The sequence below is a fragment of the Streptomyces sp. NBC_01497 genome, from assembly GCF_036250695.1.
GTDB lineage: Bacteria > Actinomycetota > Actinomycetes > Streptomycetales > Streptomycetaceae > Streptomyces.
Genome location: NZ_CP109427.1, coordinates 6,100,588 through 6,158,258 on the forward strand (window position 1 = coordinate 6,100,588; position 57,671 = coordinate 6,158,258).

General features: G+C 72.1%; 52 protein-coding genes and 1 riboswitch (1 of these 53 running past the window's edge). Of the genes, 32 read left to right on the forward strand and 20 right to left on the reverse strand.

Annotated features, from left to right (window positions below):
• Positions 1-171: 171 nt before the first annotated feature.
• Both OG310_RS25715 and OG310_RS25720 read right to left on the reverse strand, forming a co-directional pair.
• On the reverse strand, positions 172-1,728 hold the full coding sequence (locus OG310_RS25715; protein ID WP_329458225.1) for a leucyl aminopeptidase: 1,557 nt from the start codon (positions 1,726-1,728) through the stop codon (positions 172-174).
• A 181-nt stretch (positions 1,729-1,909) separates the two neighbouring features.
• Positions 1,910-2,728 (reverse strand): adenosylcobinamide-GDP ribazoletransferase, encoded by an 819-nt coding sequence (locus OG310_RS25720; protein WP_329458226.1) that lies wholly within the window; start codon positions 2,726-2,728, stop codon positions 1,910-1,912.
• An 85-nt stretch (positions 2,729-2,813) separates the two neighbouring features.
• Here OG310_RS25720 and OG310_RS25725 point away from each other — a divergent pair, with 85 nt between their 5' ends.
• Entirely contained in the window at positions 2,814-3,575 is a 762-nt protein-coding gene (locus tag OG310_RS25725) for a hypothetical protein (protein ID WP_329458227.1), read from the forward strand.
• A gap of 129 nt (positions 3,576-3,704) precedes the next feature.
• Here the strand turns inward: OG310_RS25725 and OG310_RS25730 are convergent, their stop codons facing one another.
• The 3 genes from OG310_RS25730 to OG310_RS25740 form a co-directional block, all read right to left on the reverse strand.
• The gene (locus OG310_RS25730) at positions 3,705-4,421 is read right to left on the reverse strand and encodes a leucine-rich repeat domain-containing protein (protein WP_329458228.1); all 717 of its coding nucleotides are present in this window, start codon (positions 4,419-4,421) and stop codon (positions 3,705-3,707) included.
• Between the two features lie 263 nt (positions 4,422-4,684).
• Positions 4,685-5,770, reverse strand: coding sequence for a nicotinate-nucleotide--dimethylbenzimidazole phosphoribosyltransferase (cobT, locus tag OG310_RS25735; RefSeq protein ID WP_329458229.1), 1,086 nt, complete (start codon positions 5,768-5,770; stop codon positions 4,685-4,687).
• An 81-nt stretch (positions 5,771-5,851) separates the two neighbouring features.
• A complete protein-coding gene (locus tag OG310_RS25740; RefSeq protein ID WP_329460384.1) occupies positions 5,852-7,060 on the reverse strand; it encodes a bifunctional adenosylcobinamide kinase/adenosylcobinamide-phosphate guanylyltransferase in 1,209 nt (402 codons plus the stop codon).
• 138 nt (positions 7,061-7,198) lie between these two features.
• Between OG310_RS25740 and OG310_RS25745 the strand changes: the two genes are divergently transcribed.
• Entirely contained in the window at positions 7,199-7,483 is a 285-nt protein-coding gene (locus tag OG310_RS25745; RefSeq protein WP_329458230.1) for a hypothetical protein, read from the forward strand.
• Positions 7,484-7,687: 204 nt separating this feature from the next.
• Here OG310_RS25745 and OG310_RS25750 read toward each other — a convergent pair whose 3' ends face one another.
• The 3 genes from OG310_RS25750 to OG310_RS25760 form a co-directional block, all read right to left on the reverse strand.
• Entirely contained in the window at positions 7,688-8,806 is a 1,119-nt protein-coding gene (locus tag OG310_RS25750; protein ID WP_329458231.1) for a S1C family serine protease, read from the reverse strand.
• 170 nt (positions 8,807-8,976) lie between these two features.
• Positions 8,977-9,699, reverse strand: a complete 723-nt coding sequence (locus tag OG310_RS25755) for a methyltransferase domain-containing protein (protein WP_329458232.1) — start codon at positions 9,697-9,699, stop codon at positions 8,977-8,979.
• 251 nt (positions 9,700-9,950) lie between these two features.
• Positions 9,951-10,547 (reverse strand): DUF3043 domain-containing protein, encoded by a 597-nt coding sequence (locus tag OG310_RS25760; RefSeq protein ID WP_329458233.1) that lies wholly within the window; start codon positions 10,545-10,547, stop codon positions 9,951-9,953.
• A gap of 324 nt (positions 10,548-10,871) precedes the next feature.
• Here OG310_RS25760 and OG310_RS25765 point away from each other — a divergent pair, with 324 nt between their 5' ends.
• From OG310_RS25765 to OG310_RS25785, 5 genes are all read left to right on the forward strand, one after another.
• The gene (locus tag OG310_RS25765) at positions 10,872-11,651 is read left to right on the forward strand and encodes a PspA/IM30 family protein (RefSeq protein WP_329458234.1); all 780 of its coding nucleotides are present in this window, start codon (positions 10,872-10,874) and stop codon (positions 11,649-11,651) included.
• Positions 11,652-11,659: 8 nt separating this feature from the next.
• Positions 11,660-11,944: a PspA-associated protein PspAA gene (gene pspAA / locus OG310_RS25770; RefSeq protein WP_329458235.1), complete on the forward strand. Its 285-nt coding sequence runs from the start codon at positions 11,660-11,662 to the stop codon at positions 11,942-11,944.
• A gap of 248 nt (positions 11,945-12,192) precedes the next feature.
• A complete protein-coding gene (locus tag OG310_RS25775; RefSeq protein ID WP_443078896.1) occupies positions 12,193-13,401 on the forward strand; it encodes a sensor histidine kinase in 1,209 nt (402 codons plus the stop codon).
• Entirely contained in the window at positions 13,398-14,084 is a 687-nt protein-coding gene (locus tag OG310_RS25780) for a response regulator transcription factor (RefSeq protein ID WP_329458236.1), read from the forward strand. Before OG310_RS25775 ends, OG310_RS25780 begins: the two co-directional genes overlap by 4 nt.
• A gap of 234 nt (positions 14,085-14,318) precedes the next feature.
• Positions 14,319-17,468 (forward strand): efflux RND transporter permease subunit, encoded by a 3,150-nt coding sequence (locus OG310_RS25785; RefSeq protein ID WP_329458237.1) that lies wholly within the window; start codon positions 14,319-14,321, stop codon positions 17,466-17,468.
• A gap of 214 nt (positions 17,469-17,682) precedes the next feature.
• Here OG310_RS25785 and nadA read toward each other — a convergent pair whose 3' ends face one another.
• Complete coding sequence (gene nadA, locus OG310_RS25790) at positions 17,683-18,870, reverse strand: quinolinate synthase NadA (RefSeq protein WP_329458238.1); 1,188 nt, start codon at positions 18,868-18,870, stop codon at positions 17,683-17,685.
• 337 nt (positions 18,871-19,207) lie between these two features.
• Here nadA and OG310_RS25795 point away from each other — a divergent pair, with 337 nt between their 5' ends.
• On the forward strand, positions 19,208-19,564 hold the full coding sequence (locus tag OG310_RS25795) for a HesB/IscA family protein (protein WP_329458239.1): 357 nt from the start codon (positions 19,208-19,210) through the stop codon (positions 19,562-19,564).
• Between the two features lie 130 nt (positions 19,565-19,694).
• Here OG310_RS25795 and OG310_RS25800 read toward each other — a convergent pair whose 3' ends face one another.
• Positions 19,695-21,290, reverse strand: coding sequence for a hypothetical protein (locus OG310_RS25800; protein ID WP_329458240.1), 1,596 nt, complete (start codon positions 21,288-21,290; stop codon positions 19,695-19,697).
• Positions 21,291-21,558: 268 nt separating this feature from the next.
• Positions 21,559-21,780: a hypothetical protein gene (locus OG310_RS25805; RefSeq protein ID WP_329460537.1), complete on the reverse strand. Its 222-nt coding sequence runs from the start codon at positions 21,778-21,780 to the stop codon at positions 21,559-21,561.
• 149 nt (positions 21,781-21,929) lie between these two features.
• Between OG310_RS25805 and OG310_RS25810 the strand changes: the two genes are divergently transcribed.
• Positions 21,930-22,907, forward strand: a complete 978-nt coding sequence (locus tag OG310_RS25810) for a carbohydrate kinase family protein (RefSeq protein ID WP_329458241.1) — start codon at positions 21,930-21,932, stop codon at positions 22,905-22,907.
• A 51-nt stretch (positions 22,908-22,958) separates the two neighbouring features.
• On the opposite strand, the gene OG310_RS25815 is transcribed toward OG310_RS25810, so the two are convergent.
• Positions 22,959-24,389: a cysteine desulfurase/sulfurtransferase TusA family protein gene (locus tag OG310_RS25815; RefSeq protein ID WP_329458242.1), complete on the reverse strand. Its 1,431-nt coding sequence runs from the start codon at positions 24,387-24,389 to the stop codon at positions 22,959-22,961.
• A 242-nt stretch (positions 24,390-24,631) separates the two neighbouring features.
• On the opposite strand from OG310_RS25815, the gene ctaC reads away from it, so the two are divergent.
• The 4 genes from ctaC to OG310_RS25835 all read left to right on the forward strand — a co-directional run bounded on the left by ctaC (position 24,632) and on the right by OG310_RS25835 (position 29,131).
• Positions 24,632-25,597 carry an aa3-type cytochrome oxidase subunit II gene (gene ctaC, locus OG310_RS25820; protein ID WP_329458243.1) on the forward strand — a complete coding sequence of 322 codons (966 nt, stop codon included), beginning with the start codon at positions 24,632-24,634 and terminating at the stop codon, positions 25,595-25,597.
• Complete coding sequence (gene ctaD / locus OG310_RS25825; RefSeq protein WP_329458244.1) at positions 25,594-27,336, forward strand: aa3-type cytochrome oxidase subunit I; 1,743 nt, start codon at positions 25,594-25,596, stop codon at positions 27,334-27,336. The genes ctaC and ctaD overlap by 4 nt, the downstream gene beginning before the upstream one ends.
• Positions 27,333-27,731, forward strand: coding sequence for a cytochrome c oxidase subunit 4 (locus OG310_RS25830; protein ID WP_329458245.1), 399 nt, complete (start codon positions 27,333-27,335; stop codon positions 27,729-27,731). Before ctaD ends, OG310_RS25830 begins: the two co-directional genes overlap by 4 nt.
• Positions 27,732-27,838: 107 nt before the next feature.
• Positions 27,839-29,131, forward strand: a complete 1,293-nt coding sequence (locus OG310_RS25835) for a L,D-transpeptidase (RefSeq protein ID WP_329458246.1) — start codon at positions 27,839-27,841, stop codon at positions 29,129-29,131.
• 123 nt (positions 29,132-29,254) lie between these two features.
• Here OG310_RS25835 and OG310_RS25840 read toward each other — a convergent pair whose 3' ends face one another.
• On the reverse strand, positions 29,255-29,656 hold the full coding sequence (locus OG310_RS25840; RefSeq protein WP_329458247.1) for a hypothetical protein: 402 nt from the start codon (positions 29,654-29,656) through the stop codon (positions 29,255-29,257).
• 200 nt (positions 29,657-29,856) lie between these two features.
• On the opposite strand from OG310_RS25840, the gene ctaE reads away from it, so the two are divergent.
• The 5 genes from ctaE (at position 29,857) to trpD (ending at position 35,349) form a co-directional block, all read left to right on the forward strand.
• Positions 29,857-30,477: an aa3-type cytochrome oxidase subunit III gene (gene ctaE, locus OG310_RS25845; protein ID WP_329458248.1), complete on the forward strand. Its 621-nt coding sequence runs from the start codon at positions 29,857-29,859 to the stop codon at positions 30,475-30,477.
• 75 nt (positions 30,478-30,552) lie between these two features.
• On the forward strand, positions 30,553-31,362 hold the full coding sequence (gene qcrC / locus OG310_RS25850) for a cytochrome bc1 complex diheme cytochrome c subunit (RefSeq protein WP_329458249.1): 810 nt from the start codon (positions 30,553-30,555) through the stop codon (positions 31,360-31,362).
• A complete protein-coding gene (gene qcrA, locus OG310_RS25855; protein ID WP_329458250.1) occupies positions 31,359-32,414 on the forward strand; it encodes a cytochrome bc1 complex Rieske iron-sulfur subunit in 1,056 nt (351 codons plus the stop codon). Before qcrC ends, qcrA begins: the two co-directional genes overlap by 4 nt.
• The gene (qcrB, locus tag OG310_RS25860; protein ID WP_329458251.1) at positions 32,411-34,036 is read left to right on the forward strand and encodes a cytochrome bc1 complex cytochrome b subunit; all 1,626 of its coding nucleotides are present in this window, start codon (positions 32,411-32,413) and stop codon (positions 34,034-34,036) included. Before qcrA ends, qcrB begins: the two co-directional genes overlap by 4 nt.
• A 239-nt stretch (positions 34,037-34,275) precedes the next feature.
• Entirely contained in the window at positions 34,276-35,349 is a 1,074-nt protein-coding gene (gene trpD / locus OG310_RS25865) for an anthranilate phosphoribosyltransferase (RefSeq protein ID WP_329458252.1), read from the forward strand.
• 468 nt (positions 35,350-35,817) lie between these two features.
• Here the strand turns inward: trpD and OG310_RS25870 are convergent, their stop codons facing one another.
• Positions 35,818-36,222, reverse strand: a complete 405-nt coding sequence (locus tag OG310_RS25870) for a spore-associated protein A (RefSeq protein ID WP_443078897.1) — start codon at positions 36,220-36,222, stop codon at positions 35,818-35,820.
• A gap of 581 nt (positions 36,223-36,803) precedes the next feature.
• Positions 36,804-36,920, forward strand: a riboswitch (SAM riboswitch).
• 118 nt (positions 36,921-37,038) lie between these two features.
• Here OG310_RS25870 and OG310_RS25875 point away from each other — a divergent pair.
• Complete coding sequence (locus tag OG310_RS25875) at positions 37,039-38,343, forward strand: aminotransferase class V-fold PLP-dependent enzyme (RefSeq protein WP_329458254.1); 1,305 nt, start codon at positions 37,039-37,041, stop codon at positions 38,341-38,343.
• Positions 38,344-38,373: 30 nt separating this feature from the next.
• On the opposite strand, the gene OG310_RS25880 is transcribed toward OG310_RS25875, so the two are convergent.
• Together OG310_RS25880 and OG310_RS25885 are read right to left on the reverse strand one after the other, a co-directional pair.
• The gene (locus OG310_RS25880; protein WP_329458255.1) at positions 38,374-38,655 is read right to left on the reverse strand and encodes an Lrp/AsnC family transcriptional regulator; all 282 of its coding nucleotides are present in this window, start codon (positions 38,653-38,655) and stop codon (positions 38,374-38,376) included.
• Positions 38,652-39,377 carry a rhomboid family intramembrane serine protease gene (locus OG310_RS25885; RefSeq protein ID WP_329458256.1) on the reverse strand — a complete coding sequence of 242 codons (726 nt, stop codon included), beginning with the start codon at positions 39,375-39,377 and terminating at the stop codon, positions 38,652-38,654. The genes OG310_RS25880 and OG310_RS25885 overlap by 4 nt, the downstream gene beginning before the upstream one ends.
• 181 nt (positions 39,378-39,558) lie before the next feature.
• Between OG310_RS25885 and OG310_RS25890 the strand changes: the two genes are divergently transcribed.
• From OG310_RS25890 to OG310_RS25905, 4 genes are all read left to right on the forward strand, one after another.
• Positions 39,559-40,941, forward strand: coding sequence for an NYN domain-containing protein (locus OG310_RS25890; protein ID WP_329458257.1), 1,383 nt, complete (start codon positions 39,559-39,561; stop codon positions 40,939-40,941).
• Between the two features lie 341 nt (positions 40,942-41,282).
• The gene (locus tag OG310_RS25895; RefSeq protein WP_329458258.1) at positions 41,283-42,308 is read left to right on the forward strand and encodes an NlpC/P60 family protein; all 1,026 of its coding nucleotides are present in this window, start codon (positions 41,283-41,285) and stop codon (positions 42,306-42,308) included.
• A 236-nt stretch (positions 42,309-42,544) separates the two neighbouring features.
• Positions 42,545-43,588: a C40 family peptidase gene (locus OG310_RS25900; protein ID WP_329458259.1), complete on the forward strand. Its 1,044-nt coding sequence runs from the start codon at positions 42,545-42,547 to the stop codon at positions 43,586-43,588.
• 77 nt (positions 43,589-43,665) lie between these two features.
• A complete protein-coding gene (locus tag OG310_RS25905; protein ID WP_329458260.1) occupies positions 43,666-44,943 on the forward strand; it encodes a hypothetical protein in 1,278 nt (425 codons plus the stop codon).
• Here the strand turns inward: OG310_RS25905 and OG310_RS25910 are convergent.
• Positions 44,900-46,231, reverse strand: a complete 1,332-nt coding sequence (locus tag OG310_RS25910) for a glycosyltransferase family 87 protein (RefSeq protein ID WP_329460386.1) — start codon at positions 46,229-46,231, stop codon at positions 44,900-44,902. The two genes, OG310_RS25905 and OG310_RS25910, sit on opposite strands and share 44 nt — an antisense overlap.
• Before the next feature lie 140 nt (positions 46,232-46,371).
• Between OG310_RS25910 and OG310_RS25915 the strand changes: the two genes are divergently transcribed.
• A complete protein-coding gene (locus tag OG310_RS25915; protein ID WP_329458261.1) occupies positions 46,372-47,508 on the forward strand; it encodes a glycosyltransferase family 4 protein in 1,137 nt (378 codons plus the stop codon).
• 103 nt (positions 47,509-47,611) lie between these two features.
• Here the strand turns inward: OG310_RS25915 and OG310_RS25920 are convergent, their stop codons facing one another.
• The gene (locus tag OG310_RS25920) at positions 47,612-49,408 is read right to left on the reverse strand and encodes an AMP-dependent synthetase/ligase (protein ID WP_329458262.1); all 1,797 of its coding nucleotides are present in this window, start codon (positions 49,406-49,408) and stop codon (positions 47,612-47,614) included.
• Positions 49,409-49,674: 266 nt separating this feature from the next.
• On the opposite strand from OG310_RS25920, the gene OG310_RS25925 reads away from it, so the two are divergent.
• The 6 genes from OG310_RS25925 to OG310_RS25950 all read left to right on the forward strand — a co-directional run bounded on the left by OG310_RS25925 (position 49,675) and on the right by OG310_RS25950 (position 54,821).
• Entirely contained in the window at positions 49,675-50,430 is a 756-nt protein-coding gene (locus tag OG310_RS25925; protein WP_329460387.1) for a metallophosphoesterase family protein, read from the forward strand.
• A 103-nt stretch (positions 50,431-50,533) separates the two neighbouring features.
• Positions 50,534-50,986 (forward strand): SRPBCC family protein, encoded by a 453-nt coding sequence (locus OG310_RS25930; RefSeq protein ID WP_329458263.1) that lies wholly within the window; start codon positions 50,534-50,536, stop codon positions 50,984-50,986.
• A gap of 5 nt (positions 50,987-50,991) precedes the next feature.
• Positions 50,992-52,305, forward strand: a complete 1,314-nt coding sequence (locus OG310_RS25935) for an ArsA family ATPase (protein WP_329458264.1) — start codon at positions 50,992-50,994, stop codon at positions 52,303-52,305.
• Positions 52,306-52,393: 88 nt separating this feature from the next.
• Entirely contained in the window at positions 52,394-52,969 is a 576-nt protein-coding gene (locus OG310_RS25940) for a DUF5304 domain-containing protein (protein ID WP_329458265.1), read from the forward strand.
• 65 nt (positions 52,970-53,034) lie between these two features.
• A complete protein-coding gene (locus tag OG310_RS25945) occupies positions 53,035-53,976 on the forward strand; it encodes an ROK family glucokinase (RefSeq protein WP_329458266.1) in 942 nt (313 codons plus the stop codon).
• 92 nt (positions 53,977-54,068) lie between these two features.
• Positions 54,069-54,821 carry an endonuclease/exonuclease/phosphatase family protein gene (locus tag OG310_RS25950; protein ID WP_329458267.1) on the forward strand — a complete coding sequence of 251 codons (753 nt, stop codon included), beginning with the start codon at positions 54,069-54,071 and terminating at the stop codon, positions 54,819-54,821.
• 317 nt (positions 54,822-55,138) lie between these two features.
• Here OG310_RS25950 and OG310_RS25955 read toward each other — a convergent pair whose 3' ends face one another.
• Both OG310_RS25955 and OG310_RS25960 read right to left on the reverse strand, forming a co-directional pair.
• Positions 55,139-55,717, reverse strand: a complete 579-nt coding sequence (locus OG310_RS25955; protein ID WP_329458268.1) for a hypothetical protein — start codon at positions 55,715-55,717, stop codon at positions 55,139-55,141.
• On the reverse strand, positions 55,710-56,486 hold the full coding sequence (locus tag OG310_RS25960; RefSeq protein ID WP_329458269.1) for an alpha/beta hydrolase: 777 nt from the start codon (positions 56,484-56,486) through the stop codon (positions 55,710-55,712). Before OG310_RS25960 ends, OG310_RS25955 begins: the two co-directional genes overlap by 8 nt.
• A 174-nt stretch (positions 56,487-56,660) precedes the next feature.
• Here OG310_RS25960 and OG310_RS25965 point away from each other — a divergent pair, with 174 nt between their 5' ends.
• Together OG310_RS25965 and macS are read left to right on the forward strand one after the other, a co-directional pair.
• On the forward strand, positions 56,661-57,407 hold the full coding sequence (locus OG310_RS25965; protein WP_329460388.1) for a lysophospholipid acyltransferase family protein: 747 nt from the start codon (positions 56,661-56,663) through the stop codon (positions 57,405-57,407).
• Positions 57,408-57,452: 45 nt separating this feature from the next.
• Positions 57,453-57,671, forward strand: partial view of a MacS family sensor histidine kinase gene (macS, locus tag OG310_RS25970; protein ID WP_329458270.1) — the start only. 1,158 nt of this gene lie beyond the right edge of the window; only the first 219 of its 1,377 coding nucleotides appear in the window; its start codon is at positions 57,453-57,455; its stop codon lies off the right edge, out of view.

Here is a 57,671-nt window from a genome sequence, read left to right on the forward strand (position 1 = left end):
CGCGCTACCCCGCCGGTGCGATCCCGCACACGGCGGCTGCGGGTTCGCACCGCACCGCCCGGGACGCCGGCCGGGCCCGTACCGGATCGTCCTCCGCGCGCGGGGCACGTGATCCGGTACGGGCCCGGTGGCCGGACCTCACGGTCCGGGCGGACTCGCGCGACGCGAGGGTCAGCCGAGGTCGCCGGCCGCCGTGTGCTCGGCCAGCGCGACGAGGGTGCGGATCGCGGAGCCGGTGCCGCCCTTCGGGGTGTAGCCGAACGGCGCGCCCTCGTTGAACGCGGGCCCGGCGATGTCCAGGTGCGCCCACGTGGTGTTCTCCGGCACGAACTCGCGCAGGAAGATGCCGGCGACCAGGCCGCCGCCCATCCGCTCGCCCATGTTGGCGAGGTCGGCGATCGGCGAGTCCAGGCCCTTGCGCAGGTCGGCCGGGAGCGGCATCGGCCAGGCGGCCTCTCCCACCTCGCCCGCGAGCTCGTGCAGCGCGGTGCGGAAGGCGTCGTCGTTCGCCATGATGCCGAATGTGCGGAGACCGAGAGCCAGCATCATCGCGCCGGTCAGCGTGGCCACATCGACGATCGCGTCCGGGTTCTCCTCGGCGGCGCGGGTGATCGCGTCCGCGAGCACCAGGCGGCCCTCGGCGTCGGTGTTGAGCACCTCGACGGTCTTGCCGCTGTACATCCGCAGCACGTCGCCGGGGCGCGTGGCCGAGCCGGACGGCATGTTCTCCGCCAGCGCGAGCCAGCCGGTCACGTTGACCTTCAGGCCGAGCCTGGCCGCGGTCACCACGGAGGCGAGGACGGCGGCGGCGCCGCTCATGTCGAGCTTCATCGTCTCGTTGTGGCCGGCCGGCTTCAGCGAGATGCCGCCCGAGTCGTACGTGATGCCCTTGCCGACGAAGGCGAGGCTCTGCTTCGCGCCGCGGGCCGTGTAGGCCAGGCGGACCAGGCGCGGAGGGTTGGCGGAACCCTGGCCGACGCCGATCAGGCCGCCGTAGCCGCCCTTGGCGAGGGCCTTCTCGTCCAGGACCTCCACCTTGATGCCGTGCTCCTTGCCGGCGGCGGTGGCGATGGCGGCGAAAGCCTCGGGCGTCAGGTCGTTCGACGGAGTGTTGATCAGGTCGCGGGCGCGGTTGATCTCCTCCGTCAGCGTGATCGCGCGGTCGGCGGCCGCCTTGTGGGCCTTGTCGCGCGGCTTCGCGCCCAGCAGCACGACCTCGCCGACCGGCGGCTTCGAAGCCGAGTCCTTCGCGGCGGACTTCTCGCCGGACTTCGCGGTCTTCTTCTTCTCGCCGCCGCGGTACACCGTGAAGGCGTACGAACCGAGCAGGAGGCCCTCGCCGATCGCCGCGACGTCCTCGGCCGTCTCGACGGGCAGGGCGATGCCGGCCTTCTTGGCGCCGGTCAGGGAGCGCGCGGCCACGCCGGCGGCGCGGCGCAGCGACTCCGCGCCGAACGCCTCGTCCTTCTCCGGCAGCGGGCCGAGCCCGACGGCGAGCACGACGGGGGACTTGAAGCCCGCCGGGGCGGGCACCTTGGTCACCTCACCCTCGGCGCCGGTGGCTCCGAGGGTCTCCAGCACGGTGGCGAGTTTGCCGTCGAAGCCCTTGTCCACGGCCTCGGCACCCGCGGCCACGACGGGTCCTGCGGCGCCCTTCGCGACACCGACGACGATGACGTCGGCGCGCAGCGTGGCGGCGCCCGACGTGGTGAGAGTGAGAGCAGTCACGGTGGTGAAATCTCGCTTCCGGTTAAGTTTCTTGACGGTCGGTGGATGGGCCGACCTGCCCGGCGCATCGTAAAACCGGCCCTGCCTGCGCCGGAAAGAGCCTACGCGCGCCGCTGACGTGAGGCGTCTCGCACCCTGGACAGGGGGAGCGGGGGCGCCGCGGGGTGCCGCAGAGGGCCCGTTACGAGGGGCCGGCGGCCAGCACCACCAGCGCGACGGTGGCCGCCGTCTCGCACAGCGCGCCGAGCACGTCGCCGGTGATGCCGCCGAACCGGCGCACACAGTGCCGAAGGAGCAACTCGGCGGCGACCGCGGCGAACAGGACGGCCAGGCCGTCCCGTACCGCGTCCCACGCCGAGAAGGCGGATCCCGCCGCCGCCGCGGCGAGGACCACGGCCGACAGCGCGAGCACCGCCGCGCGGGCAGGCACTGTCCCGGCGACGGCTGCGCCGAGGCCGCCCGGCCGGGCGGCCGGCACGCCCGCACGGCAGCCGAGAGCGAACACCGCGCGCGCGGAGACGGCGGCGAGGGCCAGGGCGACGGCGGCGCGGGCCGGGCCGTGGTCGTAGATCCGGGCCACGGCGGCGGTCTGGGCGAGCAGGACGAGGACGAGCGTGACGACCCCGAACGGTCCGATGTCCGACTGCTTCATGACCCGCAGCGCGTCCTCGGCGGGCCGGCCGCTGCCCAGGCCGTCCGCCGTGTCGGCGAGGCCGTCGAGGTGCAGTCCCCGGGTCAGGGCGGCGGGGACGGCGACCGCCCCGGCGGCGGCGAGCAGCGCACCGGTGCCCAGCAGCCACAGCACGGTGGCCACGGCGGCTGAGGCGGCGCCCACGACGAGCCCCGCGAGTGGCGCGGCGAGCATCCCGAGACGGGCGGCCGGCCGGTCCCAGCGCGTCACGCGGACCGGCAGCACCGTGAGGGTGCCGACGGCGAAGCGAAGACCGTCGCCGAGTGCGGCGCGGTCGGGGGAGTCGGACGCGGTAGGGGAGTCGGCCACCGCCGCACCCTAGCCGGGGCACCCGTCGGACGGACGGGATAAGTTACGCATACGGTTCGTATCGTCCGGTGAAACGAGGGGTGGCATGGGTCACTGGTTCCATCAGAACGTGGTGGAGCCGGGCAAGCTGCCCGCGCTGCTCGCGCTCTTCTCGTTCGTCGTGTGCTTCCTGCTGACGCGGACCGTGACCCGGCTGATCAGGGCGGGCAAGGGCCCCTTCCGCAACGTGGCGCCGGGCGGCATGCACATCCACCACGTCGTACCGGGTGTGGTGCTCACGGTGGTGGGCGGTTTCGGGGCCGTCGGCACCGGCACCCATGGCGCGGCGGCCTCGGTCTTCGCGGTGATCTTCGGCGTCGGCGCGGGCCTCGTCCTCGACGAGTTCGCGCTGATCCTGCACCTGGACGACGTGTACTGGACCGAGCAGGGCCGGCAGAGCGTCGAGGTGGTGGTGATGGCGGCGGCCCTCGCGGGCCTCGCCCTCGGGGGGTTCGCGCCGCTCGGCGTGGACTCGCTCACCGCGGACCAGCAGCAGGACCGGGCCACGGCCATCGTGACGATCGTCGTCAACTGCCTCTTCGCGGTGGTCACGTTCGCCAAAGGCAAGCCGAGGCTCGGACTCATCGGCGTGCTCGTGCCGTTCGTCGCGCTGATCGGGGCCGTACGCCTGGCCCGCCCCGGCTCGCCCTGGGCGAAGCGCCTCTACCGCGGCCGCCCCAGGGCGAGGGCCCGCGCCACGCTGCGCGCGTACCACCACGACGCCCGCTGGACGGGTCCGAGGAAGACGTTCCAGAACTGGCTGGGCGGCACGCCGGACGCCCCGGCCCCGCCGGGGCTGCCGCGCTGACCGGGCTCCGGCCTGATGCCGTGGCCGATCCCCGCCGCCTGCTCCATCCACCTGATGTACCGACAGCACCGGCGGCCGACGCCGCGCGCCTGCTCCGCTCCCCGCCGAGCGGCGCCGCGGCGCCGCCGCTCACCGCAGGACGAAGCACCCGCGCCGCTCCAGCGCCGCGACGGTCCCCTCCGCGTCGCGCAGGTCGTTCCACCGCAGGTCGAGGCGGTCCAGGGCGGGCATCTCCGCGACCCACCCGGGCAGCGAGGTGAGCCGGTTGGACCGGAGGTCGAGCGACCGCAGCGACGGCAGGGCGGCCAGCGCCCGGGGCACGTCCGCCAGCCGGTTCTCCCGCAGGTCGAGCAGGCGCAGCCCGCGCAGGTCCGCGAGGCTGCCGGGCAGCGCCGCCAGGGCGTTGCCGCGCAGCCACAGCTCCCGCAGTTCCACGAGGCGCCCGAGCCCCGGTGGCAGGCCGGTCAGCCGGCAGTGCTGGGCCCGCAGTTCGAGGAGAGCGGCCATGTCGCCGACGCTGTCGGGGAGTTCGGTGAGCGGGTTCTCCCCGGCGTTGAGGTACCGCAGCCGGGAGAGCCGGCCGATCGCGGGCGGCAGCCGGGACAGCTCGTTGTCGTGCACGTACAGGCACCGCGTCAGGTCGGCGAGCGCGCCGATCTCCCCGGGCAGCGTCCGCAGCCTGTTGTGTCCGAGGTCCAGGGTGTGCAGGCGGCGCAGCCGGGCGACCCGCGGATCGAGGCGGGTCAGCCCGTTGCCGGCGAGGACCAGCATCTCCAGCTCGTCGCGCTCCCAGACGGCGTCGGACACCTCGCCGAGTCCCTGCCGCCACAGATTCAGCACGCTCACGCGGCCACGGTACGGGCCCGGGCGCGGTACGGGTACGGCCCCGGGCGGCGGCCCGGTCGCCGGCGCGGGAACCGGGGCCCGGCCCGCGCCCGCGTGTCCGGCCGGAGAGCGCGAGGGCGCGAGCTCCCCGAGAGCTTCCCGTCGGCCCGGCCCGGCCGTTCGGAGCGTGCGGCCGGCCGTCCTCCGGGACCGTGCGTTCGGACGTTGCGTCGGACCGTCCGTCCGGCGCGGGTGCCGGCCCGCACTCCGGCCCCGGCGGAGCGTCAGGTCGCGTCGAGGAGGTCCTGGCGCGTGTCCGTGTCCCCGGCGGATTCCGGGAGTTCGGCTGCCAGGGCCGCGGCGGCCTGCACCAGCGGCAGGGCCAGCAGTGCGCCCGTCCCCTCGCCGACCGTGACGCCCTGGTCGAGCAGCGGTGTCATGGCCATCCGGTCGAGGGCCTTGGCCTGGGCGGGTTCGCCCGTCAGGTGCCCCGCGAGCCACCAGTCGGGGGCGCGGAACGCGGCGCGCTGACCCACGAGCGCGCAGGCCGCGGAGACCACACCGTCCAGGATCACCGGCATCCGCCGTACCGCGCTCTGCAGCAGGAAGCCGGTCGCCGCGGCCAGGTCCGCGCCGCCCACCGCGGCGAGGAGCTGGAGCTGGTCGCCGAGCACGGGCCGGGCCCGGCGCAGCGCGTCGCGCACCGCCGCGCACTTGCGCATCCAGGCCAGGTCGTCGATCTTCACGCCGCCGCGCCCCGTCACCACGGACGCGTCCGTGCCGCACAGCGCAGCGATCAGCGTCGCGGCGGCGGTCGTGCCGCCGACGCTCAAGTCGCCGAGCACCACCAGGTCCGTGCCGGAGTCGGCCTCCTCGTCCGCGATCCGCATCCCGAGCCGTACGGCCTGCTCGGCCTCCTCGGCGCTCAGCGCGTCCTCGACGTCGATCCGGCCGCTGCCGCGCCGCACCCGGTGGCGGACGACCTCCTCCGGCAGCAGCGCCGGGTCGCAGTCCAGGCCCGCGTCCACGATCCGCACGCCGACGCCCGCACGGCGCGCCAGCACGGCTCCCGGACTCGCGCCGTCCAGGGCCGCGCGCACGAGGGTGTGCGCGGTGGAGGCGGGCCGCCCCGAGACGCCGAGCCCGGCCACCCCGTGGTCGCCCGCGAACAGCACCACGCGGGGCTGCGCGACGGCCTTGACGGGCACGGACCGCTGCGCGGCCGAGAGCCAGTCGCCCAGCTCGTCCAGGCGCCCGAGCGACCCGGGCGGCACGGACTGCCGCTCCCTGCGTTCCTCGGCGTCCCGTCGCATACCGCTGTCGGGGCGCTCGATCAGATCGGAGAAGTCGTCGAGATTCAGGGCGCTCATGTGCCCGAACAGTACCCGGCCCAGGTCGGCCGGGGGCCCCGCAGGTCCCCGTGGATCCCGTGGGGGCGGCGCGGCGCGGGATCAGCCGCGCAGCGGGAGCGCCTGGCCCGCCACCACCAGCAGCAGGTGCTCGCACTCCGCCGCGAACGTCGCGTTGAGGCGGCCCAGTTCGTCCCGGTAGCGCCGAACCGACGCCACCGCGGGTACGACGGACGAGCCCACCTCGTTCGTCACCGCCACCACCGTCCGCCGGGTGGCGCGCACCGCCTCGACGAGTTCCGCGGTGCGCGCGTGCAGCGCCTTCTCGCCGCCGCCCGCCCAGGCCGCGTCGTCCCACGCGCCGATCCGGTCCATCGCGTCCGTCAGCCACAGCGACAGGCAGTCGATCAGCAGCGGCGGCCCGTCCCGCGCGAGCAGCGGGACGAGATCGCAGGTCTCCTCCGTACGCCAGGACGCCGGACGCCTGTCGCGGTGCGCCCGCACCCGCTCGCCCCACTCCTGGTCGTCGCCGCGCGACCCGCCGGTCGCCACGTACACGACACCGGGGAAGGCGGCGAGGCGCCGCTCCGCCTCCAGCGACTTGCCCGAGCGGGCCCCGCCGGTCACCAGGGTGCGCCGGGGCACCCGCGGCGCCGGGCGGTACGCGCCGACGGTGAGCGTCGTGCCGTCGGGCACCGCCCGCGCGCCCGCCGCCGCGAGCCTGCGCGCGAGCTCAGCCCCCTGGGGCACGTCGTGGTCGAGGTGGACGGCGATCACGTCCGTCGACGGGCCGATCGCGCCCGCGTCCCGCAGCCGCGCCACCGCGTCGGGCCGCCCGGTCACGTCCGCGACGAGAAGGTCGTACGGGACGGGGTGCTCGCGCTCCGCCTCAAGACCCGCGGGCGCGCCGCCCGGTGGCAGGTACAGCAGGCGCTCGCCGTCCGGCGAGGCGACCTCGTACCCCGTGCCGGGAGCGTCCATCGGCACGGCCCGTACCCGGTGCCCGCTCAGCAGGGTCAGCACCCGGCCGTCCGCCACCCGCCCCGCGTTCGGCAGCCCCGGGGGCAGTTCCATCGCGGGGCCGTCGTGCGGGTGGCTGAGCAGGACCTGCCGCACCTGGCCGAGGGTGTGGCCCGCCCGGGCCGCGGCGAGTGCGGCGCCCGGGGTCAGGTCGAGCAGCAGCACCCCGTCCACCAGCAGCGCCGTCGCGGCCCGGGCGTCGTCGCCGAGGGCGGCCGCGCAGACGGCGCAGGGACATTCGGGGCGCGGCAGCCCTTCGGGGGCTCCGGTGCCGAGCAGTGTCAGTTCCACATCCACGATCCTCCATCGACACCGCGTACGGTGCGCGCCCGGCTACGCTGCGGGCAGCAACTGTGATCAGCGGCAGTTATCAGCAACAGTGACCAGTGATCAGGGTAGAAAGCAGCCCGGGAGCACCTGGAGGCGCACATGGCGTGGACGTGGCGGTTCGAGAAGGCCGACGGGACGGAGGTCACGCCCGCCGTGCGGGCCGAGGAGTTTCCCACCCAGGGCGACGCCGAGTCGTGGATCGGCGAGGAGTGGAAGGAACTGCTGGAGGGCGGCGCCGACCAGGCCTCGCTCTTCGAGGACGACACGAAGGTGTACGGCCCGATGAGCCTGCACGCCGAGCAGGCCACGCCCGAGGGGGAGCCGGCCGAGCCGGCGGACGCCGCCGAGGACGCGGAGGGCGCGCAGGACGCGGAGCGGGACTGACCGCGCCGCGACGCGTCGGGTGAGGGGCGCCGCACGGATCGGGTCCGTGCGGCGCCCCTCACGTACATCCCCGGACAGGGTCCCCCGCGTCGATACCCCGGGTCTCTTTCGGACGGCGTGCGCCGGCCGGGGCGGCGGCGCGGCCCGCCGCCCGTGCTCCGCTCTCCCCGGCGCGGCCCGGGTGCGGTTGCTCTGCCGGCCCCGTCACGTCTCGCTGAGCTTGACCTTCGCCGTCTTCGACGCTCCGCCGCGCAGGTAGGTCACCGTGACCTGCTGGCCCGGCTTGTCGCCCGCGATCGCCTCGGACAGGGAGGCGATGTCGGTGATCCGTTCGCTGCCGAGCTTGACGATGATGTCCCCGGCCTTGAGGCCCGCGGCCCTCGCCCCGCCGCTCTTGGTCGTGCTCACGACCGCGACGCCGGTCGGCTCCAGGTCGGCGCCGAGCACCGTACGGCCCGTGATGCCGAGCGCGGCCCGCCCCGAGTGGGTGACCTTGCCGGTCTTGATGATCTGGTCGGCGACCGTCTTCACGGTCGAGACGGGGATGGCGAACCCGATGCCGGGCGCCGCGCTGCCGCCGCTGCCGATGTCGGGATCGGTCGCGGCGAGCGTCGGGATGCCGATGACCTCGCTGTTCAGGTCGACGAGCGCGCCGCCGCTGTTGCCGGGGTTGATCGCGGCGGACGTCTGCACCAGGTTGGCGATGGTCGCGCCGGTGCCGCCGCCCTGGCCGGCGCTCTCGGTGACGGTACGGCCGACGGCGGAGACGATGCCCTGGGTGACGCTGCTGGACAGGCCGAGCGGCGAGCCCATCGCCAGCACGATCTGACCGACGGCGACCTTGGAGGAGGTGCCGAATCTGGCGCCCTTGAGTCCCTTGGGCACGGACTCCAGCTTGATCACCGCGAGGTCCTGCTGCGGGAAGCTGGAGACGAGGCGGGCCGTGAGCGGCTGCTCGCGGGTGGCCACGGTGACCCGGAAGGACTTCTTCGAGCCGACGACGTGGGCGTTCGTGACGATGTGGCCGGCGCTGTCGTAGACGATGCCGGAGCCGAGCGCGTTACCCGCCTCGATCTGGACGACCGAGGGGAGCACGTTCTTGATGGTGTTCTCGTAGTCCGTCTGCAGTTCGTTCGTGACCCGCCGGGGGACCGCGTCCCGCTCGTTGGCGGCCGAGGCCGAGTGGGCGGCGATCGGCGCGACGGGCGTCGCGGACGTTCTCGCGGCGGCGGTGCAGCCCGACACCAGGGCGGCCGCACACAAGCCGGCGGTCAGGGGCAGCAGCGGCCGGCGCGAGCGGCCGCGGTACAGGGATCGGTCCATGACCGGAGTATCCCTTTTGCACTATTTATCGAATGGGCGGCGCGCGGCGGACGGCTCCGCTCCCACGCACCCGGCCCCCGCTCGGGCCGACGTGCGCGCCGACGAGTCCTTCAGGACCGCGCGGAAGCGGTGAACCCGCGCAGGCGGGCCCGGCTGCGAACAGCGGTGTGTCAGCCCCGCACGCCGCACAGGTGCAGCAGCGCCGCCACCGAGCGGTAGGGGTCGGTGCGCCCGGCCCGCTCCTCGGCCGCGAGCAGCAGGTCGAGCTCCCCGCCGCAGGGCGGCTCCGCCTCGTCGTCGGCCGCGTCCGTGAAGACCCGCACCCCGTACCAGGCGCCCAGTGGCGCGGCGATCCCCTCCAGCGTCCGGGTCACGTCCGCCAGCCGGTCCGCGCGGACCGTAAGGCCGAGCCGGTTCGTGTACGAGGACCCGTCGAAGGCGGCGAGCGCCGTGCGCCAGTCGCCCTCACAACCGGAACGCAGCGCGAGCGCGTCACCATTGCGTACGAGGAGCGAGAGCAGCCCGCCCGGCGCGAGCATCCTGGCGAGGCCGGCGAGCAGCGCGTCCGGCTCGCGCACGTACATCAGCACGCCGTGGCACAGGACGACGTCGAAGGCGCCCGGTTTGAAGTGCACCCCCGTGTCCATGCCCTCGCCCTGAATCAGGCGGACCCGCTCCCTGATGCCCTCCGGCTCCCGCGCCAGTTCGGCACGGGCAGCGGCCACCATCCGCGGATCGGACTCCAACCCGGTCACGGCGTGGCCCGCGCGGGCGAGGCGCAGCGCCTGGGTGCCCTGGCCCATGCCGACGTCCAGTACGCGCAGCCGCTGCCCGACCGGGAAGCGGCCGGATATCTGCTCCTCCAACTGCCGGGAGACCAGTTCCTGGCGCACGACGTTGCGCAGTCCGCCCAGCCCCTTCAGCCAGGGGGTGGACCCGTCGCGGAAGCCGCCGTCGTCCTGGGCCGGGCCGAGGGGGGCCGACCTGTCGTCCTGAGGGGTGCCGAGGGGGGCGGGCCTGTCCTCCCGTGGTGCGCCGAGGAAGACGGACCTCTCGTCCTCGGACGAGCCGAGGGAGACGGAACCGTCGTCACCGTCGTCCCGGCTCGCGTCATCCGGTGCGGAAAGGTCCGCAGGATGGCTGCTCAGAGTTTCGCCCCGCGCTTGACCTGCGGCTTCGGCAGCCGGAGCTTGCGGATCTGCAGCGTCCGCATCAGGCCGTACATGACGACGCCACGCGACGGCTCGTTCGGGAAGCGGACCGCGATCTGCTTCTTCAGGCGCAGGCCCAGGAAGACCGAGTCCACGACCATCGCGATGATCACGAGCAGCCACAGCAGCAGCGCGATGTTCTGCAGCGCGCCCACCCGCACCATCGTGAGGACCAGGATCACCACGGCGGACGGCAGGAAGAACTCGGCGGCGCAGAACCTCGCGTCGACATAGTTGCGCGCGAAGCGGCGCACAGGGCCCTTGTCGCGCGCCGGCAGGTAGCGCTCGTCGCCGTTGTTCAGCGCCTCGCGCTGGCGCGCCATGTCGGACCTGCGCGTCTCCCGCTGGCGCTTGACCGCCGTCTTGCGGTCGGCCGGAGGCGTCGTGGCGCGGCGGCGTTGCGACTGTGAGTCGCTGCGCTTCGGCGTCGGCCTGCCCTTGGGGGCCTGCGGGTCGCGTGAGTGCTTGGTCAGGTCGGCCGTCACCTGGGTGGCGGGCGCCTTCTCTTCGTTCGAACGGCTACGGAACACAAGGGCCAAGGGTACGGGCTCGGCCGCGCGGGCCCCAACATCGCGCCGGGAACGATCGCGCAACAGCCTTCGTCTTCAGGGTGTGCGGGAGGGACGAGACCGCGCGTACGCCCGTCGCGAGCGGGATCGGGCCCTCGGTGGGCGGAATGCGCCGTCCCGGTGGGGACCCGTACTCCCTCCGCCGGAGCGGGCTCCCCCGACAGTCGTCCTTGGGGATGACCGCATCCACGCTCGAACAGTGCGGTAATAGAGGCAGGACCCGTACTGTGGGTTCTGTTGGAGTGCTGGTTCCGGAGTCCGTCATGAAGGGGGCGCGCGAAGCCCATGAGCGGTGTGATGAAGCGTATGGGGATGATCTTCCGCGCGAAGGCCAACAAGGCCCTGGACAGGGCCGAGGACCCGCGGGAGACACTTGATTACTCCTACCAGAAGCAGCTGGAACTGCTGCAGAAGGTGCGCCGGGGTGTGGCGGACGTGGCCACGTCGCGCAAGCGCCTCGAATTGCAGCTGAGCCAGCTCCAGGGGCAGTCGACCAAGCTGGAGGAGCAGGGCCGCAAGGCGCTCGCCCTCGGACGCGAGGACCTCGCGCGCGAGGCGCTGTCCCGCAAGGCGGCGCTGCAGCAGCAGGTCTCCGACCTGGAGACGCAGCACCAGACGCTGCAGGGCGAGGAGGAGAAGCTGACGCTCGCGGCGCAGCGCCTCCAGTCCAAGGTGGACGCCTTCCGTACGAAGAAGGAGACCATCAAGGCGACGTACACGGCGGCCCAGGCGCAGACCCGGATCGCCGAGTCGTTCTCCGGCATCTCCGAGGAGATGGGCGACGTCGGCCTGGCGATCCAGCGCGCCGAGGACAAGACGGCGCAGCTCCAGGCGAGGGCCGGCGCGATCGACGAGCTGCTGGCGTCCGGCGCCCTCGACGACCAGTCGGGCCTGGCGAAGGACGACATCGCGACCGAGCTGGACCGGATCTCCGGCGGTTCGGACGTGGAGCTGGAGCTCCAGCGCATGAAGGCGGAGCTCGCGGGCGGTTCGTCCGCCCCGCAGGCCATTGAGGGCGGCGCGGAGCAGGGCGACGCGCAGCGGCCGAACTTCGACAAGGGCTGAGGCGCGTCATGATCGTACGGATCATGGGGGAAGGTCAGGCCAGGATCGCGGAAAGTCACCTGGCGGAGCTGGACGAGCTGGACGACCAGCTGCTGGCCGAGGTCAAGGGCGGTGACGAGGCGGGCTTCCGCCGCACGCTCACCGCACTGCTCGACCGGGTCCGGGAGCTCGGCGAACCGTTGCCCGACGACTCGCTCCAGCCGTCGGATCTCATCCTGCCCGCAGGTGAGGCCACGCTCGAACAGGTGCGGGACCTGTTGAGCGACGAGGGCCTGATCCCTTCGTCCATCTGAGCCGGCTGACCGACCACACCGTGCGTACTCCCCGCTCCAGCGACGTGACCGCCCCGCGCCCTGACGGCGCGGGGCGGCCCGCTGCCCGCGTCCGCGTGCCCGGCGACGCTCCCGGGGCGCGGCCGCCCGCCCCGCGTGCCGGGGCCGCCGCATCGCGAGCCGCCACCCGCCCCCTCGGCCCGCGCGCCGCGGCGGACGGTACGGGGGAGCCCGCGAGCCGTGAGTCCGCCGCCCCCGCGACCGGCGCGCTGCTGCGCGCACGCTGCTGGTCCCGGGCCCATCCCACCGGGCCCGACGTGGGAATCGCCCTCGCCGTCCTGATCTGCATGTTCGGTACGGCCTTCGCACACCCGCGCGGCCACCGGGGCTTCACCGCGCCCATCGAGGTGCATCCGCCGGGCGCGCTCGGCATCGTGCTGATGACGCTCGCCGCGGCGGCGCTCGTGCTGCGCCGGCGCCGCCCGCGCTCCGTACTCCTCGTCACCGTCGGGCTCACCGTGCTCGACCTTGCCGTCGGCCGGCCGAACGCGCCCGTGGCCTTCACCGTCGTCGTCGCTCTCTTCACCCTCGCGGCGCACACCGACCGGCCCACCACCTGGCGGGTCGGCCTGCTCACGATGGGCGTGCTGACGGCCGCCGCCATGGCCTTCGGTTCCGGGCCCTGGTACTCCCAGCAGAACCTGGGCGTCTTCGCGTGGACCGGGATGGGGGCAGCGGCGGGCGACGCCGTCCGCAGCCGCCGCGCGTTCATAGACGCGATGCGGGAGCGCGCCGAACGCGCCGAACGCACCCGCGAGGAGGAGGCCGGGCGGCGCGTCGCCGAGGAGCGGCTGCGCATCGCCCGCGACCTGCACGACGTGGTCGCCCACCACATCGCCCTGGTCAACGTCCAGGCCGGGGTCGCGGCGCACGTCATGGACAAGCGTCCCGACCAGGCCAAGGAGGCGCTGGCACACGTACGGGAAGCCAGCCGCAGCGCCATCGACGAGCTGCGCGCGACGGTCGGCCTGCTGCGCCAGTCCGGGGACCCCGAGGCGCCCACCGAACCGGCACCGGGCCTCGCGCAGCTCGACGCGCTCGTCGACACGTTCCGCTCCGCCGGGCTGCCGGTCAGGTGCCTGGTGGCGGACGAAGCCCCCCGGCTGCCCGCGGCCGTCGGCCTCGCCGCGTACCGCGTGGTCCAGGAGGCGCTGACGAACGTCCGCAAACACGCGGGCACGGGCGCCGGGGCCGAGGTCAGTGTGGTCCGCACGCCGACGGGCATCGAGGTCACCGTCCTGGACGACGGCGGCGCGGGTCCGCGCGAGCCCGCGCCGGGCGGCGGGCACGGCCTGCTCGGCATGCGGGAACGTGTCACCGCGCTCGGTGGCACCCTCGTCGCGGAACCCCGCTACGGGGGCGGCTTCCGGGTGCAGGCGATACTGCCGGTGCAGCCACGAGAAGGGGAGCGCGCGTGACGATCAGGGTCCTGCTCGCGGACGACCAGGCGCTGCTCCGCAGCGCCTTTCGGGTCCTGGTCGACTCGGAGCCGGACATGGAGGTCGTGGCGGAGGCCGCCGACGGCGCACAGGCCGTCGCGCTCGCCCGTTCCGAGAAGGCCGACGTGGTCCTCATGGACATCCGCATGCCCGGCACGGACGGGCTCGCCGCGACCCGGATGATCAGCGCGGACCCCGAACTCGCCGGGGTGCACGTGGTGATGCTGACCACCTTCGAGGTGGACGAGTACGTGGTGCAGTCGCTGCGCGCCGGCGCGTCGGGATTCCTCGGCAAGGGCGCGGAGCCGGTGGAACTGCTCAACGCGATCCGCATCGCGGCGGCGGGCGAGGCGCTGCTGTCGCCCCTCGCGACCAAGGGCCTGATCGCTTCCTTCCTCGCGCAGCGCGGCCCGGACGACGGCCGCGAGGGGTCGGCCGCGCACGCGGACCGGCTGGCCACGCTGACCGTGCGCGAGCGGGAGGTGCTGGGCCTGGTGGCAGGCGGCCACTCCAACGACGAGATCGCCGAGCGCCTCGTGGTCAGCCCCCTCACCGTGAAGACGCACGTCAACCGGGCCATGGCCAAACTCGGCGCCCGCGACAGGGCGCAATTGGTGGTATTCGCGTACGAATCAGGGCTGGTGCGTCCGAGGGTGGAGTAGTACTCCGCCGCCGTGTACTGCAGGCGCGGTACGCGGCGACCTCCGGAAATGGACCTGCGGCGGACGGAAACGCCCCTTTCCATGCCTGATCGTGTAGAGGGGCCGGATCGCCGCTCGGCCCCCGACGGCCGGCCGGCGCGTCACCACCCGTCACCGCCGCCCGCCCACCTGCCGTTCCACACGGCCGCGTAGACGCAGCACGCAGACGCAGCACGCACACAGAAGAGAGACCCCATGTCCTGGCTGTCCAGGTTCAGCCTCAGACAACGGGCCCTGATAGGCCTGATGTCGATCATCGCCCTCGTGTTCGGCGCGATAGCGATACCGCAGCTGAAGCAGCAGCTGTTGCCGCCCATCGACCTGCCGCTGGTGTCGGTGGTGGCTCCCTACCAGGGTGCGTCTCCCGACGTGGTCGAGAAGCAGGTGGCCGAGCCGCTGGAGAACGCCATCAAGGCGGTCGACGGTGTGAGCAGTGTCACCTCCACCTCCAGCGAGGGCAGTGCCACCGTCGTCGCGAGCTTCGGCTTCGGCTCGTCCGGCACCAAGCAGCTCGTCGCCGACATCCAGCAGGCCGTCAACCGCGCCTCCAACCAGCTTCCGGAGAGCGTCGACCCGCAGGTCCTCGCGGGATCCACGGACGACCTGCCGACGGTGGTGCTCGCCGTCACCTCGACCAAGGACCAGCAGGCGCTCGCCGACCAGCTCGACCGTACGGTCGTGCCCGACCTCCAGGGCATCGACGGCGTCGGCCAGGTCAACGTCGACGGGGTGCGCGACCTGCAGGTCGCCGTCACACCCGACCCGAAGAAGCTCGCCGAGGCGGGCCTGACCGCGGGATCGGTCTCCGACGCGCTCAAGGCCGGCGGCGTGCCCGTGCCGGCAGGGTCGTTCGCCGAGGACGGCAAGAGCCGTACCGTGCAGGTCGGCACCGGTTTCACCTCGCTCAAGCAGATCCAGAACCTTGAGGTCTCGCCCGCGGCGGCCCCCGGCACCGCGCCCGGCAAGCCCGTACGTCTCGGTGACATCGCCACCGTCGCGCAGCGGCCGGCGGCGCAGACCGCGCTGACCCGTACGGACGGCCGGCCCAGCCTCGCCGTCAACATCACCATGGACTCGCAGGACGGCAGCGCCGTCTCGATCTCCAACGCGGTCCAGGACAAACTGCCCCACCTGCGCGACCAGCTGGGCTCCGGCACGAAGATCGTCGTCGCGAGCGACCAGGGCCCCGCGGTCTCCAAGTCGATCTCCGGCCTGACCACCGAGGGCGCCCTCGGCCTGGTCTTCGCGGTGATCGTGATCCTGCTGTTCCTGGCGTCGCTCAGGTCGACGCTGGTCACCGCGATCTCCATCCCGCTGTCCGTCGTCATCGCGCTGATCGTGCTGTGGATCGACGGCCAGACGCTGAACGTCCTCAGCCTGGGCGGTCTGACCATCGCCATCGGCCGCGTCGTCGACGACTCGATCGTGGTCCTGGAGAACATCAAGAGACACCTCGGCTACGGCGAGGAGCGCCACACGGCGATCGTCAACGCCGTCAAGGAGGTCGCGGGCGCGGTCACCGCCTCCACCCTGACCACCGTCGCGGTGTTCCTGCCCATCGGCCTGGTCGGCGGCATCGTCGGCGAACTGTTCGGATCGTTCTCCCTGACCGTGACGGCCGCGCTGCTCGCCTCGCTGCTCGTGTCGCTGACGGCCGTGCCTGTCCTGTCCTACTGGTTCCTGCGGCCCCCCAAGGGCACGAAGGGCATCAGCGAGGACGAGGCCCGCCGCCTGGCCGAGGAGAAGGAGAGCAACAGCAGGCTCCAGCGCGCCTATGTGCCGGTGCTCCGCTGGGCCACCCGCAAGCGCCTCACCAGCGTGCTGATCGCCGTGGTGATCCTCGTCGGCACCCTCGGCATGTCGAGCTTCCTGAAGACCAACTTCTTCGACAACAGCGACCAGGACGTCCTCTCGATCAGCCAGAAGCTGGCGCCCGGCACCAGCCTGGCGACGACGAACGAAGCCGCGAAGAAGGTCGAGAAGGTCCTCGCGGACCTGGACCAGGTCAAGGACTACCAGGTCACCGTCGGCACCTCCGGCTTCCAGGCCGCCCTCGGCGGCGCCGCGGGCACCAACCAGGCCAGCTACCAGGTGACCGTCAAGGACGCCTCGCAGTACGAGAAGACGCAGAGCGCCATCGAGGACAAGCTGCGCGGCCTCAAGGGTGTCGGCGCCACGACGGTCTCCGCGGGCGGCGGCTTCGGCAGCTCGGACCTGAGCGTCACGGTCAAGGCCGGCGACTCGGCGACGCTGAAGAAGGCGTCCGACCTGGTGACGGCCGCGGTCGGTACGCTCAGCCACGTCACCGACGTGCAGAGCGACCTGTCGCAGTCCATTCCGCGCGTCTCCGTCACCGCCAACGACAAGGCGGCGGACGCCGGGTACAACAACGCGACGCTGGGCGCCGCCGTGGCGCAGGCCGTCAGCGGCACGAAGTCCGGCACCGCGATCCTGGACGACACCGAGCGCGACGTGGTGGTCACCTCGAAGCAGCCGGCGACGACCGTCGCGCAGCTCAAGGACCTGCCCCTCGGCCCGGTGAAGCTGGGTCAGATCGCCGATGTGAAGGTCGTACCGGGGCCGGTCTCCATGACGCGGATCGACGGCAACCGCGCCGCCACCGTCACGGCCCGTCCGACCGGTGACAACACCGGCTCGGTCAGCAGCGCGCTCCAGTCCAAGGTGAAGGCGCTGAAGCTGCCGTCGGGCGCCACCGCGTCCATCGGCGGTGTGACGTCGGACCAGAGCGACGCGTTCAAGAAGCTCGGCCTCGCCATGCTGGCCGCGGTCGCGATCGTGTTCATGCTGCTGGTCGGCACCTTCAGGTCCCTGGTCCAGCCGCTGATCCTGCTGGTCTCGATCCCGTTCGCGGCGACCGGCGCGCTCGGCCTGCTGCTGGTGACGGGCACCCCGCTCGGTGTGCCCACCATGATCGGCATGCTGATGCTGATCGGCATCGTGGTCACCAACGCGATCGTGCTGATCGACCTCATCAACCAGTACAGATCGCGCGGGTTCGGTGTGGTCGAGGCGGTCATCGAGGGTGGCAGGCACCGGCTGCGCCCGATCCTGATGACGGCGCTCGCCACGATCTTCGCGCTGCTTCCGATGGCGCTCGGGGTCACCGGCGAGGGCGGCTTCATCGCCCAGCCGCTGGCGGTGGTCGTGATCGGCGGCCTGATCTCCTCGACGCTGCTGACCCTGCTGCTCGTGCCGACGCTCTATGCGATGGTCGAGCTGCGCAAGGAGCGCCGCGCGAAGAAGAAGGCCGCCGGGAGCGGCGGCGACGCGGAGCCGCGGTCCGACGCGCAGGGCGGGCGGGTCCGGCAGGACGCGCACGCCTGACGCGGGCGGCCGTGGCGAAGGGGGTGCCCCCGGCGGATGTTTCCGCCGGGGGCACCCCCTTGTGTCCCTGTGATGGCCGGTGGCCGGTGGCCGGTGGCAGCCCGGTCCCGCCCCTGTCGCCGTGCTGGGGGGTGGCAGCCCTGCTCCCGGCCGGCCGGTTCGCCCGGTTCCCGGTCCCCGTGGGTATCCCGCGGGCGCGGGCCGCGGGATACGGTTACGGCAGGGCGAGCATCTGCTCCAGGGCCAGTTGCGCGTAGTGCGCGGTGTCGGCGTCCACCCGGATCTGGTTGATCTCGTTGCCGTCCGCGAGCGACTCCAGCGTCCACACCAGGTGGGGCAGGTCGATGCGGTTCATGGTGGAGCAGAAGCACACCGTGCGGTCCAGGAAGACGATCTCCTTGTCCTCGGCGGCGAATCGGTTCGCCAGCCGCCGTACGAGGTTCAGTTCGGTGCCCACGGCCCACTTCGACCCGGCGGGGGCCGCTTCCAGGGCCTTGATGATGTACTCGGTCGAGCCCACCTCGTCGGCGGCGGAGACGACTTCGTACTGGCACTCCGGGTGCACCAGGACGTTGACGCCGGGTATGCGCTCCCGGACCTCCCTGACCGAGTCCAGCGAGAAGCGGCCGTGCACGGAGCAGTGGCCGCGCCACAGGATCATCTTCGCGTCGCGCAGCTGCTGGGTGGTCAGGCCCCCGTTCGGCCGGTGCGGGTTGTAGACGACACAGTCCTGGAGGGACATGCCGAGGTCCCGTACCGCGGTGTTGCGGCCGAGGTGCTGGTCGGGCAGGAACAGCACCTTGTCGCCCTGCTCGAACGCCCAGTTCAGGGCTCGTTCCGCGTTGGACGACGTGCAGATCGTGCCGCCGTGCCGCCCGGTGAAGGCCTTGATGTCGGCCGAGGAGTTCATGTACGAGACGGGGACCACGCGGTCCGCCACGCCCGCGTCCGTCAGGACGTCCCAGCACTCCGCGACCTGCTCGGCGGTGGCCATGTCGGCCATGGAACAGCCCGCCGCGAGGTCGGGGAGGATGACCTTCTGCTCGGGGGCGGTCAGGATGTCCGCCGACTCCGCCATGAAGTGCACGCCGCAGAAGACGATGTACTCGGCGCCGGGGCGGGCCGCGGCGTCCCGCGCGAGCTTGAAGGAGTCGCCCGTCACATCGGCGAACTGGATGACCTCGTCGCGCTGGTAGTGGTGGCCGAGTACGAACACCCGGTCGCCGAGCCGCTCCTTGGCGGCGCGGGCGCGGGCCACGAGGTCGGGGTCGGAGGGGGCGGGCAGGTCGCCGGGACACTCGACCCCCCGCTCGCTGCGCGGGTCGGCCTCCCGGCCGAGCAGCAGCAGCGCCAGCGGTGTGGGCTGCACGTCGAGTTCCGTAAGGGGTTGGGCCGTGGTCACGTCACGCACCCTTTCTTCTCTGCGTACCGGAGTACTGCGTCACGCCTTTTCGTCGGATTGACGCTATCTATCATATCCGCTTCGCGTCATATTGACGATGCGGATACCGTCGATGTGACGCGATCCCGGCCGGGTGAACCGGCGGAACAGGTACCCGCGCGTGCCCGGCGGCCCGGCGGCACCCGCCCCGAGGCGAACGGACCCCGCGGCCCGTCCCGTACCGGCGTGCGATGTGCGAGCATGAAGTGGGGAATGAGTACCGAGCCGTGGAATGAATCCGCGGCCACGCCGGTTTTCGCATTCGGCAAGCAGTCCGTACAACCCGGGAGAGAAGCAGATGTCCGTATCGGACGAGACCACCACCGTGAGCGACGGCATCCTCCTGTCCGACGCCGCCGCGAGCAAGGTCAAGACCCTGCTCGACCAGGAGGGACGCGAGGATCTCGCGTTGCGCGTCGCCGTTCAGCCCGGTGGCTGCTCCGGCCTGCGTTACCAGCTGTTCTTCGACGAGCGATCGCTCGACGGCGACATCGTCAAGGACTTCGGCGGCGTCAAGGTCGTCACCGACCGCATGAGCGCCCCGTACCTGGGCGGTGCCTCGATCGACTTCGTCGACACGATCGAGAAGCAGGGCTTCACCATCGACAACCCGAACGCGACGGGTTCCTGCGCCTGCGGTGACTCCTTCCACTGAGTCATCCCGCGCGACCACGAAAGGCGGCGGCCCCCTGTGGGGACCGCCGCCTTTCGCATGCCCGCGTCCGCCGGGCCGGCACTCGCTCCGGCGCGGCGGCGGGAGATCCGCCCGGCCGCCGCGCCTGGCGTCAGGACGCCGCGTGCGGCACGTTCGTGCCCGTCGTGGCGCTGACCACGTCCCGGTCACCCACCGGTCGCTCCAGCGTCACGGTCCTGCTCAGCCGCTTCGCCAGCGCCACGCACTTCTCGCCCGGCTTCGGACGGGGCTTGACCAGGCGCACCTTCACCGCGGACCCCGACTCGTCCGCCGTCATCCCGTACGTCCCGCAGACACCGCCCCAGAACCGCACCGTGAGATCGCGGCCGTGCGTGCTGTACGAGAGGGTCCCCGGGTCGGCCCCGCTGCCCGTCCCGGAGGGCGAGGCGCCCGAGGGGGGCGGCGCGCCCGTGCCGGATCCGGTGCCGCCGCCCGGCCTCATCCCGCCCGGCGGCAGCGGCGGCCGCAGGTAGGCGGGCGCCACCGCCGGCTGCGTCACCCGGTAGGCCGGCGTGCCGCCTCCGGGATCCACCGTGAACAGCCACGACGGTACGAGCGCGAGCCGTCCGTCCACGGCGCGGGCCGCGAGCCCGAACGCCACGGACTCCACCGCCACGGTCCGCTCGTCCGTCGGCGGCCGGGACGCACAGCCGCTCGTGGGCGCCGGTTCCGCGCCCGTGACGGGTCCGCCAGTGAGCGGCTCGGCCGTGGCGCACCCGCCGGTCCCCGACGTGGTGCCCGACGCCGCCGCGTTGAGCGCCTTCAGGGCCTCGGCCGCGCCGGTCACCGGGTAGGACGCGCCCGCCTGCGGCACGGCGAGCTGCCCGCCGCCGTCCGCGATCCGCCCGTCGGCGCCGACCTGCAGACCGGTCGTCCAGCCGTAGGTGGGAAGGCCCGCGACCACCGGGTCGGCGTTCACCACGCGCACGGCCCCCAGCAGCTGCCGCGCGTCGAGGTGCGCGCCGCTCTGCCCCACGGCCTTGAGCACCGGCGCGGCGGCCCGTTCGGCCACCGCCTCGCTCACCGCGCCGCCCGACCGGCGCACGATGCCGCCGGGATCGGGCCCGGTGGCGGTGCCCGGGCAGGCCTTGCCCTTCGCGCAGTCGTCCCCGTACGACGGGACGGCGCGGGAGAACGTCCAGGTGCCGGGTGCCTTCTTCTGCACCCGAAGCAGTGGCCCGGAACCGGCCGCCCCGCTGCCGACCTGCCAGAACTGCCCTGAGGTACGCGGGGTGCCGGGCACTCCCAGCGCCCGGGCGAGCGCCGTGACCCGTCCGGCGCCGACGTCGGCGCCGCCGTCGTAGACCCGCGCCGAGTCCGGCCCGCCGGGCAGCGCGCCCTCGACCCGGTAGAGCAGTCCGCGCGGGTCCGGTTCGCCCGGGGCGATGCCGTGCGCCGACGGCGGCGACGGGGACACCGACGCCATGGGCCCGCCGGGGTTCACCGGGTCGTCCACGGGACCGATACGCAGCGGCGGCCTTGCCTCCGCGCCCCGCGTGTCACTCCCGCCCGATCCGGCCGCGAGGTAGACGCCGCCGCCCGCCACGACCAGGACCGCCGCCGCCACCGAGGCGACCGCGAGCGGGGTGCGCCGCCCCCGGCGGCCCGGCGGACGGGCGGTCCCGGACTCCGTGCCGCGGTGGGCGATCCCGTCCCGGGGTTCTTCCGGCTCCTGCGTGCTGCTCACGGCTGCGCTCCTTCGGCCGGTCATCCGTTCGTCTGTCCACTCGTATGTCCACGGTCAACGGTGGGACGTGGCGGCCCCCCGCCCGGTTCCGGCACTGCGGCGCGGCAGGGCGGGCGAGGGGGAGGAGGTGACGGGCCGGCGGGTGATCGGGGCCGGTGCGGCCGAACGGGGGCGCGCCGGTCGTCCGGCGGGCCTCAGTCCCGGCGGGGACCGGTTCCCGGCCGCGCGGCCTCAGTCCCGGCGGGGACCGGTTCCCGGCCGCGCGGCCTCAGTCCCCGTACTCGGACATGCCGGCCACCAGCCGTACCGCTCCGGGATCGACCCGTACCCCGGCGATCGGCGGCACCGGGCCGCCCACTCGCCCCGTCGGCCGGGCCCCCCAGCGCGCGGCCATGCGGGCACAGTCGCCGCGCAGCTCCGCCATGCCCGTTCCCGGCTCGATGCCGACGCCACCGCCGGACCTGACGCACCTGTCTCCGTGATTCGTCATGCACCCACGGTACGCACCCGCTCACAGTGGGCAAACTTCTGCTTTCGGGTGGTTTCTCGTCCATGTGCCCGGGTCCTCCCCGCCACCGCCCCAGCGGGTAGCGGTAGCGTGAAGTGCCAACCGTTCGTATCCCCAGGAGCGTTCACGCCGTGCGAATCGCAGTCTCCGGCTCCATCGCCACCGACCACCTGATGACCTTTCCTGGACGCTTCTCGGAGCAGCTGGTCGCGGACCAGCTCCACACGGTCTCCCTGTCCTTCCTCGTCGACAACCTCGACGTGCGCAGGGGCGGGGTCGCTCCCAACATCTGCTTCGGCATGGGCCAGCTGGGCCTTCGGCCGATCCTGGTCGGCGCCGCGGGAGAGGACTTCGACGAGTACCGCGGCTGGCTGGACCGGCACGGCGTCGACACCGGGTCCGTCCACATCTCCGACCATCTGCACACCGCGCGCTTCGTGTGCACGACGGACACCGACCACAACCAGATCGGTTCCTTCTACACCGGCGCCATGAGCGAGGCCCGGCTGATCGAGATCCAGCACGTCGCGGACCGTGTCGGCGGGCTCGACCTGCTGCTGATCGGCGCGGACGACCCCGAGGCGATGCTCCGGCACACCGAGGAGTGCCGCTCGCGCGGCATCCCGTTCGCCGCCGACTTCTCCCAGCAGATCGCCCGCATGGACGGCGACGACATCCGCGCTCTCCTCGAAGGCGCCACCTACCTCTTCTCGAACGAGTACGAGAAGGGACTCATCGAGGCCAAGACCGGCTGGACCGACGCCGAGATCCTCAGCCGCGTCGGCCACCGCATCACGACCCTCGGCAAGAACGGCGCCCGCGTCGAGAAGATGGGCCACCCCGCCATCGAGGTCGGCTGCGCGCAGGAGCAGACCAAGGCCGACCCCACCGGCGTCGGCGACGCCTTTCGCGCGGGCTTCCTCGCGGGCCTGTCCTGGGGGGTCTCCATGGAGCGTGCCGCCCAGGTCGGCTGCATGCTGGCGACGCTGGTCATCGAGACGGTCGGCACCCAGGAGTACACACTGGCGCGCAACCACTTCATGGAGCGCTTCACCAAGGCGTACGGCCACGACGCCGCGGTCGAGGTCCAGGGCCACCTGCCCGCCTGACCCCGGCTGAAGGCTCCCGGCGCGCCTGGCCTGCGCCCGGCGGCACGCGGCTCAGGACAGCCGGCGGACCGTGTACGCGACACCGCGGTCCGCCGGCCGCTCTCCCACGTACCGCTGTCCGCGCATCTCGCACCACGCCGGGATGTCGAGCCGCGCCGCCGCGTCGTCCGACAGCACCGTCACGGTCCCCCCGACCGGCACCCGGCCGAAGACCTTCGCCAGCTCGATCACCGGGATGGGGCACCGGCGGCCCAGCGCGTCGACGACCATCGGTTCCTCCTGCTCCGGCAGGGGGCCCGGCGCACGCTCCGGCGCGGCGGGCTCCGGCGCCGCCGCCCGCACCGGGGCGGACGCGGGCGCGTCGAGCTGTGCCCGTACGGCCGCGACGGCGCCCGGCAGCACCGCGAGGAACCGCTCGACGTCCGCGCGCTCCGTCCCGCGCGGCAGTGACACCCGTACGTTCCCCTCCGACAGCACGCCCATCGCCCGCAGCACATGGCTCGGCGTCAGTGTGTCGCTCGTGCAGGACGATCCCGACGACACCGAGAAGCCCGCCCGGTCCAGTGCGTGCAGCAGCGTCTCGCCGTCGACATAGAGACACGAGAACGTGACCAGGTGGGGGAGCCTCGCCACCGGATCGCCCACGACCTCCACGTCCGGTACCAGTTCGGGCACCCGCGCCCTGATCAGGTCCACCAGCGCGCCGAGCCGCCGGGCCTCCTCGGCGGCCTCCTCCCGCACCGCGCGCAGCGACGCCGCCGCCGCCACCACCGCCGGGATGTTCACGAACCCCGGCACGCGCCCCGACTCCCGCTCGTCCGCCGGGCCTTGTGGCGCGAACCGGACCCCCTTGCGCACCGCGAGCAGCCCCACGCCCGCCGGGCCGCCCCACTTGTGCGCGCTCGCCGTGAGCAGCGACCAGGGGCCGTCCACCGGGCCCCAGCCCAGCGACTGCGCCGCGTCCACCAGCAGCGGCACCCCTCGCTCCCGGCACGCCCCGGCCACCTCGGCCACCGGCTGCACCGTGCCCACCTCGTGGTTCGCCGACTGCAGACACGCGAGCGCCGTGTCCGCGCGCAGCGCGTCGGCGTACCCGCCGGGCGACACCGCCCCGCCCCGGCCGACGGGCACCTCCGTGAGCGAACCGCCCGCGTCCGCCGCGTGCCCGGCCGCGTGCAGCACCGACGAGTGCTCGACCGCCGACACCACCACATGGGCGCCGACACGCCGACGCGCGAAAAGGGCCCCGGACATCCCCGCGTGGACCGCCTGCGTCCCCGAATGAGTGAAAACCAGTTCGTCCGCGCGACACCCCACGGCCTCCGCGGCGGCCGCCCTGGCGGACTCCAGGAGCAGCGCGGCCCGCCGCCCCTCCCGGTACAGCCGGGCCGGATCCGCCCACCCCTCGTCGAGGGACGCCTGCAGCGCCTGACGGGCGACGGGGTGCAGCGGAGCGGAGGAAGCCGAGTCGAAGTAGGACACGTCGCGAGGCTAACCCGAGCCGCCGCGCGAGGCCGGAGGGAGTGTCAGAACCGGGGCCCGGCCAGGGGTTGAATCCCTTCGGGGAGTCGGACGGCGCGTTGGGCACCCTCCCCGCGCGACGCCAAATAGCGTCCAGTAGGGTTTGGTCCGCATAAACATCAAACCCCTGCCCGTGACAGGGCCGGCGACGACCGAGACGGCCGCAGCCGCCCGCGCGGGCGAGACTCTCGGGAAGGCGCTACGTGAGTCCCAACGGCTCCGACCGCTCGTCGCGGCGCCCGATGCGGCGGAAGCTGCCGCAGGTGGTGCTGACCGCGGGCCTGATCATGGTGACCGCCACCGGTTGCTCTTACAAGGATTTTCCACGCCTTGGTCTACCGACCCCGGTCACGGAGCAGGGACCCCGCGTCCTCTCCCTCTGGCAGGGATCGTGGGCCGCTGCGCTGGTGGTCGGCGTCCTCGTGTGGGGCCTGATCATCTGGAGCGTCATCTTCCACCGGCGTAGCCGTACGAAGATCGAGGTTCCTCCGCAGACCCGGTACAACCTCCCGATCGAGATGTTGTACACCGTGGTTCCGCTGATCATCGTCTCGGTGTTCTTCTACTTCACCGCACGCGATGAGTCGAAGCTCCTCGACCTGTCTCCCAAGCCCGCCCACACCATCAACGTGGTCGGCTACCAGTGGAGCTGGGCCTTCAACTACGTCGAGAACGTGGACGGCAACGACTCGACGGGTTCGAAGGTCCCGAGTGAGCTCAAGGCCATCCCGGACAAGTTCACGAAGGCCTTCCCCAAGGGCGCCGAGGGTGTCTACGACGCCGGTGTCCCGGCTGAGCGCAACCCCCAGACCGGTAACCCCGGTCCGACGCTCTGGCTCCCGAAGGGCCAGAAGGTGCGGTTCATCCTGACGTCGCGTGACGTCATCCATGACTTCTGGGTCCTGCCGTTCCTCATGAAGATGGACGTCGTGCCCGGCCACACCAACTCCTTCGAGGTCACGCCGACCCAGGAAGGCACCTTCCGCGGCAAGTGCGCCGAGCTGTGCGGCGTCGACCACTCGCGGATGCTCTTCAACGTCAAGATCGTCTCTCCGGAGCGCTACCAGCAGCACTTGAAGGACCTGGCGAAGAAGGGCCAGAACGGCTACGTCCCGGCGGGTATCGCCCAGACGGGTCCGGCCAGGAACGCGGAGGACAAGACACTGTGAGCATCCTCAACGAACAATCACAGGGTGCCGAGGACGAGGACTCGTACGCGAACGAGATGCCAGTCCAGAGCCGGCAGCCCGGCAACGTGGCCGTGAAGTGGGTGACCACCACCGACCACAAGACGATCGGCTCGCTGTACCTGATCACGTCGTTCGCGTTCTTCTGCATCGGCGGTGTGCTCGCTCTCATCATGCGTGCGGAGCTGGCGAGGCCGGGTCTGCAGATCCTGTCGAACGAGCAGTTCAACCAGGCGTTCACGATGCACGGCACGATCATGCTGCTGATGTTCGCGACGCCGCTGTTCGCCGGGTTCGCCAACTGGATCATGCCGCTGCAGATCGGCGCGCCCGATGTGGCGTTCCCTCGCCTCAACGCGTTCGCGTACTGGCTGTACCTCTTCGGCTCGCTGATCGCCGTCGGCGGCTTCCTCACCCCGCAGGGTGCGGCCGACTTCGGCTGGTTCGCCTACTCGCCGCTCTCCAGCGCGGTCAACTCGCCGGGTGTCGGCGGTGACATGTGGATCATGGGTCTGGCCTTCTCCGGCTTCGGCACGATCCTCGGCTCCGTCAACTTCATCACGACGATCATCTGCATGCGCGCGCCCGGCATGACGATGTTCCGGATGCCGATCTTCACCTGGAACGTGCTGCTGACCGGTGTGCTGGTCCTGCTGGCCTTCCCGGTGCTGGCCGCCGCGCTGTTCGCGCTGGAGGCCGACCGGAAGTTCGGAGCGCATGTCTTCGATGCCGCGAACGGAGGGGCATTGCTATGGCAACACCTCTTCTGGTTCTTCGGCCATCCAGAGGTGTACATCATCGCGATCCCGTTCTTCGGGATCATCTCCGAGGTCATCCCGGTCTTCAGCCGCAAGCCGATGTTCGGCTACATCGGCCTGGTCGCCGCGACGATCTCCATCGCCGGCCTGTCCGTGACCGTGTGGGCCCACCACATGTACGTGACCGGTGGCGTGCTCCTGCCGTTCTTCTCGTTCATGACCTTCCTGATCGCGGTACCGACCGGTGTGAAGTTCTTCAACTGGATCGGCACCATGTGGAAGGGGTCGCTCTCCTTCGAGACCCCGATGCTCTGGTCGATCGGCTTCCTGATCACCTTCGCGTTCGGCGGCCTCACCGGCGTCATCCTGGCTTCGCCGCCGCTGGACTTCCACGTCTCCGACTCGTATTTCGTGGTGGCGCACTTCCACTACGTGGTGTTCGGGACCGTGGTGTTCGCGATGTTCGCCGGATTCCATTTCTGGTGGCCCAAGTTCACCGGCAAGATGCTGGACGAGCGTCTCGGCAAAATCACCTTCTGGACCCTGTTCGTCGGATTCCACGGCACCTTCCTGGTGCAGCACTGGCTGGGCGCCGAGGGCATGCCGCGGCGTTACGCGGACTACCTCGCCAGCGACGGCTTCACCACGCTGAACACGATCTCGACGATCAGCTCCTTCCTGCTCGGCCTGTCGATCCTGCCGTTCCTCTACAACGTCTGGAAGACGGCGAAGTACGGCAAGAAGGTCGAGGTCGACGACCCCTGGGGCTACGGCCGTTCGCTCGAATGGGCGACGTCGTGCCCGCCGCCGCGGCACAACTTCCTCACGCTGCCGCGCATCCGCTCCGAATCGCCGGCGTTCGACCTGCACCACCCGGAGATCGCCGCGCTGGACCAGCTCGCCCATGTCGAGGGTGACAAGGCCCTGGCCGGCAGCGGCAGCGGCAAGGAGGCCGGCAAGTGAAGATCCAAGGACGGCTCTTTCTCTGGCTGAGCCTCTTCGTCCTGGTCGTCGCGGTCGTCTACGGCTACTGGTCGCGCGAGGTCGCCGGTACGGTGGCGCTGTTCCTCGCCTTCGGCCTGGCGCTGATGATCGGCTTCTACCTGTCCTTCACGGCCCGCCGCATGGACGAGCTGGCGCAGGACAACAAGGAGGCCGACGTCGCGGACGAGGCCGGCGAGGTGGGGTTCTTCTCCCCGCACAGCTGGGCCCCCGTCTCGCTCGGCGCCGGTGGCGCGCTCGCCTTCCTCGCCGTCGCGATGGGCTGGTGGCTGCTGTACTTCTCGGCGCCGCTGATCATGCTCGGCCTGTGGGGCTGGGTCTTCGAGTACTACCACGGTGAAAACCGGAACCAGTAGCACACGGCGACACCTCAGGGACCCGGACACTCCGACGCGGAGGGTCCGGGTCCCTCTTTTGCCACACCCGTCGTGCCGGGACTGACGAACCTTCATAGCGTGAGGCCATGAACGACATGCCTCGCTACCGCACCGTTGCCGGCTGCGCCCTGCTGCTCGCGTCCCTCGGGGCGGGCGCGGCGGCGTGCGGCGGCACAGACAGCGGCAAGCTCTCCTCGCACCCGTACGACGCGGCCGACCAGGTCTCGTTCGGCGTCGCCAAGGACCACAAGAAGCCCGTCCCGCTGACCAAGCCCCTGGAGATCACGTCCAACGACGGCGACGGACGCATCACGGACGTCACCGCAGTCGACACCGCGGGCCACCACCTCGCGGGCGAACTCGCCGCCGATGGTCAGCGCTGGCACTCCACAGCGCCCCTGACCGCGGGCACCCACTACACGGTCAGGGTGTCCACGGAGGACGACGACGGGAAGCCCGGCACCCGCAGGCTCTCCTTCGACACCGCGCCGCCCCCCTCCAAGAAGCAACTCAAGGTCACCTTCGGCCCCAACGCCGGCGAGTACGGCGTGGGCGAACCCATCACCGCCCAGCTCAGCGCCCCCGTGAAGGCACCGGCAGCCCGCGCCGTCGTGGAACGGTCCCTGAAGGTCACCTCGGTGCCCGCGACGCAGGGCTCCTGGTACTGGGTCGACTCCACCCACCTGCACTACCGGCCCGAGGCCTACTGGCCGGCCCACGCCTCCGTGAAGGCGTCGAGCAACCTCGCCGGTGTGAAGGTCGACGGGAAGCTCTACGGCGGTGCCTCCAAGCCGCTCAGCATCACCACCGGCGACCGGCTGATCGCCGTCACGGACGCCTCCTCGCACCGCATGACGGTCTACCGCAACGGCAAGGAGATCAACGACCTGCCCGTCACGACGGGCAAGCCCGGCTTCGAGACCCGCGACGGCGTCAAGGTCGTCCTGGAGAAGCAGGCGTTCGTGCAGATGCGCAGCGCCACCGTCGGCATCGCCGCGGGCAGTTCCGACTCGTACGACCTGCCGGTGCACTGGGCCACCCGGGTGACATGGAGCGGCGAGTACGTGCACGCCGCGCCCTGGTCCGTCGGCTCGCAGGGCTCCGCGAACGTCAGCCACGGCTGTACCGGCATGTCGACCGACGACGCCGAGTGGTTCTTCAACGCCGTCCGGCCGGGCGACGTCGTCAAGGTCGAGAACAGCGGCGGCGACGAGATGGAGCACTTCGGCAACGGCTTCGGCGACTGGAACCTCGATTGGAAGGACTGGCTCAAGGGCAGCGCGATACAGGGCGGTGGCTCGTCCACCGGTACCGGCAAGAGCGCTGACAACTCCGCCCAGAACGTGGTCCAGGCCTCCCGCCTGCGCCCCGCGGTCTGACCCGCGGCAAAACCCGACCCGAACGACCCCGGAACGCCGCAGTGCCGCTCCCGTGCCCCCGAGAGGGGGTCAGGAGCGGCACTGCGGCGTCACGCCCGTACCACTTACGGGTACGGATCCGTGTCAGGCGCCGACGGCGAGCCGGTCGCGCAGCAGGGACGCCAGCGCGTTCGCGAAGTCCACGGGTTCCACCGGAAGAGTGACGGCGGCGTCGGCGCGACTCCAGGTCGCGAGCCACGCGTCCTGCGGGCGCCCGATCAGCAGCAGCACCGGAGGGCAGCGGAAGACCTCGTCCTTGATCTGCCGGCACACGCCCATGCCGCCCGCCGGCACGGTCTCGCCGTCCAGCACGCAGACGTCGACGCCGCCCCGGTCCAGGGCGTCCAGTACGGCGGGCAGGGTGGCGCACTCCAGGAACTCGACCTGCGGCACGTCGGCGGCGGGCCTGCGCCCGGTGGCCAGCCGTACCTGCTCGCGGGTGTTGGCGTCGTCGCTATAGACAAGCACGGTGGCGGTCGGCCGCATGGTTCCTCCAGGACTTGAGGCGTCTGCGAGGCTCCCGCGGCGTCGTCCGCCGTGGGACCAGTGGCCCGGATGCTACTCCGTCCCACGCCCTGTCAGCACCGGTAAGGACGGCTGTTGACTGAGCCGTTCGAGCTGGACACAGGGCATAGACACACCGAACGGGACCCCCGGGAGTGAGGGCGGGATAAGCGACCGACATAATGTCGGTCGTGGCGACAGCAACGACAGTAGAAACCGGGCCCGCGCACCCGACGGTCAATCGGCCGAACCTCACCAGTGTCGGAACGATCATCTGGTTGAGTTCCGAGCTGATGTTCTTCGCGGCCCTCTTCGCGATGTACTTCACCCTGCGTTCGGTGACCGGCGAGGCGCACTGGAAGTCCATGGCCTCGCACCTGAACGTGCCGTTCTCGGCGGGCAACACCACGATCCTTGTGCTCTCCTCCCTCACCTGCCAGCTCGGCGTGTTCGCCGCCGAGCGCGGTGACGTGAAGAAGCTCCGGGCCTGGTTCGTGGTCACGTTCATGATGGGTGCGATCTTCATCGGCGGCCAGATCTTCGAGTACACGAACCTGGTGAGGGAGGACGGCGTCTCGCTCTCCTCCGACCCGTACGGTTCGGTGTTCTACCTGACCACCGGCTTCCACGGCATGCACGTGACGGGCGGCCTCATCGCCTTCCTGTTCGTGCTCGGCCGTACCTACGTGGCCAAGAGATTCACCCACGAGCAGGCTACGGCCGCCATCGTCGTGTCCTACTACTGGCACTTCGTCGATGTCGTCTGGATCGGCCTTTTCGCCACGATCTACCTCATCAAGTAGCGGGGCCTCGCGCCCGACGCGCTCGCACACACTCCAGAAGCACCGACGCAGAAGATCCTGACACCGGGGTAATCCGTGAAAAAGCTCTCCGCACGACGACGCCACCCGCTGGCGGCGGTCGTCGTCCTACTCCTCGCGCTGGCGGCCACAGGGGGGCTGTATGCCGCGTTCGCGCCTGCGGACAAGGCTCAAGCTGACACTTCCGCCCAGTCCCTCAATATCGACGAGGGCAAGAAGCTGTACGACGTCGGTTGTGCCAGCTGCCACGGAACCGGTGGTCAGGGCAGCTCCGACGGGCCCAGCCTGGTCGGCGTGGGCGCTGCCGCCGTCGACTTCCAGGTCGGCACCGGCCGTATGCCCGCCCAGCAGCCCGGCCCGCAGATCGAGCAGAAGAAGGTCCAGTACTCGCAGGGAGACATCAAACAGCTCGCCGCGTACGTCGCCTCCCTCGGTGCCGGTCCCTCCATTCCGACCTCGCAGGAGTACGACCCGGCCGGATCGGACGTCGCCAAGGGCGGCGAACTGTTCCGTACGAACTGCACGCAGTGCCACAACTTCATCGGCGAGGGCGGCGCGCTGACCAACGGCAAGTTCGCGCCCGGTCTTGAAGGCGTCACGCCGAAGCACATGTACGAGGCCATGCAGACCGGCCCGCAGAGCATGCCGAACTTCCCGGACACGACGATGCCGACGAAGCAGAAGCAGCAGATCATCGCTTACGTCCAGGCGGTCAACGGCTCGCAGTCCGAGTCGCCCGGTGGTCTGGATCTCGGTGGTCTCGGCCCCGTCAGTGAGGGGCTTTTCGCCTGGATCTTCGGTCTGGGTGCCCTCATCGCCGTCGCCGTCTGGATCGCGGCCCACACCGCTAAGGCCAAGAAGTCATGAGCAGCCAAGACACTCCACCAGAAGAGAACCTGCCGAGTGAGCAGGGCGCGCACGGCGACACCGTCGTGCGCAGGGACGACCCGTTCGCGGACCCGGGGCTTCCCCCGCACCTTCCGCGGATCCAGGACATCGACGAGCGCGCGGCCAGGCGGTCCGAGCGCACCGTCGCCTTCCTGTTCGTCCTGTCGATGCTGGCCACCGTGGCGTTCATCGCCTCGTACGTGGCGTTCCCGGTCGACAAGATCGTCTACATCTTCCCGTTCGGGCACGTCAGCATCCTGCACTTCGCCCTCGGCATCACGCTCGGCGTGGCGCTGTTCTGCATCGGCGCCGGCGCCGTGCACTGGGCCAGGACGCTGATGTCGGACCGCGAGGTCGCCGACGACCGGCACGCCATCGAGGCGCCGCCGGAGGTGCGCGCCAAGGTGATGCAGGACTTCGCCGACGGTGCCGCGGAGTCCGGCTTCGGCCGCCGCAAGCTGGTCCGGAACACGCTGTTCGGCGCCATGGCGCTGGTTCCGCTGTCCGGTGTCATGCTGCTGCGCGACCTGGGTCCGCTGCCTGAGAAGAAGCTCCGCTCCACGATGTGGGCCAAGGGCAAGCAGCTCATCAACATGAACACGATGCAGCCGCTTCGTCCCGAGGACGTCGCTGTCGGTTCGCTGACCTTCGCCATGCCCGACGGGCTGAAGGAGGACAACGAGGACTTCCAGGAGCAGATCGCCAAGGCGGCTCTGATGATCGTCCGCATCGAGCCGGACGAGATCAAGGACAAGCGCGAGCTGGACTGGGGCCACCAGGGCATCGTGGCCTTCTCGAAGATCTGCACCCACGTCGGCTGTCCCATCAGCCTCTACGAGCAGCAGACGCACCACGTTCTGTGCCCGTGCCACCAGTCCACCTTCGACCTCTCCGACGGTGCCAAGGTCATCTTCGGCCCGGCCGGCCACGCCCTCCCGCAGCTGCGGATCGGCGTGAACGGCCAGGGCAACCTTGAGGCGCTCGGCGACTTCGACGAGCCCGTCGGTCCTGCCTTCTGGGAGCGCGGATGAGTACTGTGACGGACGACAACCGCCAGGCACCCGCGGGCGAGCGCCTCGCGGACTGGGCCGACGGCCGGCTGGGGATCTACTCCCTGGCCAAGAGCAACATGCGCAAGATCTTCCCGGACCACTGGTCCTTCATGCTGGGTGAGGTCTCGCTCTACAGCTTCATCATCATCATCCTCACGGGTGTGTACCTGACGCTGTTCTTCCACCCCTCGATGAACGAGGTGGTGTACCACGGCAGTTACGTCCCGCTCCAGGGCATCCGGATGTCCGAGGCGTTCAACTCCACGGTGAACATCAGCTTCGACGTCCGCGGTGGTCTGCTGATCCGGCAGATCCACCACTGGGCCGCGCTGATCTTCCTCGCGGCGATGTTCGTGCACATGATGCGAGTGTTCTTCACGGGCGCGTTCCGCAAGCCGCGTGAGGTCAACTGGATGTTCGGCTTCCTGCTGTTCGTCCTGGGCATGTTCACCGGCTTCACCGGTTACTCGCTCCCTGACGACCTGCTCTCCGGCACCGGTGTCCGCTTCATGGAGGGCGCGATCCTGTCCGTGCCGATCGTCGGCACGTACCTGTCGATGTTCCTCTTCGGCGGCGAGTTCCCCGGCGGCGACTTCGTCGCCCGGTTCTACTCGATCCACATCCTGTTGCTGCCCGGCATCATGCTGGGCCTGGTGGCGGCCCACCTGATCCTGGTCTTCTACCACAAGCACACCCAGTTCGCGGGTCCCGGCCGCAGCGAGAAGAACGTCGTCGGCATGCCCCTGCTGCCGATCTACATGGCCAAGGCAGGCGGCTTCTTCTTCCTCGTCTTCGGCCTGATCTCGATCGTCGCGGGGATCGCCACGATCAACCCGATCTGGGCGATCGGACCCTACCGGCCCGACCAGGTGTCGACCGGCGCGCAGCCCGACTGGTACATGGGCTTCTCCGAGGGCCTGATCCGTGTGATGCCGGGCTGGGAGATCAACTTCGGGGGCCACACGCTCGTCCTGGGTGTGTTCATCCCGCTGGTGATCTTCCCGCTGGTGCTGACCGCGATCGCGGTGTACCCGTTCATCGAGGGCTGGGTCACCGGGGACAAGCGCGAGCACCACATCGCGGACCGTCCCCGCAACGTGCCGACCCGTACGGGCTTCGGCGCGGCCTGGATCTCCTGGTACTTCATCCTGCTCCTCGGTGGCGGCAACGACATCTGGGCCACGCACTTCCACCTGTCGATCAACTCGATCACCTGGTTCGTGCGGGTCGCGTTCTTCGTCGTCCCGGTCCTCGTCTTCATCGTCACCAAGCGGGTCTGCATGGGCCTGCAGCGGCGCGACGCCGAGAAGGTGCTGCACGGACGCGAGTCCGGTCTCATCAAGCGCCTGCCGCACGGTGAGTTCGTGGAGGTGCACACGCCACTCGACCAGAGCGCGCTGCACACCCTCACGGCGCACGAGCAGTACGAGGCGCTCGACATCGGCGAGACCGTCGACGAGAACGGCGTCGAGCGCAAGGTCGGCCGCGGCGAGAAGCTGCGGGCGAAGCTCAGCAAGGGCTACTACGGCGAGGGGAACCAGATCCCGAAGCCGACCGCGGAGGACTACAAGGAGATCACCAGCGGCCACGGCCACCACTGATCTCCGTCCGCGACCGGACGGATTCGCCACGCACCGGGCCCCGGCCCGGTCCCCCCGGGGACCGGCCGGGGCCCGGCCGCGTGGCGCCTGCGCGTACCGGCGCCCGATCGTGCGCCGCGCGCCGATAGGCTACGGACCGGCGGCGACCCCCGGCGCGTACGGTCCGGCGGGGCGGCCCGCCGGACCCAGACGACCCGGCGCGGTGCGCCGGTGACGGACACCCACACCCAGGAGCGACCATGAGCGCTGTGACCCCCGTCGGAGGCGACACCGTGGCGGTCCTCACCTGGCCGGGCGTCCTGAACGCGCTGCTGCGGGGCGAGGACCTGAGCACCGATCAGACGGCGTGGGCGATGGACCGCATCATGAGCGGTGAGGCCACGGACGTCCAGATCGCCGGGTTCGCGGTGGCGCTGCGCGCCAAGGGCGAGACGGTCGAGGAGGTCTCGGGACTGGTCCGGGCGATGTACGGGCACGCGCGCACCATCGAGGTGCCGGGCCGGACCGTCGACATCGTCGGTACGGGCGGTGACCTGGCGAAGACCGTCAACATCTCGACGATGGCGGCGATCGTCGTGGCCGGCACGGGCGCGAAGGTGGTCAAGCACGGCAGCCGCGCGTCGTCGTCGGCGAGCGGCGCGTCGGACGTGCTGGAGAAGCTCGGCGTCAACCTGGAACTCACCCCCGAGCGGGTGGTCGAGGTCGCGGAGGAGGCGGGGATCACCTTCTGCTTCGCGATCAAGTTCCATCCGGCGCTGCGCCACGCGGCGACCGCGCGACGCGAACTCGGCGCGCAGACGACGTTCAACATCCTCGGTCCGCTGACCAACCCGGCACGGGTACGGGCCCAGGCCGTCGGCGTCGCGGACCGGCGCATGGCGCCGATCGTGGCGGGGGTGCTGGCGGAGCGCGGCAACTCGGCGCTGGTCTTCCGGGGCGACGACGGCCTCGACGAGCTGACCACGACGGCCACGTCGACGGTGTGGCGGGTGCGCGACGGCCAGGTCACCGAGGAGGCGTTCGATCCGCGTTCCGTCGGCCTCGACCTGGTGCCCGTCTCCGCCCTGCGCGGCCAGGACGCGGCGTACAACGCGGACGTCGCCCGCCGCCTCCTGGCGGGCGAGCCCGGCCCGGTGCGCGACACCGTCCTGCTGAACGCGGCGGCGGCGCTGGTCGCACTGGACCAGACGGACGACGAGCTGCCGGTGCAGCTCACCGCGGGCCTCGCCCGCGCGGCGGAGTCCGTGGACTCCGGGGCGGCGAGCCGTGTACTGGAGCGCTGGGTGAAGGCGACCAGGTCGAGTCGTCCGTAGTCGCGGACCGAGGGATCTGTCCGACGCCGAGTGGGACGGGTCCCGTTCGACGTCACCTCGTCCCCGCTCCGCGCCGGGCCGGTCCTCGCCGTGATCATGCTCCGAGCATGAGGAGCCCCTGCTCATCGAGCAGGGGCTCCCTTCGCGGCACCGCACTCAGGACGACGCGGACAGACGTTCACGGGGGAGCGCGGGCACACCCGGCCCGCACACGCGCCATGCGGCAGGCCGACGAAACGGCACACCCTTGCGCCGGCCGGAGGGGACCCGCAACGGGGAACTCCCCCGACCGGCGCGGGCATCGCTGACATCACATGACGTGCCGCGGCGAAAAACGCCTGACGCCGGTCAATTCGACACGATGTATTCCGTCGGAAAACACGTGTCCGGGCTGATTGCCGGTGTAATTCCTCGGCCCGGCGGCTAGCGGCGATCGCTGATCACGTGAACGGCGGGGCGATGAATTCGTCAGCCGCAGTTCGTGTTGTCCTTTTCGCCGGAGTCGCTGCCGATCACTCCGATCCAGTCGACGCACTTGCCCGCCGCGTTGATGTACACGGGTCCTGCGTACGTCGTGTACTCGCCGTTGTCGTACTTGATGAGGCCGCCGTGGACGGCGATGCCGGCATACATGTTGATGATCGCGCCGGGAGAATTCCTGACCGTCACCACGCAGTTGTCACGGGTCGCGGAGCTGTAGGTGAGGAAAATGGTCCCCGACGTGCCGATCGCGGCGGAGTTCACCACGGTGTAGCCGCTGCCGCAAGCGCCGTTGTAGGTGGCGGCAGCGGAGGCAGCGGCGGCGGGGGCGGCACTCGCGCTGGGCGCCGCCACGACGGCCAGGCCGGTGATGGATGCGCCGGCGGCAAGCATCGCGGCAATTCTCTTCTTCACCGATGTCATTCTTTCTCCTCCGTCGAATGATTGTGAAGTGCGCCCTGATCCTGGCGTTCGGATTTCGATACAGCAAGAGGATGAAGTGAACTAAAAGCACATATGAGAAAAGCTTGACAAGTGACGTGGATCACGGCCCTGCATCGTTTCGTTTTCTCTATTGGATGTTTTGTTCCGATGAAAGGGACTCGGGTTTTGCGGAGAGTGGGCCCGCCGGTTTTCAGGAGGGTTCCGTGACGGTCGGCGGGGTGGGGTGGAACTGGACGCTTGTCCCGGATCGGCCGGGGCCTGAAGCGGAATGCTGAATCGCGCCCGCGGCGGCCGTCCCCTCGCCGAGGGCCCCTTGATCATCATTCGCCGCGCCCAGTCGGCCCTGCGATGTGCCGGACCGACGGCGTCGTCCGGTTCGGCCCCGCCCCGAGCGCGACGGGTCCACCGCCGCCCGCAGCGCTGTCCGCCCCTCGCGCCGGGACGCCGGCGACGATCCAGCGATTGCCGTGCCCGGCAGCTTCGCCCGGACCCCGGGGCGGTTCGTACGGGTGTGGCATACTCGCCCCCAAGGTCATGAGTGACAGCGGTAAGGCCCCGGCCCGCTGTCCGGCAACCCTCCGTCCGTGGCGGGGTGCCCCGGGTGAAGACCAGGCCGTAGGCAGCGAGGTCTGCGGCAAGCGCGGGCCCTGTGTGTTTCCGCTGGGGTCCAGGTCCTCAGGGGGAGCTGTCCGTGAACACGCGAATGCGATAGGCGCCGAGCGCCCCTCCGTGTCCCGCCACCCGTACCACCACGAAGGCTTCGCCATGTCCGCATACCTGGATGCCCCCGCCGCTCCCGCCGTCTCCGCCGCCCCGCCGCTCGCCGCCCCGTTGGCCGTCCTCGGCACCGATGTCGCCGTGCCGCTCGCCGACGGCACCGAAGTCCCGTACGCCGCGCTCGACTACGCGGCGAGCGCGCCCGCCCTGCAGCGCGTGTGGGACGACGTCGCCGCGTACGCGCCGTACTACGGCAGCGTGCACCGCGGTGCCGGCTACCTGTCACGGCTGTCGACCGACCTCTTCGAGGCGAGCCGGCGCACCGTCGCCGAGTTCCTCGGCTGCCGTGAGGACGATCAGGTCGTCTTCACCCGCTCGACCACCGACTCGCTGAACCTGCTGGCGACTTCGCTGCCCGCCGGCTGCGAGGTCTTCGTCTTCGAGACGGAGCACCACGCGGCCCTGCTGCCCTGGCAGCGCACGGCGGGGGTGACCGTCCTCGACGCGCCCCGGACGCCGGTGGCGGCCGTGGCGACACTGGAGGCCGCGCTGGCCGGCCGTGACACCGCGGGGCCCGCCCTGGTCTGTGTGACGGGCGCGTCCAACGTGACAGGCGAACTGTGGCCGGTGCCCGAACTGGCCGCCACCGCGCACCGGCACGGCGCGCGGATCGTGCTGGACGCCGCGCAGCTCGTGCCGCACCTGCCGGTCGACGTGGCCGCGCTGGACGTCGACTGGGTCGCCTTCTCCGGGCACAAGCTGTACGCGCCGTTCGGCGCGGGGGTGCTCGCGGGCCGCGCCGACTGGCTGCGCGATGCCGCCCCCTATCTCGCGGGCGGCGGCGCCACCCGCCGGGTCGTGCGGAGTGACGACGGCGGTGTGGACGTCGACTGGAACGTGGACGACTCCCGCCACGAGGCCGGCTCACCGAATGTGATCGGCGCCTACGCCATCGCCTCCGCCTGCCGCGCGCTGACCGAGGCCGGCTTCGAGAACCTGGCCGCACGGGAGCAGGCGCTGCTCGGCCGGCTGACGTCGGCGCTGGGCGAGCTGCCGCGCGTGCGGGTGCTGAGTCTGTTCGGCGAGGGGGCGCACCGCGTCGGCGTGCTCTCGTTCGTCGTGGAGGGCCGGGACAGCGCGGCCTTCGCCGCGGAGCTCTCCGACCGGTACGGCATCGGTGTGCGCGACGGACTGTTCTGCGCGCACCCGCTGGTGCGGTTGCTGACCGGCGGCGATGACGACGCCGTCTGCGGCGGGGGGCCGCTGAACGCGGTGCGGGTCAGCTTCGGCGCGGGAACCCCCGAGGAGCACGTGGAGCGGTTCGTCACGGCCGTCCGGGAACTGACCGCCTGACGGCGCTCGCCCGGGCCGCCGGGCCCGGGCTCAGGCGTCGAGGCCGATCGAGAACGCCGCTTCCAGATCGTGCTGCGAGTACGTGCGGAACGCGACATGCGTGTCGGTCGCCTCGACGCCCCTGATCCTGCTGATCCGGCCGGGGATGACCTCCGCCAGGTCTTCGTGCTGCGACACCCGGACCATCGCGATCAGGTCGTACGTACCAGTCACCGAGAACACCTCGCTGACACTGTCCAGCGCCGCGATCGACTCGGCGATCTCGGGGATCCGGTCCACGCTGGTCTTGATGAGCACGATCGCGGTGATCACGGCTGTCGTTCTCCCTCGGTGGCCACGGCTTGGCCCTTCACTGTACCGGGCCGCCAGTAGCGCGCCCCCGCGTAGAGGAAGCCGCTCGCGAACCCCACGAGGTGCGCCAGGTAGGCGACCTCGGGGCCCGCCCCGCCGCCGGCGCCACCCGCCGCCTGGCGCTGCGCGAACCACTGCAGCGCGAACCAGAACAGCAGCACGATCCAGGCGGGGAAGCGCAGCGGCAGGAAGAAGAGGAAAGGGAAGAGGCTCGTGACCCGCGCCTTCGGGAAGAGGAAGAGGAACGCGCCGAGCACCCCCGAGATCGCCCCCGACGCGCCCACGAGCGCTTCGTCACTGTGCGCGTTGGCCACGGCGTACGCGGACATCGCGAGCGCGCCGACGACCAGGTAGAAGACCGCGAAGTGGGCTCGCCCCATATGCTCCTCGGCCATCGTGCCGAAGACGTAGAGGAACAGCATGTTGCCGAGCAGGTGCAGCCAGTTCCCGTGCACGAACAGCGCGGTCAGCGGGGTGATCAGGGCGTGCGGCGCGCCCGTGACCAGCTGGTCGGGCACGATTCCCCAGTGCCGGAAGTACGCGCTCTGGGCGGCTCGCAGCGCCTCGCCCTTCCCGTAGGCGCGATCGAAGCCCGACACTGGACTGACCAGGAAGGCCAGGCAGCACAGGCCGATCAGGCCGTACGTCACCAGGGGGCCGTCCACCGTCCGCCTTTTGATCACGGACAGAGCATGACGCACCGGGGCACATCTCCGCGGACCGCCTCGCCGGATGGACGGGTTCCCCAGGGGGCGAAGGCCGTAGGGTTACGGAACCGAACGCGTCGCCACGGCGAGGCGGGACGCCCGGGAGACGGTCCACAAGGGGCCGCCCGAAAGGGCATGAGGCAGTGGGGTGACGGACGTGGAGCAGCCCGTGGGCGGGGCTGAGCCGACCGGCGCGGCCGACGGAGCCGCCGAGGCCGGCGGCGAGCCGCCCGAGACGTTCGACCGGCCGCTGCCCGAAGGGGTGCGGCGCAAGGTCGTCGCGCTGGTCTCCGACGTCTTCGGCGGGCTGACCATCGCCGAACTGCCGAGCCAGCTGCGCCAGTACGCCCGGTTCACGCCGGTGCGCCGCGCCAAGTTCGGCGGCACCGCGATGGCCGCCGCCCTGGAGAGCGACCCCCTCTTCCGGCAGCGCGTCGGTGAACGCTTCGCCGAGGCGCAGCCCGAACTGGCCGCCGCGGTGGGCAGCGGCACGCCGCCCGCCGCCGCCGATCCCGTCGAAGTGGCCGCCGCCGCGTATGTACTGAGGCCGCCCGGATGGGTGAAGTTGGTGACCGCGGCCGGCGAGGAGGCCGAGCGTGCGCACGCCGAGCGGGCCGACGAGGAGACCCGGCGCGAGCTGGAGCGGCTGCGCGAGGAGCTGACCGCCGCGAAGGCGCTCACCCGCACGGAGACCGAGCGGTTGCGCGAGGAACTGACGGCGGCCCGCAGGGAGGGCGAGGCGCTGCACCGCAAGCTGCGCAGCGCGCTCAGCGACGTGAAGCGCGGTGAGGCCGCGCTGCGCAGGGCCGCCGCCGACACGGAGGCCCTGCGGGCGGAGGCCGCCGTGACGGTGTCGTCGGCGGAGAGCGAGACCCGCCGGGTCAGGGCGCGGCTGGTGGAGGCCGAGTCCGCCGTGGAGGCCGGCCGGCGCGCCTCACGGGAGGGCCGCTCCGTTGAGGACATGCGGCTGCGGCTGCTGCTCGACACCCTCCTGGAGTCGGCGCAGGGGCTGCGGCGCGAGCTGGCGTTGCCGCCCGCGTCGGGCAGACCCGCCGACACGGTGGAGGCGGTCGAGCCCGGGCGGATGTCGCCGAAGGACATCGCGGCGCGCGCGCTGTCCGCCACGGACCCCGCGCTGCTCGACCAGTTGCTGGCCCTGCCGCAGACGCATCTGCTGGTGGACGGCTACAACGTGACGAAGACCGGCTATCCGACGATGCCGCTGGAGCGGCAGCGGCTGCGACTGCTCGGCGGGCTCTCGCTGCTGGCCGCGCAGAGCGGCGCGGAGGTGACGTGTGTCTTCGACGGGGCCGAGCTGGCCGCGCCGGTGCTGCTCGCGCCGCCGCGCGGGGTGCGGGTGCTGTTCTCCAAGCCGGGTGTGACGGCGGACGAGTTGATCCGTCAGCTGGTACGGGCGGAGCCGTCGGGACGGCCGGTGGTGGTCGTCTCGACCGACCGCGAGGTGGCCGACGGGGTCGCCGCGGCCGGCGCGCGGCCGGTAGCGTCCGCTCTGTTGCTGAAGCGGCTTTCGCGGTCCTGAGCAACTCATGCGCACAATGCCCGAATTGAATGATTACGTGGCGCAGCGGAACGTCAACCGCCCATTACTGACTGTGCGAAGTCCGTATTTTATGCCCTCCTGACGAAGATTTTTGCTGCTGGGATTTGATCTGATCACAAGAAGGTCACTAAGGTCGCATCGAACCTTCGCGCGGTTGATCGCCCACCCGGGGTGAACAGCGAAGGCGCCGCCGAGTTCGCAGAGTTCAGCTCATCACGGGGAGAGCGGGACGAGCGGAGCCGGGCCAGGGGTCGCCCGCCGTACAGAGGCAGGGAGACCGTGGAGCCGGTAGGCGGTTGAGGAAGAAGGAGCTCGCCTTCGTGGCGTCCCACCGTCGTCCCAAGCAGCCGAACCGTGCCCGCGTGTCGGTGCTCACCGCCACAGCCGCGGCAGTCGTCGCCCTCACCTCGCAGGCCGCGCACGCGGACCCGAAGCCGAGCGTCAAGGATGTCAAGGCGAAGGTCGACGACCTGTACAAGCAGGCCGACCAGGCGACGGACAAGTACGACGGTGCGAAGGACCAGGAGTCGAAGCTCCAAAAGGACGTCGGCAACCTGCAGGACAAGGTGGCGCGGGGCCAGGCGCAGCTCAACGCGATGCGTGACGCGCTCGGTTCGATGGCGACGGCGCAGTACCGCACCGGGGGCATAGACCCGTCCGTGCAGCTGTTCCTCTCCGCCGATCCGGACACCTACCTGGACAAGGCGTCCACCATGGACCAGGTGACCGCCCAGCAGGCCGACCAGCTCCGGGCGATCCAGTCCAAGCAGCGGGTGCTCGCGCAGGAGCGCAAGGAGGCCCAGGACAAGATGTCGGGCCTCGCCGCGGCCCGCAAGGAGCTCGGCGACAAGAAGAAGCAGGTCCAGGGCAAGCTCGCCGACGCGAGCAAGCTGCTCAACACGCTCACCGCGCAGCAGCGCGCGCAGATGCAGCAGGAGGACCAGGAGCGGGCCGACCGCTCCAGCTCCCGCGTCGCGCTCGGCAAGGGTGTGCCCGCCTCGGAGCGGGCCGGCGTCGCCTTCCGCGCCGCGCAGACCAGACTTGGCGATCTGTACGTCTACGGCTCAACCGGCCCCACCACGTTCGACTGCTCGGGCCTGATGATGTGGTCGTACGCGCAGGCCGGTGTCTCCCTGCCGCGCACCTCGCAGGCGCAGGGCACCGTCGGCCCCCACCTCTCCATGAGCCAGCTCCAGATCGGCGACCTCGTCATCATGGACGGCGGCAGCCACGTCGGCATGTGGGCGGGCAACGGTCAGGTGCTGCACGCGCCGCACACGGGCACCGTCGTCAAGTACGAGGCCGTGTCCGACATGACCTTCGACTACGGCGTCCGCGTCGGCTGACACGCCCGCCCGGGACCACTCCGCGCCGCGTCACACCGCCCGAACGGGCGATATCGGGTGGCGCCCCGCTGACGCCGCGCCCCGCTGGTGACCTCCCGGTCTCCCGCGGGGCGTTCGCGTTTCACGCGAGGCGGTCCTAGGCCGCCCGGTGATCACGCCGCTACTGTCTGCTTCCACGCGGCACGGGCCGCGCGAGCACGCACCGCGTGCTCACAGCGGAAGGGAGTGCGGCTCCTGTGGTGTCCCATCGCCGTTCACCGGTGTCAGGTCCTGGCCGGGGCGCCCGCGCCGGTTCGGTCGTCGTGATCTCCGCCGCCGCGGCCGGTGCCGCCGCCGCCCTCGGGGCCCCGCCCGCCGACGCCCAGCCGCGGGACACGCCCGAGACCAGCCGGGCCACCGTCGACGGCCTGTACGAGCAGGCCGAGCGCGCGACCGAGCAGTACAACGCCGCGACCACCCGCGTCGGCGCGCTGGCCGCCCGGGTCAGGGCCGTGCAGGACGACACGGCACGCGGCCAGGAGCGGGTCAACACCATGCGAGGCGTGCTCAGTTCGGTCGTCGGCGCGCAGTACCGCTCGGGCGGCATCGACCCGTCGCTCGCGCTGCTGCTGACCTCCGACCCCGGCACGTACCTCGAACGGGCCTCCCTGCTCAGCCGGATCGACGCCCAGGAGTCCGGCACCCTGCACCGCCTCCTGCAGGCCGAGCGGGGGCTGGAGCAGCAGCGCGCCGACGCGGCACGGGACCTCGCCGACCTGCGGGCCGGGCGCGCCGCCGTCGACCGGCACAAACGCACCGTCCAGACCAAACTCGCGCGGGCCCGCCGCCTGCTGGGCACGCTCCCCGCCGCCGACCGCAACCCCTACGGCCGGGCCACGCGCGGCGCCGGACGCGGCGACCTGGGCATCCCCACCGGAGCCGGGGGGCCGGCGTCCGCCCGCGCCGCCGAGGCCGTCGCCGCCGCACAGAGCGCGCTCGGCCGGCCCTACGTGTGGGGCGCGAACGGCCCCGGCGGCTTCGACTGCTCCGGCCTCATGCAGTGGGCGTACGCCCACGCGGGCGTCGCGCTGCCCCGCACCTCCCAGGCCCAGCGGTACGCGGGCCGGCAGATCCCGCTGTCCGAGGCCCGCCCCGGCGACCTCGTCGCCTACCGCTCCGACGCGAGCCACATCGCCATGTACATGGGTCACGGGCAGGTCATCCACGCGCCCTACCCGGGCGCCCCGGTGCGCTACGACCCGGTCGGCATGCTGCCCGTCTCCTCGGTCACCCGGGTCTGAGGGGGCCGCGCCCGCCCGGGGCACGTGAAACGCGATACGGGCCTGGCGGGCCCCCGCCACCCCCTACGATCGCAAGCGTGGCAGTTCCGCACGGCACCCCCGGCGCACGCCGCGGTGCCGCGCACGGCGGGCCCGCGGCGCTGCGGCGCCTGCTCGCCCTGATCTGCCTGTGCCTGTGCGTCTGCCTGGGCGCGGCCGCCTGCGCGCCGACCGCGCCGCCCGCCGCGCCCGACACCACGGGAGAGCAGGTCCGCGGCGTGCTCGACGGACGTGCCGCCGCCGTGCTGCACCGCGACCGGGCGGCCTATCTCGCGTCGTTCGACCCGCGCGCCACGGCCCTGCGGGCCACCGAGAGCACCGAGTTCGCCGACCTGGCGGCCGTACCGCTGCGCTCCTGGCAGTACGACGTGAGTGACGTGGCGAGGACCGGTGACACCGCGACCGTCCGCGCGCAGTTGCGCTACCGCCTCGCCGGCTACGACACGGCGCCGGTCTCCACCCCCCGCTTCCTCCAGTTCGTCCTGCGGGCCGGCCACTGGTACGTGACGCTCGACCGGCCCGGCGACGGGGGCGCCCGGCAACTGTGGCAGCAGGGCCGCGTCGAGGCGGTGCGAGGTGCCCGCAGCCTGGTGCTCGGGGTGGGGCAGGACCCGGCGCGGCTGCGGCTGGTAGCCGCCGCGGCCGACCGCGCCGTTCCCGCGGTGGACAGGGCCTGGCCGGGCACCTGGGAGCGGCGCGTCGTCGTCTACGTGCCGGCGTCGCTCCAGGCCATGGCGGAGCTGCTCGGCAGGCCGGCCGCCGCGTACGAGGACATCGCCGCCGTCACGACCGGGGAGACGGGCGGCGCGGGCGCGGCGCCCGCCGACCGGATCATCGTGAACCCCGACGCGTACGGGACGCTCAGCGACTTCGGGCAGCAGGTCGTCCTCACCCACGAGATCACCCACGTGGCGACGCGCGGCGCCACCTCCGCCGCCACCCCCACCTGGCTGTCGGAGGGGTTCGCCGACTGGTCCGCCTACCGCGGCTCGGGCCGCCCGGCCGCCACCCTCGCCCCCGAACTGCGGACGGCCGAGCGCGCACAGGGGCCGCCGGACGCGCTGCCGACCGACCAGGACTTCTCCTTCGGCAATGACCCTGACGCACTGGCCAGGGCGTACGAGGAGGGCTGGCTCGCCTGCGAGCTGATCGCCGCGCAGTGGGGACCGAAGCGGCTCGCCGCCTTCTACCGCGCGGTCGGCGCGCACCCGGGGCGCCCGGGAGCGGTGACGGACGCGCTGCGCGACGTCCTGTCGACGTCGCCCGCCGCCTTCACCCGGCTGTGGCGGGTGTATCTGACGAAGCGTCTGGGCTGACGGGCTCCCGGTCGACCGCCGCCGCGACCCCGCCCGTCGGCGTGCCGCTCACCGTGCCCTTCCACAGCAGCCGGGCGCCGGTGAGGGTCGCGGCCACCAGCAGGCCGTTGCGCAGCACGATCAGGGTGATTCCCTGGACGTCGCTGCCCACCACGTGCCCGAAGCCGCCGGGGAACTCCAGCAGGGTCACCGCCGTCGCCAGCAGCACGAACGCCGCGGGCAGCGCCATGACGCTCTCCCGCACCACCATGCACACCGCGGCGAGCCCCACCAGCCACAGCATGTACTGGGGGCTGATGACCCGGCTCGTCGTCGTGAACACCAGGACCGCCACGAACGCCGCGTCGCACAGCGTCGCCGCCGTGAAGACCCGGGCCCGCACCCGCCACCACAGCAGCCAGCACAAGCCGAGCGCCGTCAGCCCCATCGCGATGTCCGAGACGAGCGACACGTAGGGGCCGACGAACTCGACCGAGCCGTAGTTCAGCAGCACCTGGCCCTGCCAGCCGTAGTGCCGGGCGATGTGGAAGACCAGGGACCCCAGCGACTCCACCTCGGTGCCCCGGGCGCGCTGGAAGGTGAGGAAGGCGAAGCCGCCGGGGCCGTACAGCGCGCACACCAGCACCACCGCCGCGCCCGTGAGGACGGCCCACAGCCACGACACGCGGGTCCACCGGCCGCGCGGCGTGCCGAGGAGCAGCAGCACCGGCCAGACCTTCAGCAGCGCGCCGAGCCCGGTCAGCGCGCCCATCAGGCCCGGTCTGCCGCTCCAGCCGCCCGCGCGCCGCCGGCCGCCCCCGCGGGGACCGCCGATCCCCGCGAGCAGCGCGGCCACCGCGACGGCGGTCACCATCACGTCGTACCGGGCGTACGCGGTCGGGCCGAGCAGCGCGACCCCCGCCATCCACACCCAGGCGCCCCGCATCGAGCGGCCAGGGCGCGCGCCCGCGCGCAGCAGCAACGCGAAGCCGGCCGCGTCGCACACGCAGGCCAGCACGTAGAAGGCCGAGGCGTAGCCGAGGAACGGCAACAGGGCGGGGGAGAGGATGGCGAAGGCGGCGGCGGGCGGGTACTGCCAGGTCACGTCGGACATCGGGTACGTGCCGGTGCGCAGGACCTCGAACCAGCCGTGGTAGATCCCGGAGACGTCACTCGTCACGTCGGGCCCCGGCAGGTGCGGGAACCAGGCCACCTTGAACACCAGCAGGAGGAGCACCGCTCTGGTGAGCACCCAGAGGGCGATCGCGCCGCCCGTGCCCCGTGCCGTGTGGCCGTACACGCCCGCCATTGACCGTCCCGTCGTGCCGTCCGTACGCACGGTCGAGTACGCGTGCGCCGGGGCCATGATGCCGGGCCGGGTGGGCTGCGGGCCACCGGACGCGGCGGCCACCCGGCGGCGGGGGAGCGGGGGCGGTACTGTCTGCGGCGATGCGCAAGACCCTGATCGTGACCAATGACTTCCCGCCGAGGCCCGGCGGGATCCAGTCGTTCCTGCACAACATGGCGCTACGCCTGGACCCGGACCGCCTCGTCGTCTACGCCTCCACCTGGAAGCGGAGCGCCGAGGGCAGGGAGGCGACGGCGGCGTTCGACGCGGAACAGCCCTTCACCGTGGTCCGCGACCCCGCGACGATGCTGCTGCCGACGCCGCGCGTGAGGCGGCGCGCGGCCGGGCTGCTGCGCGAGCACGGCTGCGAGTCCGTGTGGTTCGGGGCGGCGGCGCCGCTCGGCCTGATGGCGCCCGCGCTGCGCTCGGCGGGCGCGCGGCGCCTCGTCGCCACGACCCACGGCCACGAGGCGGCCTGGGCCCAGCTGCCCGGCTCGCGGCAACTGCTGCGCCGTATCGGCGAGGGCACGGACACCCTCACCTACCTCGGTGAGTACACCCGCTCGCGGATCGCGGCGGCGCTGACGCCCGCCGCGGCCGAGCGGATGGTGCGACTGCCGCCGGGTGTCGACGAGAAGACGTTCCACCCGGACTCGGGAGGGGCGGCCGTGCGGGAGCGGCTCGGGCTCAGCGAGCGGCCGGTCGTCGTGTGCGTCTCCCGGCTCGTCCCGCGCAAGGGCCAGGACACGCTGATCGACGCGATGCCGACGATCCTGTCGGCGGTGCCCGACGCGGTGCTGCTGATCGTGGGCGGCGGCCCCTACGAGAAGTCCCTGCGCGAACGGGCGTCGCGGGCCGGCGTCGCCCCCTCGGTGCGCTTCACCGGCGCGGTCCCCTGGGCGGAACTGCCCGCCCACCACGGCGCCGGTGACGTCTTCGCGATGCCCTGCCGCACCCGCAGGGGCGGTCTCGACGTCGAGGGCCTCGGCATCGTCTACCTGGAGGCGTCCGCGACGGGCCTGCCGGTGGTGGCGGGCGACTCGGGCGGCGCGCCGGACGCGGTGCTCGACGGCGAGACCGGATGGGTGGTCCACGACACCGAGGAGACCGCCGCGCGGATCATCCGCCTGCTGGCCGACCCGGACCTGCGGCGGCGGATGGGCGAGCGCGGCAGGAGCTGGGTCGAGGAACGCTGGCGCTGGGACCTGCTCGCGGAAAGGCTGCGGGAACTGCTGTAACGCGGGGGCGGGGGTCCGGCCCCACGGGCGGCCCGGGGCGGGGCGGCCCGGCACCTCGTCCGGCCCGGGGCCGGGCGCCCCGGATCGGGCCGCCCGCCGCGCCTCACGTCGTGTACAGGGCCTCGATCTCGTCCGCGAAGTCCTTCGTCACCACGTTGCGCTTCAGTTTCAGCGACGGCGTCAGGTGGCCGTCCTCCTCGGTGAACTGGTGCGTCAGGATGCGGAACTTGCGTACCGACTCCGCCTTCGACACCTGGGTGTTGCCCTCGTCCACGGCCCGCTGGATCTCCGCCAGCAGTTCCGGGTCGAGCCGCAGCGCCGCCACCGTCGTGTCCCTGGGGCGGCCGTGCTCCCGGGCCCAGCGGGCCAGGAACTCCTCGTCCAGGGTGATCAGCGCGCCCACGAAGGGGCGGCCGTCACCCACCACCATGCATTCGGCGACCAGCGCGTGCGCCCTGATCCGGTCCTCCAGGACGGCGGGCGCCACGTTCTTGCCGCCCGCGGTGACCAGGATCTCCTTCTTCCTGCCGGTGATCGTCAGGTAGCCGTCCCCGTCGAGCGTGCCCAGGTCACCCGTGCGGAACCAGCCGTCGGCCAGGGCCTCGGCGCTCGCCTCCGGGTTGTTCCAGTACTCCGTGAACAGGTGCTCGCCGTGCAGCAGCACCTCGCCGTCGTCGTCGATGCGGATGACGGAGCCCGGCAGCGGCTGCCCGACCGTGCCGATCTTCTGGCGGTCCCAGGGGTTGAACGTCGTCGCGCCGCACGACTCCGTCAGGCCGTAGCCCTCCAGCACGGTGAAGCCGATGCCGCGGAAGAAGTGGCCGAGCCGCTCGCCCAGGGGCGCGCCGCCGGAGATCGCGTACTCGCCGCGTCCGCCGAGGACCGCCCGCAGTCTGGAGTAGACGAGCCGGTCGAAGAGGCGGTGGCGCAGGCGCAGGCTCAGGGACGGCCCGGCGGGCGTGTCCAGGGCGTGGCTGTACGCGACGGCGGTGTGCGCCGCGCGGTCGAAGATCGCGCCCTTGCCCTCCTCGTACGCCTTCATGCGGGCCGCGTTGTAGACCTTCTCGAACACACGTGGCACGCCCAGGATCAGCGTGGGGCGGAACGCCGCCAGCTCCTCGGTCAGGTTCTTCGTGTCCTCCAGGCATCCCAGCTTGACCGGCGCCATCACGCAGGCGAGCTGCACGATCCGGCCGAACACGTGGGCGGCGGGCAGGAACAGCAGCAGGGACGAGTCCCCGGTGCGGAACAGGGGCTTGAGCCGTTCCACGATGTTGCCGCACTCCGCGAAGAAGCTGCGGTGGGTCAGCACGCAGCCCTTGGGCCGGCCCGTCGTCCCCGACGTGTAGACGATCGTCGCCGGATCGTCGGCCTTGCCGCCCGCCGAGCGTTCCTCCGCCGTCGTCTCGCTCACCTCGGCGCCCGCCGCGAGGAGCGTGTCGAGGCCGCCCGCGTCGAGGCACCAGACCTCCCGCAGGGCGGGCAGCCGCAGCCGCACGGACTCCAGCGCGGTCGCGTGGTCCTTGGTCTCGACGACGGCGGCGACCGCGCCCGAGTCGCCGAGCATCCAGCGCACCTGCTCGGCGGAGCTGGTGTCGTACACGGGCACGGTGACCGCGCCGACGCTCCAGATCGCGAAGTCGAGCCTTACCCACTCGTAGCGTGTACGGGACATCACGGCGACCCGGTCGCCCGGCTCGATGCCCGCCGCGATCAGGCCCTTGGCCGCGGCGCTGACGTCGTCGCGGAACTCCCGCGCCGTCACATCGCTCCAGACGCCGTCGACTTTGCGGCCGAACAGGGGGGTGTCGGGGTGTTGCGCGGCATTGCGGCGGACGAGATCCGTCAGAGTGCCGTCCGACGGGACCTCGTACAGGGCCGGAAGACTGAACTCGCGCAAGACTGCTGCTCCTCATCGGGCGGAGGGCGCGGCGTCCGTCCGCGCGCCCCGGCTGCTGCGGTCGCACACGGACCGCCCGCAGACGTTACCTGCCGGTACGGACGTGCGGACCGGCGCCCTGGCCAGATATTTCCCGCGTCACACTGTTTTCTGCGACTCTCGGTGCACAGTAGTGCAAGGCGCGGCTCCTGGGTGATCGACATTGCCACGGGGCGGCGGCGGGCGACCGGGCGAACGCGATGAGGTGACCTGTGACCAGGGTTCATGTGGTGAGTGACGTCCACGGCAACGCGGCGGGACTCGCTGGGGCGGGTGAGGGCGCCGACGCCCTCGTCTGCCTCGGCGACCTTGTTCTCTTCCTCGACTACGCGGACCACTCGCGGGGCATCTTCCCCGACCTCTTCGGCGTCGAGAACGCCGACCGGCTCGTCGAACTGCGCACCGCCCGCCGCTTCGAGGAGGCGCGCGTGTTCGGCGCGGAGCTGTGGCAGGGGCTCGCGTCCACGCCCGCCGCCGCGATCGAGGCGGCGGTGCGCCGCCAGTACGCGGAACTGTTCGGCGCCATGCCGGACCCGACGTACGCCACCTACGGCAACGTCGACATGCCGACCCTCTGGGACGAGTTCGCGGGGCCCGGTACCACCGTCCTCGACGGCGAGCGCGCCGAGATCGGCGGTCTCGTCTTCGGCTTCGTCGGCGGCGGACTGCGCACCCCCATGCGCACGCCCTACGAGATCTCCGACGAGGAGTACGCGGCCAAGGTCGAGGCGCTCGGCGACGTCGACGTCCTGTGCTCGCACATCCCGCCGGACGTGCCCGACCTGACCTACGACGTCGTCGCGCGCCGCTTCGAACGCGGCAGCGCGGCCCTGCTCGACGCCATCCACCGCACGAAACCCCGCTACGCCCTGTTCGGCCACGTCCACCAGCCGCTCGCCGCGCGGATGCGGATCGGCGCGACGGAGTGTGTGAACGTCGGCCACTTCGCCTCGACCGGCCGGCCCTGGGTCCTTCAGTGGTGAGGCCCCTCGGTCGTTCCGTGGTGAGGCGCGGGACCGAGGCGGGGGGCCGGAGGCGACCGCGATAACCTGCACGCGGCGTACCCAGTCTGCGAGGAGCACCGCGATGGCGGAACACACGATTTCGAGCATCACGATCGAGGCGGCCCCCGCCGTCGTCATGGCGGTGATCGCCGACTTCGCCCGCTACCCGGAGTGGACCGGAGAGGTCAAGGAGGCCGAGGTGCTCTCCGCCGGCGCCGACGGGCGGGCCGAGCAGGTCCGTCTCGTCCTCGACGCGGGCGCCATCAAGGACGACCACACCCTCGCCTACACCTGGAAGAAGGACGAGGTCAGCTGGACCCTCGTCAAGTCCCAGATGCTGCGGTCCCTGGACGGCTCGTACCGGCTGGCCCCCGTCGACGGCGGCGGCCGCACCGAGGTCACCTACCAGCTCGCGGTGGACGTCAAGATCCCGCTGCTGGGTATGATCAAGCGCAAGGCCGAGAAGGTCATCATCGACCGCGCCCTCGCGGGGCTGAAGAAGCGCGTCGAGTCGGCCGAGGGCGCGGGGGCCTGAGCGCCATGGCCCCCCGCACGGTCCTCGTCACCGGCCCCGGCGGCGCGGGCCGTACGACCGTGGCGGCGGCCACCGCCCTCGCGGCCACCCGGCGCGGCGACCGCACCCTGCTGCTCACCGCCGACGCAGCGGCCGCCACCGTCCTGCTCGGCGCCGCCCCGGGCCCCGGCGCCGGGGAGCCGGCACGCGTCGCCGACGGCCTGTGGGCCGCCCGGATCGACTCGGGTGAGCACTTCCGTACGGAGCTCCTCGACCTCCAGCAGCGGATCGCGCCCGCGCTCGACATGCTCGGCGCGCCCCGGCTGCGCGGCGAGGAGCTGACCGAACTGCCCGGCAGTGACCGCTTCGCCCTGCTGCACGCGCTGCGCGTGGCCGGGTCCGGCGACTGGGACGCACTCGTCGTCGACCTGCCGCCCCTGCCCGAGGCGCTCGCCGCCCTCAGCCTCCCCGAGGAACTCCGCCGTTATCTGCGGCGGTTGCTGCCCCCGGAGCGGCAGGCCGCTCGGGCGCTGCGCCCGATGATGGCGCAGCTCGCCGGCGTCCCCATGCCGTCCACGTGGCTGTACGAGAGCGCCGCGCGCAAGGACACCGAACTCGCCGCCGCACAGCTCCTGATCGCGGACGCCGGGACCTCGGTGCGGCTCGTCGTGGAACCCGGCCCCGCCGCCGAGGAGGCGCTGCGCACCGCGCGGACCGGGCTCGCCCTGCACGGGCTGACCGCCGACGCGCTCATCGCCAACAAGGTCCTGCCGCCGGCCGAGGGTCACCCCTGGCTCCAGGCGGCGACCGGACGCCAGCGCAAGAGCCTCGACGCGTGGCACGGCGACCCCGCGGCCTGGCCGGCCGTGTACGAGCTGCCGCACCTGGGCCGCGAGCCGCACGGACGGGACGATCTGGCGGCGCTGGACGTACCGGCCCCCGACGAGGAAGCTGCCGAGCGCGCCTCCCGGGGCGACGGGCCGACCGGACCGGACGCGGCTGCCGGGACGGCCGGGGCCGCCGGGGCCTGGGCCGGGAGGGGACCGGGAGTGCCGGGGACCCGGGCGGCCGACCCCTGGTGGGTCGAGGACCTGCGGGCCACCGACGGGCTCCTCGTGTGGTGCCTGCCCCTGCCGGGAGCGGTCAAGAGCGAACTGACACTCGTTCGCAGGGAGCACGAACTGCTGCTGACCGTCGGAGCGTTCCGCCGGATCGTGCCGCTGTCCTCGGCGCTGCTCCGCTGCACCGTCTCCGGCGCGGCCCTCACCGACGGCATGCTGCGGGTGCGCTTCACGCCCGATCCCGGACTGTGGCCGAAGGACGGGACCGCGGGAGCCTGAAGGAGGCACCGGCGTTCGGGTACCGTCGAAGGTGTACATCTCCCGCCGCGCGGCGGCGGGGGAGAGGTGCCGGACGCGGGAGTACTCCATGAGTGACACGAGCGAGCGGCCCGACGGCGACCCGGATGCCTGGGCGACGGCGTGCGGGGAGGACCTGGCAGCGGAGAAGGTACGGCGCCGCGCGGTGTACGGGCCGCCGCCCGCCTCCGCCGCCGACGAACTGCGCAAGTTCGCCGACGCGGTCGCCGACAAACTGACGTCCGTGGGCAACCCGCTCTTCGGGATGGCCGCGCAGGGCGCCGTCCAGCAGTTCCTCAACCAGGCCAAGGCCGCCGTCGAGCCGGTGATCGAACGCAACCCCGGCTTCTTCGACCACCTCGCCGCCGCGGGCAACGAACTGCTCGCCGCGTACCGCTCCGCCGTCGAGGACCAGGAGGGCCGCTGGACGCGCGGCGCCGCCACCGACGACGCGGCGACCCGACCGGGCCCGGACGGCGGGAGTGCGGGCGGCGACGGCACGACGCCCGAAGGGGCCGGGTCATCCGACCTTTCCGGTGGCGGCGGCGGCAAGACGCTCGACCCGAAGGACGACCGGCAGTCGCTCGACCCGTCCGACCCGCGCGACGAACGCCCCGGTCCCGACGGTCACATCGACCTGGACTGACGGGGGCGAGCCCACCCTCGGGTACCGTTGGCCCAAGCGGGGCACGACCGAAATCTGAGGGACACATGGGACTCACCATCGGCGTCGACATCGGCGGCACGAAGATCGCGGCCGGCGTGGTCGACGAAGAGGGCACCATTCGCGATGTGCACAAGGTGCCCACCCCGGACACCGCCGAGAGCATCGTCGACGCGATCTGCTCAGCAGTCTCCGGGGCCGGTAAGGGGCACCAGATCGAGGCCGTCGGCATCGGCGCCGCCGGTTACGTGGACGACAAGCGCGCGACGGTCCTGTTCGCGCCCAACATCAACTGGCGCCACGAACCGCTCAAGGACAAGGTCGAACAGCGGGTCGGCCTGCCGGTGGTCGTCGAGAACGACGCGAACGCCGCCGCCTGGGGCGAGTACAGGTTCGGCGCGGGCCAGGGGCACGACGACGTCATCTGCATCACGCTCGGCACCGGCCTCGGCGGCGGTGTGATCATCGGCAACAAGCTGCGGCGCGGTCGGTTCGGCGTCGCGGCCGAGGTCGGCCACATCCGGGTGGTCCCGGACGGGCTGCTCTGCGGCTGCGGCAGCCAGGGCTGCTGGGAGCAGTACGCGTCGGGCCGCGCGCTCGTGCGGTACGCGCGTCAGCGGGCCAACGCGCAGCCGGAGAACGCGGAGGCGCTCCTCGCGCTGGGCGACGGCACCCCGGAGGGCATCCAGGGCCGGCACGTCAGCGAGGCGGCCCGGCAGGGCGACCCGGTCGCCGTCGACTCGTTCCGCGAGCTGGCGCGCTGGGTGGGCAGCGGTCTCGCCGACCTGGCCTCGCTGTTCGACCCGTCGGCGTTCATCATCGGCGGCGGCGTCTCGGACGAGGGCGAGCTGGTCCTCGACCCGATCCGCAAGTCGTTCAGGCGGTGGCTGGTCGGCGGCGAGTGGCGCCCGCACGCGCAGGTCCTCGCGGCCCAGCTCGGCGGCTCCGCCGGCCTGGTCGGTGCCGCGGACCTGGCCCGTCAGGGCTGATCGTCCCGGTTCGCGCGACTGCCCGCCGTACCCCCGCTCACCAGGGGGGTACGGCGGGCAGCCGCGTCGAGGGGCTCCCGTAGGGTGTGCGCATGGCAATGCCCCCGCTGCCCGACTCCCGTACCGAGCCGGACGGTTCGGCCGTGATCCGAGTGCTCAGTTACAACATCCGCTCGATGCGCGACGACCGTGCTGCCCTGGCACGCGTGATCAGGGCCTGCGAGCCCGACCTGGTCTGCATCCAGGAGGCTCCCCGCTTCTTCCGCTGGCGCAAGTACGCGTCCCGGCTGGCCCGCGCGACGGACCTCGTCGTCCTCGGTGGCGGCGCCCCCGCCGCGGGACCGCTGCTCCTGTGCTCGCTGCGCGCCACGGTCGTATCGACCGAGGACGTCCTGCTGCCGCTGACCCCCGGCCTGCACCGGCGGGGCTTCGCCACGGCGGTCGTACGGTTCGGGCGGGCGCGCCTCGGCGTGGTGAGCTGCCACCTCAGCCTGCGGGCGGGGGAGCGGCTGGAGCAGGCGGGCATGCTGCTCGACCGGCTGAAGGCGCTCGACGCGCCGCACTCGATCGCGGCCGGCGACATCAACGAGCGCCCGTCGGGGCGCGCCTTCCGTCTGCTGGCGGACCAGCTCCAGGACGGCTGGTCGGTGGCGCCGTGGGGCAGTGAGCACACCCACGGCGCACCCACACCCCGGCAGCGGATCGACGCGATCTTCGCGACGCCCGGCATCGAGGTCCTCACCTGCGGGGTACCGACGGGCCTGCCCGGCCTGAGCGAGTCGGACCTGCGCGGCGGGAGCGACCACCTCCCGGTCCTGGCGACGCTGCGGGTCCCGGCCCCCTGACGCGGGGCTCCCCCGTCGCGGGCAGGCCGCTCATGCGGCCTGCCCGCCCGGCTCTCACGAGCGTGCCGCGGGCCGACGGGTGAGGGGCGGCCGGCCGGACTCACGGGTCGGCGCTGCCGTTCGGGCGTCCGGTACCTCTGCGAGCCGGGGACGGCCTGTGCGTCCGCCGCCGGCGCCGTACCCGTCCGTCGAAATGCCGTCGTCGGCCCGTACCGGCGCCGCTGCCGAGCCGTACCCGCGGCGGACCCGGCGCCGAAGTGCCGTACCCGGGCCGTGCCGGCGTCCCGGCCGGCGCCGTCCCCGGGCGCCGGCCGCGCTCAGACCACCGCGCCCCGGCCCGGATCCCCTTCGTCGTCCTCGTCGTCGTGCTGCATCCGCGCGACCAGCGTCGCGATGCCCCCCAGGAACCCGCCCGCGCACACCGCCGTCAGCCACCACGTCATGTCCCACTGGAACACCACCGCGAGCAGCGCGAGCACCGGACCGCCGATCGCGCCGAGCCACGCGAACTTCGCCGTCGCGTCCGACTCGGGCAGCGGCGGCGGCTCCGGCGGCACGAAGTGGCCCTCGTCCGGGTCCTCCACGGGCTCGGCGTCGCGCGGGCCGGCCGGAACCGGAACGCCGACGCCCGGTGCGAACACCACCGAGCCGCCGAGCGCGCGCGGCGGCACCTGCCCGGGGTCGCCCGGATCGGTCGGGGTCTCGGTCTCGTCCTTCGCCGTGTCCTGCGTCACCCCGCCGCTCTTGCTGTCCAGCGTCGCCAGGTCGTCCACCGACTTGAACGGCTTCGCTCCCGGCGGGTCCGCGGGCTCGTCGCCGTAGCCCGCGACGATCGCGGCCCAGGCCGCCTCCTCGTCGAGCGGCTGCGGTTCGGGCTCCGCGTCATTCTCAGCCACCCGTGCTCCCCTTCTGTCCGACACCTGGAGCGAGCCGCGCGACGAACGCCGCGCTCTGTGCGAAGACGCGCTCCGCGTCATGGTCCAACGTCGCCACGTGGTAGCTCTGTTCCAGCATCACCTCGCGGACGTCCGCCGAGGAGACACGGCTGAGGATCCGCTCCGCGTCCCAGGCGGGCACGACATGGTCCTGCTTGCTGCGCAGCAGCAGCAACGGCTGGGTGACCTGCGGCAGTGCCCCGTCCACGAGCGCGAACAGCCGCCGCAGCGAGTACGCCGCGTGCAGCGGCACCCGGTCGTAGCCGATCTCGTCGCCGCCGCCCTTGGCGATGTCGTTCACCAGGCCCTTGGTCGACGGCACGACATGGCGCAGCACCGGCAGCGCGTGCGCCGCGGCGCCGTGTACCCGCACGGCGGGATTGACCAGCACCAGCCCGCTGATCTCCGCCCCGTGCTTGGCCGCGAGCCGCAGCGACAGCGCCCCTCCCATCGAGAGGCCGAAGACGAAGACCCGCTCGCACCGCTCCCGCAGTTCCCCGAGAGCCTGTTCGACGCACGCGTACCAGTCCTGCCAGCCGGTCAGCTGCATGTCCTGCCACCGCGTGCCGTGTCCGGGCAGCAGGGGAAGCGAGACCGTCAACCCGCGGTCGGCCAGATACTCCCCCCATGGACGCAGGGATTGCGGGGAACCCGTGAACCCATGACAGAGAAGGACACCGACATCGCCGCCGTCGTGGCGAAACGGCTCGGCTCCTGGAAGGACCGGCACCGGGGTCTCCTTTGGCTGGGAAAGAAGGGGGACACACGCACGCGCTGGGGTCATCTCACCGTACGCGACCGGACTGACACCGACCAGGCCCTTCGTGCCTCCACGCAGGGAAGCCGCCGTCCTGCCCGGGGCCGGCGGGTTATGGTCGACGCCCAGCACACAGGAGGCACCGAGTTGATCTACGGCGCGATGAAGGTCTCCCTCGGCGGCTCGCTGAAGCTCGCCTTCCGACCCTGGGTGGAGGGCATCGAGAACATCCCGTGCGAGGGCCCCGCGATCCTGGCCAGCAACCACCTCTCGTTCTCCGACTCGTTCTTCCTCCCGGCGGTGCTCGATCGCAAGGTCACCTTCATCGCGAAGGCCGAGTACTTCACCTCGCCCGGGGTCAAGGGCAAGCTGACGGCGGCCTTCTTCAAGGGCATGGGCCAGCTGCCGGTGGACAGGTCGGGCGCCCGCGGTGCCGGTGAGGCGGCGATCAACAGCGCCCTGAAGGTGCTGGATCGCGGCGACCTGTTCGGCATCTACCCGGAGGGCACGCGCTCGCCCGACGGCCGCCTCTACCGCGGCAAGCCCGGCGGTCTCGCCCGCGTCGCGCTGCTGAGCGGGGCACCCGTCATCCCCGTGGCGATGATCGACACGGAGAAGATCCAGCCGCCGGGCAAGGTCGTCCCGAAGCTGATGCGCCCCGGTATCAGGATCGGCAGGCCCCTGGACTTCACCCGGTACCTGGGCATGGAGAACGACCGCTTCATCCACAGGTCGGTGACGGACCAGGTGATGTACGAGATCATGAGGCTGTCGGGGCAGGAGTACGTGGACATCTACGCGACGGCCGCGAAGCGGAGGATCGCGGAGGCGGAGAAGGGCTCGGCGGCCAAGGCCGCTGAGCAGCGGGGCGCGGCGGGGAAGCCGCAGCGCTAGCGGCGCGGGAAGCGCGGGGACGGCGGGACGGGGGGACCGGGGGAGATGGAGCGGGTCCGGCGCGAGCGCGTCGTGCGGATGTCGGTCGAGGTGCCGCTGTGGCGCGCGCTCGCCGCCTACCGGCTGCTGACGACGCTCTACACGATCGTCCTGTTCGGCTACGAGCGGCACCGGTACGAGCGGCTCTGGCTCGGTGTCGCCTACCTCGCCGTCCTGCTCGTCTGGACGGTGGCGACGCTGCCCCGGGTCTCCGGTGTGGCCCGC

Coding starts and splice junctions, on each gene's coding strand:
- OG310_RS25945 (WP_329458266.1), top strand. CDS start 53,035: ATGGGACTCACCATCGGCGTCGACATCGGCGGCACGAAGATCGCGGCC.
- OG310_RS25750 (WP_329458231.1), bottom strand. CDS start 8,806: ATGGACCGATCCCTGTACCGCGGCCGCTCGCGCCGGCCGCTGCTGCCC.
- OG310_RS25910 (WP_329460386.1), bottom strand. CDS start 46,231: ATGGCGGGCGTGTACGGCCACACGGCACGGGGCACGGGCGGCGCGATC.
- OG310_RS25725 (WP_329458227.1), top strand. CDS start 2,814: ATGGGTCACTGGTTCCATCAGAACGTGGTGGAGCCGGGCAAGCTGCCC.
- OG310_RS25930 (WP_329458263.1), top strand. CDS start 50,534: ATGGCGGAACACACGATTTCGAGCATCACGATCGAGGCGGCCCCCGCC.
- OG310_RS25805 (WP_329460537.1), bottom strand. CDS start 21,780: ATGACGAATCACGGAGACAGGTGCGTCAGGTCCGGCGGTGGCGTCGGC.
- OG310_RS25765 (WP_329458234.1), top strand. CDS start 10,872: ATGAGCGGTGTGATGAAGCGTATGGGGATGATCTTCCGCGCGAAGGCC.
- OG310_RS25870 (WP_443078897.1), bottom strand. CDS start 36,222: ATGCTTGCCGCCGGCGCATCCATCACCGGCCTGGCCGTCGTGGCGGCG.
- OG310_RS25940 (WP_329458265.1), top strand. CDS start 52,394: ATGAGTGACACGAGCGAGCGGCCCGACGGCGACCCGGATGCCTGGGCG.
- OG310_RS25950 (WP_329458267.1), top strand. CDS start 54,069: ATGGCAATGCCCCCGCTGCCCGACTCCCGTACCGAGCCGGACGGTTCG.
- OG310_RS25795 (WP_329458239.1), top strand. CDS start 19,208: ATGTCCGTATCGGACGAGACCACCACCGTGAGCGACGGCATCCTCCTG.
- OG310_RS25745 (WP_329458230.1), top strand. CDS start 7,199: ATGGCGTGGACGTGGCGGTTCGAGAAGGCCGACGGGACGGAGGTCACG.
- OG310_RS25840 (WP_329458247.1), bottom strand. CDS start 29,656: ATGCGGCCGACCGCCACCGTGCTTGTCTATAGCGACGACGCCAACACC.
- cobT (WP_329458229.1), bottom strand. CDS start 5,770: ATGAGCGCCCTGAATCTCGACGACTTCTCCGATCTGATCGAGCGCCCC.
- trpD (WP_329458252.1), top strand. CDS start 34,276: ATGAGCGCTGTGACCCCCGTCGGAGGCGACACCGTGGCGGTCCTCACC.
- OG310_RS25835 (WP_329458246.1), top strand. CDS start 27,839: ATGAACGACATGCCTCGCTACCGCACCGTTGCCGGCTGCGCCCTGCTG.
- pspAA (WP_329458235.1), top strand. CDS start 11,660: ATGATCGTACGGATCATGGGGGAAGGTCAGGCCAGGATCGCGGAAAGT.
- ctaE (WP_329458248.1), top strand. CDS start 29,857: ATGTCGGTCGTGGCGACAGCAACGACAGTAGAAACCGGGCCCGCGCAC.
- OG310_RS25785 (WP_329458237.1), top strand. CDS start 14,319: ATGTCCTGGCTGTCCAGGTTCAGCCTCAGACAACGGGCCCTGATAGGC.
- OG310_RS25875 (WP_329458254.1), top strand. CDS start 37,039: ATGTCCGCATACCTGGATGCCCCCGCCGCTCCCGCCGTCTCCGCCGCC.
- qcrB (WP_329458251.1), top strand. CDS start 32,411: ATGAGTACTGTGACGGACGACAACCGCCAGGCACCCGCGGGCGAGCGC.
- OG310_RS25915 (WP_329458261.1), top strand. CDS start 46,372: ATGCGCAAGACCCTGATCGTGACCAATGACTTCCCGCCGAGGCCCGGC.
- qcrA (WP_329458250.1), top strand. CDS start 31,359: ATGAGCAGCCAAGACACTCCACCAGAAGAGAACCTGCCGAGTGAGCAG.
- OG310_RS25935 (WP_329458264.1), top strand. CDS start 50,992: ATGGCCCCCCGCACGGTCCTCGTCACCGGCCCCGGCGGCGCGGGCCGT.